This window comes from Nocardia sp. NPDC051052 (assembly GCF_044456045.1).
Classification (GTDB): Bacteria; Actinomycetota; Actinomycetes; order Mycobacteriales; family Mycobacteriaceae; genus Nocardia.
In genome coordinates this window covers 1-55,786 of record NZ_JBITFL010000013.1, presented here as the reverse complement: position 1 = coordinate 55,786, position 55,786 = coordinate 1, and the positions used below count along the sequence as shown (strand labels likewise).

58 protein-coding genes, 1 rRNA gene and 1 pseudogene (1 of these 60 cut by a window edge) are annotated in these 55,786 nt (G+C 67.5%); 14 read left to right on the top strand and 46 right to left on the bottom strand.

Going from position 1 to position 55,786, the window contains the following annotated elements; genetic code table 11:
* Together ACIBCN_RS35140 and ACIBCN_RS35135 are read right to left on the bottom strand one after the other, a co-directional pair.
* Nucleotides 1-6, bottom strand: the 5' end (the start) of a protein-coding gene (locus ACIBCN_RS35140) for a thioesterase family protein (protein WP_396996065.1). 459 nt of this gene lie to the left of the window's left edge; only the first 6 of its 465 coding nucleotides appear in the window; the start codon lies at nt 4-6; its stop codon lies off the left edge, out of view.
* Nucleotides 7-224: 218 nt separating this feature from the next.
* Nucleotides 225-452, bottom strand: a complete 228-nt coding sequence (locus ACIBCN_RS35135; protein ID WP_396996063.1) for a hypothetical protein — start codon at nt 450-452, stop codon at nt 225-227.
* 197 nt (nt 453-649) lie between these two features.
* Here ACIBCN_RS35135 and ACIBCN_RS35130 point away from each other — a divergent pair, with 197 nt between their 5' ends.
* Complete coding sequence (locus ACIBCN_RS35130) at nt 650-1,318, top strand: HAD family hydrolase (RefSeq protein WP_396996062.1); 669 nt, start codon at nt 650-652, stop codon at nt 1,316-1,318.
* 36 nt (nt 1,319-1,354) lie between these two features.
* On the opposite strand, the gene ACIBCN_RS35125 is transcribed toward ACIBCN_RS35130, so the two are convergent.
* The 3 genes from ACIBCN_RS35125 to ACIBCN_RS35115 form a co-directional block, all read right to left on the bottom strand.
* Complete coding sequence (locus ACIBCN_RS35125; protein WP_396996061.1) at nt 1,355-2,698, bottom strand: cytochrome P450; 1,344 nt, start codon at nt 2,696-2,698, stop codon at nt 1,355-1,357.
* An 8-nt stretch (nt 2,699-2,706) separates the two neighbouring features.
* Complete coding sequence (locus ACIBCN_RS35120) at nt 2,707-3,789, bottom strand: hypothetical protein (protein WP_396996059.1); 1,083 nt, start codon at nt 3,787-3,789, stop codon at nt 2,707-2,709.
* Nucleotides 3,790-3,855: 66 nt separating this feature from the next.
* Entirely contained in the window at nt 3,856-4,422 is a 567-nt protein-coding gene (locus tag ACIBCN_RS35115; RefSeq protein ID WP_396996058.1) for a dihydrofolate reductase family protein, read from the bottom strand.
* A 398-nt stretch (nt 4,423-4,820) separates the two neighbouring features.
* On the opposite strand from ACIBCN_RS35115, the gene ACIBCN_RS35110 reads away from it, so the two are divergent.
* Nucleotides 4,821-5,324, top strand: coding sequence for a DinB family protein (locus ACIBCN_RS35110; RefSeq protein WP_396996057.1), 504 nt, complete (start codon nt 4,821-4,823; stop codon nt 5,322-5,324).
* 85 nt (nt 5,325-5,409) lie between these two features.
* Here ACIBCN_RS35110 and ACIBCN_RS35105 read toward each other — a convergent pair whose 3' ends face one another.
* Nucleotides 5,410-6,537 carry a glycoside hydrolase family 3 N-terminal domain-containing protein gene (locus ACIBCN_RS35105; protein ID WP_396996055.1) on the bottom strand — a complete coding sequence of 376 codons (1,128 nt, stop codon included), beginning with the start codon at nt 6,535-6,537 and terminating at the stop codon, nt 5,410-5,412.
* A 323-nt stretch (nt 6,538-6,860) separates the two neighbouring features.
* Here ACIBCN_RS35105 and ACIBCN_RS35100 point away from each other — a divergent pair, with 323 nt between their 5' ends.
* Entirely contained in the window at nt 6,861-7,151 is a 291-nt protein-coding gene (locus ACIBCN_RS35100; protein WP_396996053.1) for a hypothetical protein, read from the top strand.
* Between the two features lie 172 nt (nt 7,152-7,323).
* On the opposite strand, the gene ACIBCN_RS35095 is transcribed toward ACIBCN_RS35100, so the two are convergent.
* The gene (locus ACIBCN_RS35095; protein ID WP_396996051.1) at nt 7,324-9,888 is read right to left on the bottom strand and encodes an MFS transporter; all 2,565 of its coding nucleotides are present in this window, start codon (nt 9,886-9,888) and stop codon (nt 7,324-7,326) included.
* A 475-nt stretch (nt 9,889-10,363) separates the two neighbouring features.
* On the opposite strand from ACIBCN_RS35095, the gene ACIBCN_RS35090 reads away from it, so the two are divergent.
* The 4 genes from ACIBCN_RS35090 to ACIBCN_RS35075 all read left to right on the top strand — a co-directional run bounded on the left by ACIBCN_RS35090 (nt 10,364) and on the right by ACIBCN_RS35075 (nt 14,594).
* Nucleotides 10,364-10,969, top strand: a complete 606-nt coding sequence (locus ACIBCN_RS35090) for a hypothetical protein (protein WP_396996050.1) — start codon at nt 10,364-10,366, stop codon at nt 10,967-10,969.
* Between the two features lie 179 nt (nt 10,970-11,148).
* Nucleotides 11,149-12,441, top strand: a complete 1,293-nt coding sequence (locus tag ACIBCN_RS35085; protein WP_396996048.1) for a PP2C family protein-serine/threonine phosphatase — start codon at nt 11,149-11,151, stop codon at nt 12,439-12,441.
* On the top strand, nt 12,438-14,099 hold the full coding sequence (locus ACIBCN_RS35080) for a CHASE3 domain-containing protein (protein ID WP_396996047.1): 1,662 nt from the start codon (nt 12,438-12,440) through the stop codon (nt 14,097-14,099). The genes ACIBCN_RS35085 and ACIBCN_RS35080 overlap by 4 nt, the downstream gene beginning before the upstream one ends.
* A 51-nt stretch (nt 14,100-14,150) precedes the next feature.
* Entirely contained in the window at nt 14,151-14,594 is a 444-nt protein-coding gene (locus tag ACIBCN_RS35075; protein WP_396996046.1) for a response regulator, read from the top strand.
* A gap of 27 nt (nt 14,595-14,621) precedes the next feature.
* On the opposite strand, the gene ACIBCN_RS35070 is transcribed toward ACIBCN_RS35075, so the two are convergent.
* The 10 genes from ACIBCN_RS35070 to ACIBCN_RS35025 all read right to left on the bottom strand — a co-directional run bounded on the left by ACIBCN_RS35070 (nt 14,622) and on the right by ACIBCN_RS35025 (nt 19,372).
* Nucleotides 14,622-14,990 (bottom strand): STAS domain-containing protein, encoded by a 369-nt coding sequence (locus tag ACIBCN_RS35070; RefSeq protein WP_396996045.1) that lies wholly within the window; start codon nt 14,988-14,990, stop codon nt 14,622-14,624.
* Nucleotides 14,991-15,225: 235 nt separating this feature from the next.
* Complete coding sequence (locus tag ACIBCN_RS35065; protein ID WP_396996043.1) at nt 15,226-15,801, bottom strand: alkaline shock response membrane anchor protein AmaP; 576 nt, start codon at nt 15,799-15,801, stop codon at nt 15,226-15,228.
* On the bottom strand, nt 15,801-16,337 hold the full coding sequence (locus tag ACIBCN_RS35060) for a DUF6286 domain-containing protein (RefSeq protein ID WP_396996041.1): 537 nt from the start codon (nt 16,335-16,337) through the stop codon (nt 15,801-15,803). Before ACIBCN_RS35060 ends, ACIBCN_RS35065 begins: the two co-directional genes overlap by 1 nt.
* Nucleotides 16,334-16,657, bottom strand: a complete 324-nt coding sequence (locus tag ACIBCN_RS35055; RefSeq protein ID WP_396996040.1) for an Asp23/Gls24 family envelope stress response protein — start codon at nt 16,655-16,657, stop codon at nt 16,334-16,336. Before ACIBCN_RS35055 ends, ACIBCN_RS35060 begins: the two co-directional genes overlap by 4 nt.
* A complete protein-coding gene (locus ACIBCN_RS35050; RefSeq protein WP_364739899.1) occupies nt 16,654-16,842 on the bottom strand; it encodes a hypothetical protein in 189 nt (62 codons plus the stop codon). Before ACIBCN_RS35050 ends, ACIBCN_RS35055 begins: the two co-directional genes overlap by 4 nt.
* Nucleotides 16,843-17,349 carry an Asp23/Gls24 family envelope stress response protein gene (locus ACIBCN_RS35045; protein ID WP_396996038.1) on the bottom strand — a complete coding sequence of 169 codons (507 nt, stop codon included), beginning with the start codon at nt 17,347-17,349 and terminating at the stop codon, nt 16,843-16,845. It lies immediately after the preceding gene.
* Nucleotides 17,350-17,444: 95 nt separating this feature from the next.
* Nucleotides 17,445-17,762: a hypothetical protein gene (locus tag ACIBCN_RS35040; protein WP_396996037.1), complete on the bottom strand. Its 318-nt coding sequence runs from the start codon at nt 17,760-17,762 to the stop codon at nt 17,445-17,447.
* A gap of 76 nt (nt 17,763-17,838) precedes the next feature.
* A complete protein-coding gene (locus ACIBCN_RS35035) occupies nt 17,839-18,216 on the bottom strand; it encodes an Asp23/Gls24 family envelope stress response protein (RefSeq protein ID WP_396996036.1) in 378 nt (125 codons plus the stop codon).
* Nucleotides 18,213-18,815: an Asp23/Gls24 family envelope stress response protein gene (locus ACIBCN_RS35030; protein WP_396996035.1), complete on the bottom strand. Its 603-nt coding sequence runs from the start codon at nt 18,813-18,815 to the stop codon at nt 18,213-18,215. Before ACIBCN_RS35030 ends, ACIBCN_RS35035 begins: the two co-directional genes overlap by 4 nt.
* Complete coding sequence (locus ACIBCN_RS35025) at nt 18,806-19,372, bottom strand: RNA polymerase sigma factor (RefSeq protein ID WP_396996033.1); 567 nt, start codon at nt 19,370-19,372, stop codon at nt 18,806-18,808. The genes ACIBCN_RS35030 and ACIBCN_RS35025 overlap by 10 nt, the downstream gene beginning before the upstream one ends.
* A 168-nt stretch (nt 19,373-19,540) precedes the next feature.
* Between ACIBCN_RS35025 and ACIBCN_RS35020 the strand changes: the two genes are divergently transcribed.
* Nucleotides 19,541-19,747, top strand: a complete 207-nt coding sequence (locus tag ACIBCN_RS35020; protein ID WP_396996032.1) for a CsbD family protein — start codon at nt 19,541-19,543, stop codon at nt 19,745-19,747.
* A gap of 67 nt (nt 19,748-19,814) precedes the next feature.
* Entirely contained in the window at nt 19,815-20,006 is a 192-nt protein-coding gene (locus ACIBCN_RS35015; RefSeq protein WP_396996030.1) for a hypothetical protein, read from the top strand.
* A 12-nt stretch (nt 20,007-20,018) separates the two neighbouring features.
* Here the strand turns inward: ACIBCN_RS35015 and ACIBCN_RS35010 are convergent, their stop codons facing one another.
* On the bottom strand, nt 20,019-20,840 hold the full coding sequence (locus ACIBCN_RS35010) for a hypothetical protein (protein WP_396996029.1): 822 nt from the start codon (nt 20,838-20,840) through the stop codon (nt 20,019-20,021).
* 301 nt (nt 20,841-21,141) lie between these two features.
* Here ACIBCN_RS35010 and ACIBCN_RS35005 point away from each other — a divergent pair, with 301 nt between their 5' ends.
* Nucleotides 21,142-21,891: an IclR family transcriptional regulator gene (locus ACIBCN_RS35005; RefSeq protein ID WP_396996027.1), complete on the top strand. Its 750-nt coding sequence runs from the start codon at nt 21,142-21,144 to the stop codon at nt 21,889-21,891.
* Nucleotides 21,892-21,951: 60 nt separating this feature from the next.
* Here ACIBCN_RS35005 and ACIBCN_RS35000 read toward each other — a convergent pair whose 3' ends face one another.
* The 6 genes from ACIBCN_RS35000 to ACIBCN_RS34975 all read right to left on the bottom strand — a co-directional run bounded on the left by ACIBCN_RS35000 (nt 21,952) and on the right by ACIBCN_RS34975 (nt 28,480).
* Nucleotides 21,952-23,031, bottom strand: a complete 1,080-nt coding sequence (locus ACIBCN_RS35000; RefSeq protein ID WP_396996025.1) for an amidohydrolase family protein — start codon at nt 23,029-23,031, stop codon at nt 21,952-21,954.
* Nucleotides 23,032-23,183: 152 nt separating this feature from the next.
* Nucleotides 23,184-24,293, bottom strand: a complete 1,110-nt coding sequence (locus ACIBCN_RS34995; RefSeq protein ID WP_396996023.1) for an ABC transporter ATP-binding protein — start codon at nt 24,291-24,293, stop codon at nt 23,184-23,186.
* A gap of 9 nt (nt 24,294-24,302) precedes the next feature.
* Nucleotides 24,303-25,097 carry a carbohydrate ABC transporter permease gene (locus ACIBCN_RS34990; RefSeq protein ID WP_396996353.1) on the bottom strand — a complete coding sequence of 265 codons (795 nt, stop codon included), beginning with the start codon at nt 25,095-25,097 and terminating at the stop codon, nt 24,303-24,305.
* Nucleotides 25,098-25,159: 62 nt separating this feature from the next.
* Nucleotides 25,160-26,128, bottom strand: a complete 969-nt coding sequence (locus tag ACIBCN_RS34985) for a carbohydrate ABC transporter permease (RefSeq protein WP_396996021.1) — start codon at nt 26,126-26,128, stop codon at nt 25,160-25,162.
* 2 nt (nt 26,129-26,130) lie between these two features.
* Nucleotides 26,131-27,474 (bottom strand): ABC transporter substrate-binding protein, encoded by a 1,344-nt coding sequence (locus tag ACIBCN_RS34980; protein ID WP_396996019.1) that lies wholly within the window; start codon nt 27,472-27,474, stop codon nt 26,131-26,133.
* A 4-nt stretch (nt 27,475-27,478) separates the two neighbouring features.
* A complete protein-coding gene (locus ACIBCN_RS34975) occupies nt 27,479-28,480 on the bottom strand; it encodes a sugar-binding transcriptional regulator (protein ID WP_396996018.1) in 1,002 nt (333 codons plus the stop codon).
* Between the two features lie 101 nt (nt 28,481-28,581).
* On the opposite strand from ACIBCN_RS34975, the gene ACIBCN_RS34970 reads away from it, so the two are divergent.
* A complete protein-coding gene (locus ACIBCN_RS34970) occupies nt 28,582-30,069 on the top strand; it encodes a mannitol dehydrogenase family protein (protein ID WP_396996352.1) in 1,488 nt (495 codons plus the stop codon).
* Nucleotides 30,070-30,071: 2 nt separating this feature from the next.
* Here the strand turns inward: ACIBCN_RS34970 and ACIBCN_RS34965 are convergent, their stop codons facing one another.
* From ACIBCN_RS34965 to steA, 14 genes are all read right to left on the bottom strand, one after another.
* Entirely contained in the window at nt 30,072-30,305 is a 234-nt protein-coding gene (locus ACIBCN_RS34965; protein ID WP_396996017.1) for a hypothetical protein, read from the bottom strand.
* A gap of 141 nt (nt 30,306-30,446) precedes the next feature.
* Nucleotides 30,447-31,202: an acyl-[acyl-carrier-protein] thioesterase gene (locus ACIBCN_RS34960; protein WP_396996016.1), complete on the bottom strand. Its 756-nt coding sequence runs from the start codon at nt 31,200-31,202 to the stop codon at nt 30,447-30,449.
* A gap of 191 nt (nt 31,203-31,393) precedes the next feature.
* Nucleotides 31,394-32,803 carry a ribosome biogenesis GTPase Der gene (gene der, locus ACIBCN_RS34955; protein ID WP_396996350.1) on the bottom strand — a complete coding sequence of 470 codons (1,410 nt, stop codon included), beginning with the start codon at nt 32,801-32,803 and terminating at the stop codon, nt 31,394-31,396.
* 11 nt (nt 32,804-32,814) lie between these two features.
* Nucleotides 32,815-33,558, bottom strand: coding sequence for a (d)CMP kinase (cmk, locus tag ACIBCN_RS34950; RefSeq protein WP_396996015.1), 744 nt, complete (start codon nt 33,556-33,558; stop codon nt 32,815-32,817).
* Entirely contained in the window at nt 33,558-35,519 is a 1,962-nt protein-coding gene (locus ACIBCN_RS34945; RefSeq protein WP_396996014.1) for a pseudouridine synthase, read from the bottom strand. Before ACIBCN_RS34945 ends, cmk begins: the two co-directional genes overlap by 1 nt.
* Nucleotides 35,520-35,528: 9 nt before the next feature.
* Nucleotides 35,529-36,230 (bottom strand): SMC-Scp complex subunit ScpB, encoded by a 702-nt coding sequence (gene scpB, locus ACIBCN_RS34940; RefSeq protein ID WP_396996348.1) that lies wholly within the window; start codon nt 36,228-36,230, stop codon nt 35,529-35,531.
* Nucleotides 36,231-36,505: 275 nt separating this feature from the next.
* A complete protein-coding gene (locus ACIBCN_RS34935) occupies nt 36,506-37,495 on the bottom strand; it encodes a segregation and condensation protein A (protein WP_396996346.1) in 990 nt (329 codons plus the stop codon).
* A 281-nt stretch (nt 37,496-37,776) separates the two neighbouring features.
* Nucleotides 37,777-38,721, bottom strand: a complete 945-nt coding sequence (locus ACIBCN_RS34930) for a ParA family protein (RefSeq protein ID WP_379292109.1) — start codon at nt 38,719-38,721, stop codon at nt 37,777-37,779.
* Between the two features lie 225 nt (nt 38,722-38,946).
* Complete coding sequence (locus ACIBCN_RS34925; protein WP_396996013.1) at nt 38,947-39,069, bottom strand: hypothetical protein; 123 nt, start codon at nt 39,067-39,069, stop codon at nt 38,947-38,949.
* A 96-nt stretch (nt 39,070-39,165) separates the two neighbouring features.
* Entirely contained in the window at nt 39,166-40,119 is a 954-nt protein-coding gene (gene xerD, locus ACIBCN_RS34920) for a site-specific tyrosine recombinase XerD (RefSeq protein WP_396996012.1), read from the bottom strand.
* Nucleotides 40,120-40,130: 11 nt separating this feature from the next.
* Entirely contained in the window at nt 40,131-40,790 is a 660-nt protein-coding gene (locus tag ACIBCN_RS34915) for an NUDIX domain-containing protein (protein WP_396996011.1), read from the bottom strand.
* A 4-nt stretch (nt 40,791-40,794) separates the two neighbouring features.
* Nucleotides 40,795-42,516: a CTP synthase gene (locus tag ACIBCN_RS34910; RefSeq protein ID WP_396996009.1), complete on the bottom strand. Its 1,722-nt coding sequence runs from the start codon at nt 42,514-42,516 to the stop codon at nt 40,795-40,797.
* A gap of 88 nt (nt 42,517-42,604) precedes the next feature.
* Complete coding sequence (locus ACIBCN_RS34905; protein WP_396996007.1) at nt 42,605-43,549, bottom strand: copper transporter; 945 nt, start codon at nt 43,547-43,549, stop codon at nt 42,605-42,607.
* A 13-nt stretch (nt 43,550-43,562) separates the two neighbouring features.
* Nucleotides 43,563-44,777 carry a putative cytokinetic ring protein SteA gene (gene steA / locus ACIBCN_RS34900; protein ID WP_396996005.1) on the bottom strand — a complete coding sequence of 405 codons (1,215 nt, stop codon included), beginning with the start codon at nt 44,775-44,777 and terminating at the stop codon, nt 43,563-43,565.
* Nucleotides 44,778-45,594: 817 nt separating this feature from the next.
* Between steA and ACIBCN_RS34895 the strand changes: the two genes are divergently transcribed.
* Nucleotides 45,595-46,383, top strand: coding sequence for a M23 family metallopeptidase (locus ACIBCN_RS34895; RefSeq protein ID WP_396996004.1), 789 nt, complete (start codon nt 45,595-45,597; stop codon nt 46,381-46,383).
* A 215-nt stretch (nt 46,384-46,598) separates the two neighbouring features.
* Nucleotides 46,599-47,018, top strand: coding sequence for an SRPBCC family protein (locus ACIBCN_RS34890; RefSeq protein WP_396996003.1), 420 nt, complete (start codon nt 46,599-46,601; stop codon nt 47,016-47,018).
* Nucleotides 47,019-47,110: 92 nt separating this feature from the next.
* On the opposite strand, the gene recN is transcribed toward ACIBCN_RS34890, so the two are convergent.
* From recN to ACIBCN_RS34860, 6 genes are all read right to left on the bottom strand, one after another.
* Nucleotides 47,111-48,886: a DNA repair protein RecN gene (gene recN, locus ACIBCN_RS34885; RefSeq protein ID WP_396996001.1), complete on the bottom strand. Its 1,776-nt coding sequence runs from the start codon at nt 48,884-48,886 to the stop codon at nt 47,111-47,113.
* Nucleotides 48,864-49,820, bottom strand: coding sequence for an NAD kinase (locus ACIBCN_RS34880; protein WP_396995999.1), 957 nt, complete (start codon nt 49,818-49,820; stop codon nt 48,864-48,866). The genes recN and ACIBCN_RS34880 overlap by 23 nt, the downstream gene beginning before the upstream one ends.
* Nucleotides 49,817-50,638, bottom strand: a complete 822-nt coding sequence (locus ACIBCN_RS34875) for a TlyA family RNA methyltransferase (RefSeq protein WP_396995998.1) — start codon at nt 50,636-50,638, stop codon at nt 49,817-49,819. The genes ACIBCN_RS34880 and ACIBCN_RS34875 overlap by 4 nt, the downstream gene beginning before the upstream one ends.
* Before the next feature lies 1 nt (nt 50,639).
* On the bottom strand, nt 50,640-50,948 hold the full coding sequence (locus tag ACIBCN_RS34870) for a hypothetical protein (RefSeq protein WP_396995996.1): 309 nt from the start codon (nt 50,946-50,948) through the stop codon (nt 50,640-50,642).
* A 13-nt stretch (nt 50,949-50,961) separates the two neighbouring features.
* Complete coding sequence (locus tag ACIBCN_RS34865; RefSeq protein WP_396995995.1) at nt 50,962-51,870, bottom strand: HAD-IIA family hydrolase; 909 nt, start codon at nt 51,868-51,870, stop codon at nt 50,962-50,964.
* A gap of 440 nt (nt 51,871-52,310) precedes the next feature.
* Nucleotides 52,311-52,622, bottom strand: coding sequence for a hypothetical protein (locus ACIBCN_RS34860; RefSeq protein ID WP_396995993.1), 312 nt, complete (start codon nt 52,620-52,622; stop codon nt 52,311-52,313).
* A gap of 421 nt (nt 52,623-53,043) precedes the next feature.
* Between ACIBCN_RS34860 and ACIBCN_RS34855 the strand changes: the two genes are divergently transcribed.
* A complete protein-coding gene (locus tag ACIBCN_RS34855) occupies nt 53,044-53,592 on the top strand; it encodes a DUF1062 domain-containing protein (RefSeq protein WP_396995991.1) in 549 nt (182 codons plus the stop codon).
* Between the two features lie 18 nt (nt 53,593-53,610).
* On the opposite strand, the pseudogene ACIBCN_RS34850 reads toward ACIBCN_RS34855, so the two are convergent.
* Both ACIBCN_RS34850 and rrf read right to left on the bottom strand, forming a co-directional pair.
* Nucleotides 53,611-54,672: pseudogene (locus ACIBCN_RS34850) on the bottom strand (hypothetical protein); the annotation flags it as partial.
* A 1,023-nt stretch (nt 54,673-55,695) separates the two neighbouring features.
* Nucleotides 55,696-55,786: ribosomal RNA gene (gene rrf, locus ACIBCN_RS34845) — 5S ribosomal RNA — on the bottom strand; the annotation flags it as partial.

The following is a 55,786-nucleotide window of genomic DNA, read 5'->3' as shown; positions in this document are numbered from 1 at the left end:
CCGCAAACCGCCCCTTCCCCACGCTGTCAGCAGTTACTTGCCCAAAAGTACAACCAAGCACTTGCTTGGTGCAACTGCTGTCATCTCCACCATGCCCGAAAGGGGTTCTTGGGTAACCCCTTTGGGCATCCGCGCAGGGCGCCGCGCTATTCGACGCGACTCAAAAGGGGTCGGTAAACGACCGACGTCTCTGAGCAGGTATGCGGCACTCAGAGCGCCACGACCTAGTGGACGGCGGGCTCGGATACCGCGTCTGCGATTCCGGCGGCCGGGATCGACGGCGGATGGCAGTCGGCGGTCGGCGACTGGGCGGACAGCGATTGCAGGAGGCAGCCGACATTGATCAGCGATCCGAGCGACGAACTACCCGTTCCGGCTTGGGCGGACGGGGCGGCGATGAAAAGCGAGGCGGCGCAAAGCAATCCGCCGGCCATAATTTTGCGAGTGATCATGATGGACTAATCGCCGCCCGAGCCGCGGGTGTTGCGTACCCGGGTGCCCCCAATTTCATCGCCAATGAATTTGTACTGTGGCGTGTCGATTCGCGACATGAGCCAACCCATACCGACAGGCGAACGGTTCGACCGGCGCTTACGGGGTAGATCGTGTGCAGGACGGACAACACCGGCCAGAGCGAAGGAGTCCTCTTTTGCCCGATCCCGCAGCGGTTCTTTTCGATATCGACGGCACCCTCGTCGACTCCAATTACCTGCATGCCAGGGCCTGGCACCGGGCGTTTCGCGAGGCAGGCGCCACCGTGCCGACCTGGCGCATTCACCGCGCCATCGGCATGGACGGCGACGCGCTGATCCAGACCCTGGCAGGCGACCTGTCCGATGCCGCCACGGATCGTGCCGACGACCTGCACTCTCGCTTCTACCTGGACGGCGCCGACGAGCTGACCTTGCTGCCCGGCGCCAGGGAGGCGTTGGCGGCGCTGCACGCCCGCGGCCTGCGCGTCGTGCTCGCCACGTCCGCGCCCGAGGACGAGCTGTCCCTGCTGCGCAAACTGCTCGACAGCGAGTCCGTGCTGTACGCGGTGACCGGCGGCGAGGATGTCGAGACCGCCAAACCCGATCCGACCATCGTGCAGATCGCGCTCGATCGGGCCGGTGTCCCCGCGGAACGGGCGGTCTTCGTCGGCGACACGGTCTGGGACATCCGGGCCAGCGCCGCCGTCGGCGTGCCGGCCGTCGGTGTGCTCAGCGGCGGAATCTCGCGGGCCGAACTCGAGGACGAGGGCGCGACATTCGTTTGCGACGACGTCGCGCAGCTGTTGCGCCAACTCGAGGACAGCCCGATCGCGCGTCTGCTCTGAGCAACGGAGTGATCCCGCGCCTGCGGAGCTGAATACTTACCGAAGCCTACCGGCCGAGGTCAGGCGCATATGTAGTTTGCGAGGGTGAATGACGGTACCGAGGCGGGGTCGGATCTCGCGGTCGGTCAGGGTATGTAATTGCCAACGACCGCTGATGGTTGCCAATGCCAGGGTTGTTTCGGTGAGGGCAAAAATGTCGCCTATGCATTTGCGGGCGCCGTCGCCGAAGGGAATGAATGCTGGGCGGGGTGGCGGGGTGGCGATCGCCGGATCCCACCGGTCGGGGTCGAATCGCTCGGGGTGCGGGTACAGGTCTTCGCGGTGGTGAATGAGGTAGGGGCTGTACGCGATCGGGGTCCCCGCGGGCAACGCGTAGCCGCCTAATTCGGTGTCGATATTCACCACCCGGGTGAGAAACCAGGCGGGCGAATACAGCCGCAGGCACTCGGTGATGACGCGACCGGTCAGTCCGAGGCGGGTCAGGTCGTCATAACGGGCGCACCGGCCGCCGAGGACACTGTCGACCTCGGTGCGCACGCGATCAGCGATCTCGGGATGCCGGTCGAGTATGTACAACGCCCATGCCAGCACAGTGGCGGTGGTTTCGGTGCTGGCCAGAAAAAAGGTAAGGATCTGGTCGGTGATCTCGGTATCGCTCAATCCACCGTCGCCATCGATATCACCGCGGGTGGCCAGCAGCGCCGAAAGCAGATCGTTGTGCGAGGTGCCCGCGGCGCGGCGAGCATCGATGATGGTGGCGACGTCGCGGCGCATGTTGGTGGTGGCTCGGATGAACGCCCGATTTCCAGGAATGGGCGCCCGGTCCAGCGGCGGCGGGAGCAGCGTCCGCCGCAGCGCACCCTCGGCAATGACAGTGACGTCATCGGTCATTCGACGCAGGTCGCCCTCGGGCACGGTACTGGCGAACAGCGTGGCAGCGGTGACGGCCGAGGAGAGTTTCAGCATCTCGGCATACATATCGAGGACCTGTCCGTCCTGCCAGGAGTCGGTGAGCGCGGCGATTCGATCGCTCATCAGCGCCGCGTAGTCAGCGAGGCGACTGCGCTGAAAAGCAGGCTGGATCAATCGGCGCTGACGACGATGCATCGAGTGCGGGCAGGTGCCGAGGCCGTTTCCCATTGCCTCCCTGCCGCGCTCGAACAGCGGTCCCCCCTTGTCGAACACGTGATCCTCGCGCAGCAGCTGTTGGGTCAGCTCCGGGCTGCACACCACAACGACGGAGGCCGGACCTAAATTCATCCGGACCAGGTCACCGTGCGCGGGTAGGGACAGCAGGAACTCCAGCGGATTGTTCAGCAGCGACACACTGTGCCCGAGGAGCGGGATCGCGCCGGGCGCGCGGGGTACCTCGATTTTCATATCCATGCTCACCTTCGGAGAAGTCTGGCGTGGCGGGCGAATTCCCAGTCCGCGACATGGGTGGGTGCCGCGTCGGAATACCGCGCCTCGGGGCTGTATCGGTCGGACAGGCGCTGGATCAGATCGGCTCCGGCAAAAAGGGTTTCGACATCGGTGAGGTATTGCAGGACGCCCGCTCGGGTGCGGGTGTCCAGTCCGAGTAGGTCCAGCAGTTCAGGAACGGACCGCTTGGTATCGAGGTAGTCGCCGACGCATTGTTGGACGCGGCGGCCGGTTTCGGCGCGGGCTTGCCGAGCTGACATGCCCGATCGCTCGAGCTGTAGCACCGTGTTGTAGTTGCGGGCGAAGATCGGCCGGTCCCGGTAGGCCGAGTACGCGTCGTTGAGCATGGTCATCGCGTCGTGCAGGGCGTTGTGCAGACGAGTGAAGGTATCGGTGGTGAGCACCGATTCGGGAGGCGCCCAGCCCCGGGAGACGGCGATGAGGTCGTAGTCGTGCTGCATGGCGATGTCGGCTCGGCGGCGCAGGATCAGTGCGTCGTGGTCGAGGACAACGCCTTGCGCGTGGTCGAGGACCTGCTGGAGAAATCCGGCCAGCATGCCGTGCACGGTCCTGCGCAGGTGCTCGAGCCAGGCGGTCGTGACCGCAGTGTCGGCGATACGGCCGATCATGTCGCTGAGGGCATTACAGAACGGCGCGCTCGGGAAGGGGTTCTCGCCTGGCCGTGCGTACAGCACCGCGAGCGTCATGTCGACGATGGCGGCGACCATGGCAGGCTGTGGGCCCGCGGCGGTCTCGAATTGATCGTCATAGATTGCCCAGTACCCGTTCCAGTCGGTCAGCAGGTTCAGCGCCTCGGGTTCGGCGTCGGGGAACAGATAGGCGACGACGGTCCCCAGTTCCCAGCGTTCGAGCCTCGCTCTTTCGTCCGCGGCGGACACCAATCCCATTGCTGTCATCCATTGGAGATGATGTCGCCCGGCCGCGGCGGCGTGCGGGTTGAGCCTGATCGGGAACGGAATCTCCGCCACCGGAGGCCGAGATTCCGGTGGCGCCGACGAGCCCACAGGGGTACCGGTCGATTCGATCATGAATACATCATCCTCGACCGAGGATCGCGAGTGGGCGGACCACGTTGTAGCAGTATAATTTTCGCGTTATTTCTTGATCTCGTAGCGCAGCTGTACCACGCCGTTGTCGAATGCGGTGGCCTCGAGCACCTTCAGGTCTTGCCGATCCTGGAAGACGCGCCTGCCCTTGCCGCGGGTGGCCGGGCAGACCCGCATGTGGACTTCGTCGACGAGGCCGGCGTCGAGCAGGGACTGCATGAGTGTCAGGCTGCCCCACAACCAGATGTCCTTGCCGCGTTGCGCTTTGAGCTCGCGGATGGTGGCGGCCGGGTCGCGCGTCACGGTCGCGGCGGGAAACTCGCCCCAGGGCGCGTCATCGAGGGTCGAGGAGGCGACGAACTTGGTGAGGTTGTTGAGCTTCTCGCCGTATTCGCCTTGTTCCTCGGCGTGCGGCCAGTAGTCCTTGGACTCGGCGTAGGTTTTCGCGCCGAGAATCATGGTGTCGACCGAGTCGATGACCCCCATCACGCTGGCCTTGAACGCGGGGTCGGACTTCTCGGAAAACGGCTCCCCGGACACGAAGCTGAGCCCACCGTCCTCCTCCGCGGCGATGTTGTCGACGGTAACCCACTGCTGGACGATGAGCTTGCGCATGGCGGTGATCCTCCTTGGTCACGCGGCCGTTGTGGCCGCTATACCCCTGGGACGGAGCCAGCGCGACATTCTCGACATCAGATCACCTACAGATTTTTTCGGTATCTACTGAACACCAGCGACGCGGGGTCGTCGGGGTGCCACGTCGCCGGATCTGCTGCTGCGTCGTGCTGTGCGATACTTGTCGCTAGGCGGCATCGAGTCCTTCGGAGCTGACCGCCCTTGGCTGCGGTGTGAATCTGCCCGCATCTCCCGCCTCAGTGCGCATTTCGCGGCGAACGCAGTACACGCCCCGTTCGCCTCCGTCACGGAACGCCCCTCTTCGAAATCCCTCTCGATCGTCCGGACCGATGCCGTCGGCCCGGTCCGCAACCTGCCCTGGAATGGAGTGAAAGTCCTTGATTACCAAACGAATTACCATCGGAACCGAGCGTGCGATCATCGAGAACACGCTCGACCACAATCGCGAAGCACTCATCGCGACCGCACGCGGCCTCTCCGAGGCCGACGCCCGCCGACGACTCGTTGCCTCGCTGACGACACCGATCTCGGTGATCAAACATGCCGCCGCGGCGGAACGGATCTGGTTCCAGCGGTTCTGGGCGGGACTCGACGAATCCGAATGCGACGGATACTCGCGCCGAGACGAGGGCACCTTCGCCGTCACCGCCGACGAGTCGCTGGCCGACGTAATCGCCGAGTTCGAGCGCGCAAGCCAGCGATCACGGGAGATCGCCGCCCGCTTCGCCCTCGACGACACCAAAGACAATCCCCGCGAAGGCACCGTCAGCATGCGCTGGACGCTGCTCGCCATGATCGAAGAGTTCGCCCGGCACGCCGGTCACGTCGACATCCTCCGCGAACAGATCGACCAGCCCGTACCTCGGCAACCGGCCTCGTGAATTCGGCGGCACCAAGCCATGATCAGCTCTGCCCATAGCTGACCAGAGGGTGTCGATCAGGTTCGGCGTGAACGGATTTGGCTGATCAGGGAAGTCCGGCGCGTAGCGCGGTGACTCGATCGACGGCGGCGGTGAAGGCGGTGGGATCGAGTTGGCCGCTGGTGTAGGCGTCGGCCAGGGCGGACGTGGCGCTCTCGCCTTGGCCGATGTCGCGGGCCGAGCACAGGATGAGATCCATGCCCGCAGCCGCGGCGGACGTGGCGCGCTGTCCGGTGGTGCCGAACGAGTCCAGCGCACCCGCCTCGATGGCGTCGGTGATGGTGACGCCGCCGAAGCCGTTGCGGCCGCGTAGTTCCTGATCGACGATCGCGGGCGACAGTCCGGCGGGGCGGTCGGGATCGAGGGCCGGGTAGATCGCCCAGGACAGCATGACCAGCTTCACCCTGGCGAATATCGCTGGCGGGTAAGGGAACTCGTCGGCCGAACGTAGCTTGGACGCGCTCACGGGGAGGGTGACCGGGCCGGTGTCGGTGTTCTGATCCCTGGGTGCCGAGCCGAGGCCGGGGAAATGCTTGGCGGTGGCGGCGACTCCGGTGGCCTGTTGCGCGGTGGTGAACGCCAGCCCGAGCGCGGTCACCGCGGCGGGGTCGTTGCTGAAGGAGCGTTGGAAGCGGTCGATGAAATTGCCGGGGGTGTCGTAAACATCAAGCACCGGAGCGAGATTGACGTTCATCCCCACACCGCGCAAAGTGCGCCCCGCACCGAAACCCGCCTCGACGGCCGCGGCCAACGGATCGGCGGACTGGCCAACCTGTTTCGCCGACAACACCGGATCCCCCGGCAGCCGCCGCACGATCCCGCCCTCCTGGTCGGTCATCAACAACAGCGGCACGTGGATCGGACTTTGCGCCTGCGCCTGCCGCAACTGCCCGATCACCCCGGCGATCTGAGCCGTACTGGAAATGTTCTCCCCGAAGAAGATCACCCCGGCGGCCCGGCCGTCGCGGATGGCGTCGACCAAGGCCGGCGGCGGGACCAGTCCCGAATACGAATAGATCACCCGCTGCCCAGCCAACTGCTGCGGCGTCAGACCCGCAGCCCGTGCCGCCGGGCCAGAAACCCCGGCCACCTGCACCGCAGCCACGAGCACACACACCAGAACGGCAGCCAAACGGGCATGCCAGCGACGGAAACCGATGGCGAGCTTCGACATCCCCAACTCCTTCCACCCCACGCAAGTCAATGGTCGCGCATCGAACGGCACAACGCGAGCCCCCGTCCCTCCCCAGGGAACTGGTCCAGCGCCTGCAACAAATGACACCCGCGCACACGCCCAGCACAACTACCCTGTCGGCCGTGGATACCCTCGCGCCACACACCGCGTCGACATTGAGCAGATCACGAACAGTGCTCTGCGCCCTGGCATTAACAGCGAATGTGGCACTCCGCCTTTCGCCACTACCGATACGGGAATCACTGACACCCCACACCATCGCCGATCTCGTAATCGCCGCGGTAGCAATAGCAGTGGGAGGGATGTCGGTCTTTCTCGCACAGCGCTCGCGAACCGCACACACTCTGTCCGTCTGCGTCACCGCTCTCGCCGCCCTGTCCCTCACGGCGCAAATCGCAAAAGTCTACTTCGCCTACACCGGCCACCGCAGTCTGCGGTTCACCAACCACACCCTGGTGACACCGCACAACGATCTCACCTATTTCAACGTCCCCCTCACCCTGACCTACACCGCAGACATCCTGTTGTGGCTGTTGGCCTTAAGCTTCTCGATCGCCTCCACGACCACCCTGAAACGCCACCTCGCCAGCTGACCCCAACCCAGACCAGTACCGGCGGCGCCTTGACCGCAGGTATCGCTCCCGCTGGCGCCCGATCCGGATGGGCACCCCCGCAGCGGGACCCTGAACTGCCGAATCCGCACTGCCTCTCGGGATCGGATTCCTTGGTCGATGACAGTGCGGGCTCGCTACGGAACCCCCTGTATCAAGGGTGCGGGGAGTCGTCTAGTTGGTAGCCGAGTTTTACGTCGTGGTTGACTTCGCCGCCCGCAACGGTTATTTGGCTGGTGGTTGGGGGGTAGCCGCGGGCTACTACGGTGTATTGGCCTTGGGGGAGGTCGGTGACGAGGTAGCGGCCGTTGTCGTCGGTGCGGGCGGTGGCGGTCAGGTCGCCGGTGGTGTTGAGGACGCTGATCTGGGCGTCGGGGACGGGGCGGCCGTCTTCGGCGAGGGCGGAGCCGACGAGGACGGCCATGGGCGACATGTCGATGTCGTGGCGGAGCAGGCCCGCGTCGGGGACGGTGAGGGTGCTGGCGTTGGGGCGCATGTGTTCGGCCACGGCGACCAAGGTGTATGTGCCGGAGACGATCCCGTGGCAGGTGTAGCGGCCGTCGGCGGTGGTGGTTGCCGCGCCGACGACTTCGCCGCGCAGGTCGGTGAGGGTGATGGTGGCACCGTAGAGGGGGGTGCCGCGGGCGGCCGAGCGGACGATGCCGGACAGCTCGCCGGAACCGAGCAGGGTGAGGTCGAGGTGCTGGGCACGCTGGCCGACCGCGACGGTCACCGCCGCCGGTTGATGGCCGGTCGCGGAGATGATCAGCACATAGCTGCCGCTTTCGGGCACGTCGATGACGTAGCCGCCGTCGGTGTCGCCGGTCGCGCGCGAAACCTGGTGTCCGCGTTGGTCGATCAGGGTGAGCGCGGCGTCGGGCACCGGGTGACCGTTCTCCCGGCGGATCCGCCCGCCGATGGCACCGTCGCCGTATCCTTCGAAGCCCTCCACCGAGTCGAGCACGGTCACCGTGGAACCTGTTGCCGCCATGGCGAACTGGTGCGATCCGTGGTGATCGGCGTGCCTGGCGACGGCACCGGCCAGTACCGGTTCTGGTTCGGACAGCACCTGCGCGGCACTTTCCCAGATCTGATCCTCGTCCCAGCTCGACTCCACGACCGGCGGTTTCACCCGCGCCGCGACGGGAGCTGGATCATCTTGCAGCGGGATCTCTTTCATGAACATCAGGACGAAGCAGGCCAGCAGCGCCACCGCCGCGGCCACATAGAACACACCATGCATGGACTCGGTGAAGCCGATCAGGATCGGCGTCTTCAGTTCCTCGGGCAGTGCCTCGATGCCGGTGGTGTTGCTCTGCATACTGCTGAGCTGTCCGGCATCGAACCCGGGCGGCAACTCCCCGCCGAACGCGTCGATGATCTTGTTCGGCAACAGATTGAACAGAATCGTCAGGAACACCGCGACTCCGAGGGTGCCGCCCATCTGCCGGAAGAAGGTCGCCGCCGCCGTGGACACACCCATATCCGAACGCGGACCGGCGTTCTGCGCCGCGATGACCAGCGTCTGCATACAGAAACCGAGGCCGAGCCCGATCACCGCGCAGTACGCCAGCGGCTGCCACAGCACGCTGTCGTAGTGCACCTGCGCGAACAGCGCCGAGCCGGTCGCGGTGATGAAAGTGCCTGCCACGGGCAGGATCTTGTAGCGACCGGTCCACTTGGTGATCCGGCCGCCGAGCTGCGAACCGGCGGTGATGCCGAGCACCAGCGGCAACATCAGCAGACCGGCGTGAGTCGGGGTGAACCCGCGCACCACTTGGAAATACTGCGGAACCATGGTGATGGCGCCGAACATGGCGATGCCGACGATGAAGCCGCCGAGGATGGTCACGCTGAACGTCGAACTCTTGAACAGCCGCAACGGAATCAGCGCCGCGTCCTTCATCAGGAACTCGACGAGCAAGAACAGCAGCAGCCCGCCCGCGCCCACCCCGTAGCAGAGCAGCGACCGATGCGATTCCCACCCCCAGTGCCTGCCCTGCTCGGCGACGACGAGCAAGGGCACGGTGCAGATCGTCAGCGTCACGGCGCCGAGCCAGTCGATGCGATGATTCTGGCGCTGGTGCGGCACATTCAGCACCCTGGCGACCACGAGCCACGCGAGCACACCGACCGGCACGTTCACCAGGAACACCCAGCGCCAGCCCGCGATGCCGCCGAACGTGTCGAGATCGGAGAAGAAGCCGCCGAGCACCGGGCCGAGCACCGTGGCGAAACCGAAGACCATCATGAAATAGCCCTGGTAACGCACCCGTTCGCGGGCGGGCACGATGTCGCCGACGATGGTGAACGCCAACGACATCAGGCCGCCGGCCCCGAGGCCCTGGAACGCGCGGAACCCGGCGAGTTCATACATGGAGGTGGCGAAGGTACACGCCACCGAGCCGATGATGAACAGCCCGATCGCCGTGAGGTAGAACGGCTTACGCCCGTAGATGTCGGCCAGCTTGCCGTACAGCGGCGTGGTGATAGTCGCAGTGATCAGGTAAGCCGTTGTCGCCCAGGCCTGTTCGTCGAAGCCGTGCAAGCTGTTGGAGATCTTGACGATCGCCACGCTGACGATGTTCTGGTCGAGGGCGGCCAGGAACATGCCGAGCAGCAGACCGGACAGGATGGTCAAGATCTGCCGGTGCGACAGTGCGGTGCTCGCGCCCGCTTCCAGGCCCGGCGGCGTTGCCTGGGTGGTGGAATTCGTCATGTGCGCCCTAATTCTGGTCGGCTGCGTTGTCAGCGTTTTTCCTCGAACACGCGCATCCGTTCGCCGGTCGCCACGAATACCGATGCAGGGCCGTCGATCGGGTCGGCTCAGCGCGCGGCCAAGCCATGTGCCATAAGCGATCTGCTCTAACTACTGCTGGTAAAACTCTCAGCGGTGCGACAGTTCGGCGAGCTTACCGGTGCGCTGCGGGCCGCCAACGGGCGTGGCCCCTCCCCATTTTCGCCAGCACTCTCACCAGACCTGCGCAACTAGTTGCTAACGCGAACAATACAGCGGCACGCAATGGAGTTTCCACCGCGGGGTGGGGGTTCCTAGAAAGCCACGCCGGGATAGCCGCCTGCTATGTAAGGTCTTTCGTGTCTCGCCGAGTGCGGGACAAGCTTCTGCGGCGTGGGCTGCGGTATGCCCTGTCGTGGGTTTCGGCCAACATTCGACGACAGGGGGAAGCAAACAGATGTCCGAAAACGAGCCCGCGTCCCGGAACAACAATCGCGGCGGAACCGCCCCGACACCCTTCTGGAAATCGGCGCTCTTCTGGACCGTCGTGGGCAGCGTCGGGACCGTCGTCACCATTTTCATCGGCGTCGCCCAATGCGCGGGCTCGAACTCATCGACGCCGACGCCGAACAGTCCACCGATTCCGACCCCCTCCGCGCTACCGACGACCACCGCGCCGCCCCCGCTCGCCCAAGGACACCAGCAGATCGCCAATGTCGAGGGAATCGACTTGGACACCGGACAGGTCCACGATCAGAACCAACTCGGTGTGGATATCAGCCCGTCCAAAACCGGCGACTCCCTCAACGCCATGACCAACGGCAACGCCCGCTTCGCCATCCCCCGCGACGACGCGGCCGCGGCCGCGGGCCCGGACCGCTGCACCACGATCCTGCCCGCCGCCTGGACCAAAACCCTCGCCAACACCTACCACCTGCCCACCGGCAGCCACCTGTGCGTGCAAACCGACCAGGGCAACCTGGCCGACCTCACGCTCACCCACATCCCCTCCGCCGCTGAGCAATACCTCGAATTCGACTTCACCACCTGGCGGCCCCGGTAAGCCATCCGCGACGCCTGCCACGGGCGGGTAAGGCTCGTCCGTGCCCGCCGGGACGGTAATGTTGGCACGTCGCGAGGTACAAGGCCCTGAGGGTGTGCCGAACGAATGTGGGTACTCCGCGTTTGTCGCATTTGACGACGACCGAGTAGGTCGACGCGGATGGAAGGAGACCGGAGTCGATGCTTTCCGGGCAGAGTGGGCAGACAGGCCTTCTCGGCGACGGTGACGGCAGGGCCCGCGCAGAAGCACCGATTCCTGAGCGCCAACCAGACCGTGCCGCCGTCTGGAGTTGGCCGGAGTTGTCGGTGTTACTGGTCGAGGACGATCAAGGCGACGCGCTGCTTGTCGAGGAACTGATCGCCGATGGCGCGCCGGGCCTGCCGATGCGGTGGGTGCGGTCCGCGGCCGAGGCGCGCACGCTGCTCGCGCAGCAGCTACCCGACTGTGTGCTGCTCGACCTGCATTTACCCGACGCGCAAGGACTGGAGGCGCTGGCCGCGGTGCGCGAGTACACCGACCAGGTGGCGGTCATCGTGCTCACCGGGCTGGACCAGGAGCAGATCGGGCTGGCCGCGGTGGCGGCGGGCGCCCAAGATTATCTCGTCAAAGGCCGGGTCGAACCCGAATTGTTCAGCCGCGCACTGCGTTACGCCATCCAGCGGAAACAGGCCGAGCGCGCGTCGGCGGCGCTGCGGACCAGCCAGATGCGTGCGCGGGAGAACGCGCGACTCGAACGCGGCCTGTTGCCAACGCCACTGCTGCGCGGCGAACGCTCGGTCGACATCGTGGCGCGCTACCGCCCCGGCCGGGCCAACACCCTGCTGGGCGGCGACTTCTACGACGTGGTGCAGCAGGCCGACGGCACCGTGCACGCGCTGATCGGCGACGTCGCGGGGCACGGCCCGGACGAGGCCGCGACCGGGGTGGCGCTGCGCTTGGCCTGGCGCACCCTGGTGCTCAGCGACATCTTCGGCATCCGGCAGTTGCGGCTGCTGGAGGAGGTTTTGCTGGCCGAGCGCACCGGCAAGCAGACCTTCGCCACCCTGACCAGCCTGGTCCTGCGCCCGTGCGACCATCGCGTCGCGGTCACCAGGGCCGGGCACCCCGGCATGCTGCTGCGCACCGGTTCCCACATCGACTGGGTCGAAGTTCCCGGCGGCCCCGCACTCGGTTTCCTGCCCGGTCGCGCCGAATGGTCCGTGCACGAGATCACCTTGCCCGTCGACTCCGGCCTGATGCTGTTCACCGACGGACTCTTCGAGGGCCACACCGACGCAAGCCAGGATCGCCTCGGCGAGGAAGGTCTGCTGGAGCTGGCCCGCACGGTCACCGCCGCCGAACCCGCGGTGTTCGTCGACGAGTTGATCTGGCGGGCCGAGGAACTCGCCGAGGCACACGGCGGGCTCGAGGACGACGTGGCGGTCATGTACTTGCAGTGGAATCACCGAGACCTGAACCAGGACAATCGATGACAACATCCTCCGGGAAACAGTCCGTGGCCGGTCGACTGACCGTCCAGGGCTGGTTCATGCTCGTGCTGGCCCTGATGGTGATCTTGGTGATCATCGGAACGGCGATCGGCGCGCAGCAGCTCAGCAAGACCAACCGGGTCGCCGATCGGATGGTCGACGGGGTCCAGCCCGCCACCGCCGAGACCTACCGGCTGCAAGGCGCGCTGCTCAATCAGGAGACCGGCATTCGCGGCTATGCCATCGGCGGCGACGATCAGTTCCTCGCGCCCTATTCCGAGGGGGTTCAGGACGAGGCGCGGGCCGCGGCCAGGATCCGCGAGCTGCTCGCCGACCGCCCGCGGCCGCTCGCCGACCTCGACGCGGTGGAACGCGCGGCCGCCGAGTGGCGCACCGGTTACGCCGAGCCACTGATCACCGTCGTGCAGGCACGCGGCCCCGCCGCGGTCGACAAGCTCGCGGCAGCACGCGGCATGGCAACCTTCGACAACCTCCGCGCCCTGTTCGCCACCCAGAACATCGACCTCGCCGCCGAGGTCGACCGAGATCAGGCCGAGCTGACAAGTACTCGCACTGTGCGTGATGCGGTGCTGGCCGGACTCGTCATCGCCTTCCTGTTCGCCTCGGTCGCGCTGACCATCCTGGTGCGCAAGCTGGTCGCGCGCCCGCTGGACTATCTGGAGGCCGCGTCCCGGCGCGTCGCCGACGGCGATTTCGAGCATCACATCACCGCGCGCGGACCCGCCGACCTCGCTACCGTCGCGGAGGCGGTGGAGGGCATGCGCCGCCGGGTCGTCGCCGAGCTGGAGTCGTCCCGGGTCCAGGAGGCGGTGCTGGCGGCACAGACGGCCGAGTTGGACGCGCAGACCGCGGAATTGCGCCGCTCCAACGCCGAACTCGAGCAGTTCGCCTACGTGGCCTCGCACGATCTGCAAGAACCGCTGCGCAAGGTCGCCGCGTTCTGTCAGCTGCTGGAAAAGCGCTACGCCCCCCAACTCGACGAGCGCGCGATCCAATACATCGACTACGCGGTGGACGGCGCGAAGCGAATGCAGGTGCTGATCAACGACCTGCTCACTTTCTCCCGGGTGGGGCGCGTCATCGACGGCAATATGCCGATCGGCCTCGACCAACCCCTGGACAAGGCGATGACCAATCTCTCGGTGGCCGCCGAGGATACCCAGTTGCGGCTGGAACGCCCGGACGAACTACCCAAGATCACCGGCGACCCGACGCTGCTGACCATGCTGTGGCAGAACCTGATCGGCAACGCGATCAAATTCCGGGCACCCGATCGATCGCCGGCCGTCCGCATAGCGTGTGTCGCGGACGGCGACACCGGCGGCTGGCTGTTCTCGGTGGCGGACAACGGGATCGGCATCCCACCGGAGTTCGCGGAGAAGGTCTTCGTGATTTTCCAGCGGTTGCACAGCCGTGAGGAATACACCGGCACCGGCATCGGGCTCGCGCTGTGCAAGAAGATCGTCGAACACCACGGCGGGAAGATCTGGCTCGATACCGAATACACCGAAGGCACGCGCTTCTGGTTCACCCTGCACTCGCCTGTGCTGCCTGCGGATACCAGCGCACTCGGCGAAACGAGCAAGCCCGTCGAAGCCACTACGTCCGGCGAAACGAGCCTGCCGAGCCACGCCGGCTGAGTCGCACCATCCCCGATTAGTCTGTACCCCCGATGAATACAGGAGTTCCTCTTGCCCGTTCCCGGCCAGCCCATCGACATCCTCCTGGTGGAGGACGACCCCGGCGACGAATTGATGACTCGGGAAGCGTTCGAGGACAACAAGATAGGCAACACCCTGCACGTCGCGCACGACGGTCAGGAGGCCCTGGATTTCTTGTATCAGCAGGGTGAGCACGAGGGCGCCCCGCGGCCGGACCTGATCCTGCTCGACCTCAATCTGCCGAGATACGACGGGCGCCAGGTGCTCGAGCGCATCAAGGCGGATCCGGAGCTTGCGCATATCCCGGTGGTCGTGCTCACCACGTCGGCCGCCGAGGAAGACATTCTGCGCAGCTACAAACTGCACGCCAACGCCTACGTGACGAAGCCGGTCGATCTGGACCAATTCGTCGCGGCCATCAAGCACATCGACGACTTCTTCGTCCAGGTCGTCCGGCTTCCTGGGCAGGGCTGAGCTCTAGAGGAGCGCTGCCCCGGTCCCTTAGGCCGGGCGGCGCGGTTCCTCGACGGCGAGCGCCTCGTCCACCGTGTTGTGCACGCTGAGCAGCTTGTCCAACCCGGTTACCTCGATCGGCCTGCGCACCGGCGGCGAGGCCACCACGCGCAGCTCGCCGGACGGCAGCGCTTCCGCGGCCACGAGCAGCACACTCAAACCGGCGGAGCCGAAGAACTCCACTTGGGACAGGTCGACGACCAGGGTGGCCGGCTTGTCCCGCAACGCCTCGTCCACCGCGGCCTGAAACTGTGGCGCGGAAGCCATGTCGATTTCTCCGGTGAGCGACAGGATTCGCGCGGCGTCGACCGATCGCACATCCGTCTCCAAGCTCTTGGCCTTCCCGTCCGTGCTCATCGAGTACCCACCTGGCCGCCGACCCGGACGGCTCCACCGAGCGCCATTCGACCTCGGCCCGACCGACCTGAGCCCGCTACACCAAACCGGTTGCCTGGCATCGCCACTTCGCTACCTCCGACGCGTCGACCCCCCGCCCGCCCGAGCACGGCGCGGAGATGATCCAACTCGCCAAACTACCGTAGGCCGCCTCGACTCGCCGCGCCCGCCTCGGCCTGCCGCGTCCCGGTAATTCTCAACGCACCCGCGCCGGGCGTCGGTCTTCGGCGAAGTCGAGCTCCAGTGTCACTGGAATGACCTCGACCTCCAATGCTTCGCGCAGGCGAGTGACCGCGTGGCCCAGAATCCTGCGCCGCAATTGCGCGATGTCGGCGGTCGGTTCGGCGGTGACCACCAGGTGCAGTTCGGGAGCGGCACGGCCGCCGGACAGCCAGGCCGAGGCGGTGCGCACGCCCTCGTAGCTTTCGATGTCGGTGGCCACCGGAGCCGCGGCGGTCGACGACTCCAGCACGGTGGTACCGGCCCATTCGGTGCCGCCGGTACGCCAGGTGACCGACTTGGGCATCCGGAATACCTGGGCCAACAGCCAGCGCAGGCACAACAGGCCGACCAGCACAGCGACGGTTACCGCCGCCCACAACACCCAGGTCGGCGGGGCCGCGGTGCCCGGCACGAGGGTGTCGTCGGACTCCACCCAGCGCAGCCGTCCGTAATGCGCGGCGACGGCAAGGCCTCCCGCGGCGAGCAACAGCACGCCGGTCAGCCCGAGCACACTCCGGTTCAACGCGGCCGGACGGTTGGAGCTACTCATCACGCCTCTCCTGTCTTCGGGCCGTGCAGCTTGGCCCGGACGCGGCGTACCGGCTCCGGACCGATCTCCTGAACCCGGCGGGTCAGCGTCTCGCAGATCTCCTCGGGCAGGCCTTCCGCGCCGACTCGATCGGTGTGTGCCGACACCTTGACCCCTTTGCGCCGCAACCGGATTCGGGCCGAGCTGACGCCATCCACCGACGCCGCGGTGCTGCGCAGCGCGGTGCGCAACCCGCCGCGGGTCACGCCCGCGGACATCCCGTCGTCGGTGCCGAGCGGCAAAACGGCGGGCCTGCCCGGCCACAGCGCCAGCGCGAGCAGCCCGAAGCCGAACACGATCGCGCCGATACCCACGGCAAGCACCGGCATGTCGTGCCAGGTCATCCCGTGCAGATCGTCCGCGACGCTGTCGTAGGACAGGAATTGGTGCGCGCCGACCAGCCGCTGGATCAGCGACACCGCCACCGCGACGCAGATGGCGAGCAGCAGCACCGCGAGCACGATCGCCGGACCAGCCCGGCGTGGCCTGCGAATCACCGGACCCTCCTTCCCGCAACGGTTTCGGTGGTCAGTTCGGTGACGACGATGTCGATTCCGCTCACCGCGAGACCGGTCAGCTCGCTCGTGCGGCGGGCCAGGTGCGCGCGGCAGGCCTCGGTGACTCGGCCGACCGGCGACGGATACACGATCGGCAACCGGATATCGAGTGCGGTCCGGTTCGCGAAGACCCTGGCGTCGACCCGCACATCGGACCCGACACCGGCCACCTCGCGCGCGGCCTGCGCGACGATCCGCTGGACCGCGCGCGGCGCCACCGTGGTAACGCCCGGATACTCGTCCGCGACGACGGCGGTCATCGCCTGCCCTTGCGCTGTGCGGATTGCAGCAAGCCGGCCAGGTCCAGCTCGCCGTCGAGCCAGCGGCCGACCACCAGGCCGAGCACGGCGAACAGCAGCACGATGGTGAAGGCGCCGAATCCGCCGAACGCGCCGGCGAAGCCGAGCGCGAGACCGACCGCGAGGCAGATCGCTGTGGCACTCATCTACTGCACCCGGCTGCTCTGCACCGGCTCGTCGTCGTCGCCGGGGATGTAGACGTCGTTGACGTTGATGTTGACCTCGACCACGTCGAGGCCGGTCATCTGCTCGATCGCGTTGATCACGTTGCGGCGCACCGCGCGCGCCAATTCCGCGATGGCGACGCCGTATTCGACGACCAGTTCCAGATCGACGGCGGCCTGGGTCTCCCCCACCTCGACCGAAACCCCTTGGCCGATGCTCGCGGATGCGCCGGGGATGCGATCGCGAATGGCACCGAACGCGCGGGCCGCGCCGCCGCCTAGGTCGTGCACGCCACGCACCTCGCGGGCCGCGAGCCCGGCTACCTTCTGCACGACGATATCGGCGATGGAGGTGGTGCCCTGGTCGCTGGCCAGTTTGCTGTTCTTGTCGGATGCCGCGGTGGCGGAAACCCGGCTCGCCGGGGCTTTGTTGTCCGCGGGCGCCTTGGTGTCCGTGGTCTTTTCAGTGGTTGTCGCAGTAGTGCTCATTGCTCCTCCTGATTTCCCTTACGGTGCAGCGGACATCGGCTTCATAGGGATCGACACCCGATCCCGCCCGATCGTCACGGGCTCGACGGTGTGAGCTAGGTAACCCCCTCACTGCCGAAAGCTCCGGCATCGAGCTCGGTCACCACCAAACACAGCCGGGCATCTGACCATTCGGTCTCGGCCAGCGCGGCACGCAGTGCGGCAGTTGCCTTGTCCAGCAGCGGCGCCAACGGCAGCTCGGCCGCGGCGACGCGCACCTCGACCCGGCCCGGCCCGACATCGACCGCGAAACCCCGTGCGTCCCAGGGCCACCAGGCGGGGCTCTCACCGCCGAGCGGTGCCGCGGGGCGAATACCGTCGATCGAGTCCAGCGCGCCGAGGACCACGGCGATGATGTCGCCGGCAGCGGTCACGACCGCGCCTCGCGGGCACTCAGCTCCGTCGGATGCCCCGGCACGCCGCGACCGCGGTTCGTTCGCTGACACTCGCTCACTGCCGCTCCGGCTCGATATCGAGAATGGTCACCGACACTTCATCGACCATCTGCCCGGTCTGTTCGAACACGACTCGCGAAACCTCCTGTTGCACCGCGTGACCGACCACCGACGCCGGGCGGTCGGCCGAAATCACCACGTCCACTTGCACACTCAGCGCGCCCGAGGCGGACCGGCGCACCCGCACGCCCTCCGACGGCGCGGGGTCGGCACTGGTCAGGCGCTGCTTGCCCACCCGCACCAGCGACGAGACCAGCCCGCGCACACCGGGTTCCAGCCGGATCACGCCGGGCGTCGCGCACGCCGCCTGCGCGGCTACCGCCGCGACGACCGGCGCCTCGATGCGTACCTCGGAAAAAGCATCGGTCGTCATCGCCGCGGGCCCCCCGTTTCGTCGTCCTCGAAGATGTCCGCTACCACCAGATCCAGCGTCTCCAGCACCAGACCGACCTGGGCGGCGAGCGCGGCGCTGACCCGTTCGCGCACCAGCGGCAGCGCCTCGCCGACGGTGGTGTGCCCGAATCGGATGGCGACCGACAGCTCGACCGCCACCACGGTTTCCCCGGCTACGCCCATGCCGACCCGGCGCACCCGGCACTGCCTGGCGCGCACGCCCGGCACCGAGTCGGCGGCATAGCGCAGCACGGTGGCGACGGCTTGTTCGCTCACCTCGACCGTGCCCGGCGCGGGGGTCGGCAAGACCAGGGTCCGCCCGCGACGTGCCTCGGCGCGCACCGCGGACATGATGCGTCCGGTCAGATCGGGCGGTGCCGGATCCGGTTCGTCGATCAGTTCCTTGGTCGCCGCGCGCAGGGCGAGCAGGCTGTCCCTGGCCGCCCGGCAGTGCGGGCAGGTGGTCTCGTGTTCGTCGCCGAGACCGGCCTCGACCGCGTCGAGCCGATCCCAGACCTGTTCGATCTCGCGGCCGCAGGGCAGCAGGTAATCCTGTTCTGTCGTTCCGTTCACCGCCATGGTTTCATCACCTCGGACAAGTGGGCTCGCGCGCGGGCAATCCGGCCACGCACCGCCGTCGTATTCACTTCGACGATGTCGCCGATCTCCTCGTAGGTAAGCCCGTGCACCTCGCGCAGCAGCCAGCAGGCGCGCTGTTCGGGCGTGAGCAGCTGCAGCGCCTCGTTCAGCGCGGCCAATTGCGTGCTCACCTGCACCGCGTGCTCGGGCTGGGTGTCCGAGCGTGGCGATTCGGTGGTCTCCGGGTCGACCTCGACCGTTGGCTTGCGGGCCCGGATCACGTTCAGGCATCGATTGGTTGTCATGCGGTAGAGCCAGCCGACGAAGGCCGCGTTCTCGTTGAGCTGCGGTAGTCGGCGCCAGGCACCGAGAAAGACCTCCTGGACGACATCTTCGGCGTCGGCCCGGTCGGCGAGCATCTTGACCGCGAGACGGAACATCTGGCCCTGATAGCGCAGTACTAGCTGCTCATAGGCCCGCATATCGCCGTCGCGCGCCCTGCTCACCAGGGTCGCATCATCGGGCGCGGTCTCGGCAACCGTTTCTGTCGTGGTCACAGCACCTCCTCCACCGCTCATCAGGCAGACACCGGGGATTGGAAACCGTCACGGCCAGTATGACGTGATCGTTGTCTCATTGGTTGCTGCGTGCGCTTTTGTACAACGGCCGTGTCAGTACAGCGTGTGCATCCAACCCGGATGTGCCGCGACACAGCGGAGGTTTCGATGTCTCTGAGCGACAAGATCGGCAACAAGGTCGACGAGTTCGGCGGCAAGGCCAAGGAAGCCGCGGGCAACGCGACCGGCGACGACGACCTGCGCGCCGAAGGCAAGGCCGACCAGGTCGAGTCCGCGGTCAAGGGCGCGGTGGACAACGTCAAGGACGCCATCGGCGACGCGGTGGACAAGGCGAAGAACGCGCTGGGCAAGTAGCCCGCGCGTGCGGTGTGCGGCCGCGAGTACGGCCGCACACCCCCCGGTTCGAACAGAGGATAGGACAGTGATCAATCATCGACCGACCAGAATCGCCGGTGTCGAACCGGGGACCGCGGTGCTGGCCATCGCCACCTGTCTGGCGTTGACCATCGGGGTGGCGGCCATGACCGCATCCGTCGTCGCGACCGTCGCGGCCTGCGTCAGCATCCTCGCCGGGCTGGCGCTCGTGCTGGCCATCCTGCCGCACAAGGCTTGACGACCGCGGCGGCTACTTTCGCGGGCTTTCGAGCGCGTCCTCGACGACCGCGAGTGCGTCGACAGGTGTGCGGTTCTGGCCCTTCTCGTTCTGGCCGAGCTGGGGCCAACCGGACCCGTCGGGGCCGAGCAGCTGGATCCAGATCGCCCGGGTCTTGTCGAGCAGCTCACGCTGCTCGAGCTCGTTCAATGCGGACATGAATTCCTCCTCTATTCCGACGCCGCAGGCCGCGGCGAAATCCTGGGGCGAGGTGTCGTAGGCGGCATTCATGTCGCAGTCGCCGAAAGGCGGGCAGCCCTCGGGCAAGCCGCCGCCGAAACCCTGGCCGTCGGTGTATTGGTGGGCGAGCTGGCCCGGCAGGTTCGGGTTGCGGCCGTAACCGGCGCCGACCATGCGCAACCCGTCGGGGCGATCGGACCACATGCCGTCGAAATCGCCCCGGTTGGCGTAGCCGATCACCCGCCGCCGGTCGCCAAGCCAGTCGGCCAGATTCCAGTACGCGGCGTTGATGCCCTCGGACTGATCGCCGCCGGGATTGCCGCCCGATTCGACGTCGATCATCGTGATCATGCGCGGGTGCGGACCGCCGAGCTCGGCAACCATCTCGCGGTGGGTCTCGACGGTCTCGAGCCAGTTCGGCCGCCAGTAGAAATAGACGATGAAACATGCCAGACGGCCCGAATCGACTGCCCGGCAAGCCCATTCATAGTTCGTCGCGAAGTTCGAATCGCGGAACGTGCCGTCGTTGGAGCGGAAGCTCAGAATGCCGTGCGGATAGGAATCATCGACCGGCGATTGAAAATATGACACGTCCGCGAAAAGACTGTCGACCATGGTGATCTCCCTCGATTTCGTCTGTCCGACACTTCCCCCGAGCGGTTGTCGCGCCGTCGATTTCACCGACTCGACGCGGTGAGACGTCGATGAAACGTGGGTGAAGGGCCAGGGCCGGAGACTCTTCCCTGTAGAAGAACCGCCCGGCGCCCGTTCGGCGCGACGGACCAATGCTGTAGCTGGTCGGCCGCCCGCGGAAGCTGTCGGTCTGATGAGCGAACCGGGCGTTCCATTTGCTGGACCGTGGACGATAAGGACCACGTGCTCGGTTCGTCGCAGTATCTGCACGGGAGGACAGAGAGTGAACGAAACGACGATGGAAAAGGCGGCCATGGGGGGCCGCGGCGTGCTCGAGGGGGCATTTGCCCTGTTGGAGGCCCTCGCGCACGGAGACGAGCTGGGTCTGACCCAGCTGGCGTCGACAGCGGGATTGCCGAAGGCGACGGCCTATCGGCTACTCAATCAACTGGTGGTGGAAGGAGCGGTACAACGCCGCGGCGGGCGGTATCAGATCGGGCCCCGGGTGTTCCGGCTCGGGCAGACCTGGCAGCCCGCGCGGTTGCTGCGGGCCGCCTCGGCCCGGCCGCTCGGGCAGCTGACGGCGGCGACGGATCGGGGTGGCTTCAGCCTCTCGGTGACCGATCGGGGGCACACGATGCTGATCGGTGGCATCGGGCGGGAGATCGACGAGATCTTCCCGCTCCGGGCGGGGGTGCTGCTGCCATCGGGCACCGCCGCGGAGCAGGTGCTGGCCATCGGGCATCCGAATCACACACCACCCGAAGGGTTCTCGCCCCACGAGTGGAGCAGGCAGATCACGCTGGCGCGGGGGCGCGGACTGGCCTACGACACCGACATGAGCCGTTTCGGGCTGGCCTGTGTCGCGGCGGCGGTGCGCGGACCCGCGGGTGAGGTGGTGGCCGCGCTGGCTGGCACCGTGACCGAGCTGAACCGGCTGCCCGCGATCGCCGAGGCGGTGCAGCGGGCGGCGGGCCTGGTGAGTGCGAATCTGACCAGGCTGCTCAAGTCGCAAGGGGTCATGTCGCTCTGAAGGTGGAGAGCCGTCAGGGCGTCGCCCAGGCAGTGGGGCGACTCCCCGACGGCTCGCCGATCAGGCGTATGAAATGCCGCCGCACCAGACGCGGGAGATGGCGCGCGTGGCGTGGATGTCGGCCAGCGGGTCGCCGTCGATGAGGACGAGGTCCGCACGCAGGCCGGGTGCGATGGCGCCGCGGTCGGGCAAACCGAAGTATTGCGCGGGCAACGCGGTCGCGGCGTTGAGGGCCGCCACCGGTGTCAGGCCCGCGGTGACGAGCAGATCCAGTTCGCGGTGCAACGAGTCGCCGTGCGCAGGCTGATACGGCACGCCCTGCTCGGTGTTGGCGTCACTGCCCGCGAGGATGGGCACACCGGCGGCGTGCAGCGTCGCGACGCTGGCGAGGCTGTCGGCGAAACCGAGACGGCCCAAAGCCGTTGCGATGCCCTTCATCATGACGAGGGTGGGCGCGGCGACCCGGCGTTCCTCCGCCATCCGGTGCACGTCCTGCGCCGGTAGCTGACCGTCCGACGGAATGTGGGTGATGATGTCGGCCCCCGCGTCCAGCGCGAGGGTGTAGGCGCCCAGCGATGCCGCGTGCGCGACCACCCGCAGGTTCTTGGCATGCGCCGCCGCGACAACAGCTTTGGCCGACGCCTCGTCGGGGCCGCCCTGCCCGGGAGCTTCCAGCACGAGCTTGATGTAGTCCGACCCGGCCGCGGCGCGCTCGGCGATCATCGCCTCGGCCTGCTCCGGGCCGTGGATGACCGCATGCTCGGCCAGGCCGGGAATCCGGGCGTGCGTGCCGTCCGCGCCGATGATCGGCGTGCCCGCGCTGCGAATGTCGGTGGTACCCAGCTGGTTACGCAGTCCCGCGAGCTTCTCGGGCGGAAAGGTGGTCATGTCCAGTGCCGTGGTCACGCCGTGCGCGGCGAGCTGGTCGAGCGATTCCTTCCCGGCCAGGTGCACGTGGGCATCGATGAGGCCGGGCAGCAGGATCGCGCCATGACCGTCGACGCTGTCGGCGCCGTCGGTGTCGGTGCCGATCACCGCCCCGTCGATCACCACTGTCGTCGGCTCGGTCAGGCCGTGGCCATTGAAGACGCGAACGTTGTACAGGGCGGTTTTACCGATCGCTGGGGAGTCGACGGTCACGCAAGCCTCCGGTGCGGATAGTCCATGCAGCGGCGGGGTGCGACCGCTCCGCTACGGAACGTTAGTAGCCGACCGTGCTTTTGTCCGCACACGAAGTGATAACGCATTGTTCTCGTTAGAGCACCTTCAGGTCTCGCTCACCGGTGTTATCGCTAGTCGGCGATCCGTTCGCCGGTCACCGGATGGAACAGGTGCACCGCGGCGGCGTCGGTCACCGTTAGGCTGACGGATTCGGCCGGCTTGGCCGGGGATCTGCTCGCCGAGCGGGACACGAACATGAACGATTCGCCGTCGAGGCCGGTGACCGTCGTGGCAGGGCGGGCGTAGACATAGGATTCGCTGCCCAGTTCCTCGACGAGTTCGACCGTGACGGCGAAACCGGTTCCGTCCCTGCGCAGTTCGAGCTGTTCGGGGCGGATGCCGACGGTGACGGTGGTCAGGTTCGCCGCCGCAAGTCGAGTCATCCGTTCGCGCGGCAATTCCACTGTGGTGCCCGCGATCTCGACGCCGCCGGCGACCAGCGGGACGGTGCACAGGTTCATCGACGGCGAGCCGATGAAGCCCGCGACGAACGCGGTGGCCGGCCGGTCGTACAGCTCGGCGGGGGTGCTGAACTGTTGCAGCCTGCCGTCGCGCAGCACCGCGACCCGGTCGCCCATGGTCATCGCCTCGACCTGGTCGTGCGTGACGTAGACGGTGGTGGTGCCGAGACGCCGCTGCAGGGCGGCGATCTGAGTGCGCGTCTGCACGCGCAGCTTGGCGTCGAGGTTGCTCAGCGGCTCGTCCATGCAGAACACCCGCGGCTCGCGCACGATCGCGCGGCCCATCGCGACCCGTTGGCGTTGGCCGCCGGACAGTTTCGCCGGCTTACGGTCCAGATACGGGGTGAGGCCGAGCAGTGCGGCAGCGTCGGCGACCCGGCGTTTGCGTTCGTCCACCGGCACTTTGAGCATCTTGAGCGCGAAACCCATGTTTTCGCCGACGGTCTTGTTCGGATAGAGCGCATAGTTCTGGAAGACCATGGCGATGTCGCGGTCCTTGGACGGGACACCGACCATGTCGGTGCCGTCGATGCGGATCGACCCGGCATCGATCTCCTCCAGGCCGGCGAGCATGCGCAGGGCGGTAGACTTGCCCGAGCCGGAAGGACCGACCAGGACGATGAATTCGCCGTCTGCGATGTCCAGGTCGAGCGAATCGACCGCGAGCGTGTCGGCGCCGGGATAGACGCAGGAAGCCGACTCGTAACGAATGGTAGCCATGGGTTTTCCTTACTTGATGGCGCCGAACGAGAGACCGCGCACCAGCTTGTTCTGCGCGATCCAACCGGCAAGGACAACGGGCAGCGCGGTGAGCACCGCCGCGGCGGAGAGCCGGGCCCAGTACAGGCCCTCCCCCGTGATGAAGCCGACCAGGAACACCGGAATCGTCTGTGCCTGAACGGCGGTCAGGTTCACCGCGAAGAAGAATTCGTTCCAGGAGAAGATGATGCAGATCAGCGCGGTCGCGGCGATACCGGGCGAGACCAGCGGCAGGATCACCTCGCGCACGCCGGTCCAGGTGCTCGCGCCGTCCATGCTGGCGGCCTCGAGCAGCTCGCTGGGTACCTCGAGGAAGAACGAGCGCATCATCCAGACCGCGATCGGCAGGTTCATCGAGGTGTAGAGGATGACCAGCGCCCAGATGTTGTCGAGCAGGCCGATGTCGCCGACGATCACGTACAGCGGCACGATCGCCGCGACCACCGGCAGCATTTTGGTGCCGATGAAGAAGAACAGCGCGTCCTGGGTTCGGCGCACCGGCCGCAGCGACAGCGCGAACGCGGCGGGCAGGCCGAGGACGAGCACCAGGATGGTCGACATCGCGGTGGCGAAGGTGGAGTTGAGCAGGGTGGTGCCGATACCGCTGTCCAGCACCGCCGAGAACTGGTCGAGGGTCGGGGTGAAGAACAGTTTCGGCGGGTCGGTGTAGGCGTCGCCCTCCTGCTTGAAGGCGGTCAGCACCATCCACAGCACCGGGAAGAAGAAGCCGACGCCGACCACCCAGGCCAACGCGCTCCAAAACATCCCGGCCACGCTGCGGCGCTTGCGCGCCTTGACGACGGGTTTCTCGTCGAGGGCATGGGTAGTCATGCCGCTTCCTCTTTTCCGGTGAAGGACTTGAACAGCAGCCGCAACGCCAAGGTGGCGACCACGGTGGTGGCGATGACGGTGACCACACCCATCGCGGCCGCCTGGCCGATGTCGAAGCCGAGGAACGCGCGCTGGTAGATGTAGAACGGCAGGTTCGAGCTGGCGATGCCGGGCCCACCCGAGGTCATCATGTACACCGCGTCGAAGGTGTTGACCAGGTAGATGGCGCCGAGTACCGCGCCGAGTTCGATGAACCGGCGCAGGTGCGGCAGTGTGAGCTCGCGGAAGACGGCGAAGGAATTCGCGCCGTCGACTCGGGCGGCCTCGACGATGTCGCGGGGCATGGACTGCAGTCCGGCCAAGATGAGCAGCATCATGAACGGGGTCCACTGCCACACCAGGTCGGCCATCACGGCGGGCAGCGGATATTTGCTCACCCAGTCGACCTGGCCGACGCCGAACGGCTTCAGCACGAAGTTGATCAGGCCGAAGACCGGGTCGAGCATGGTGGTCTTCCAAATGAGCGCGGCCGCAACGGGAGTCACCAGGAATGGGGTGATCAGCAGGGTGCGCACCACACCGCGGCCGAAGAACGCCCGGTCGAGCAGGAGCGCGAACAGCAGGCCGAGGATCACCGAGATGAGGACGGTGCCGACGATCATGATCACGGTGTTGCCCGCGACCTCACGGAACTGGCTGTCCCGGAACACATCCGCGTAGTTCTGCAAGCCGTTGAAGTGCCGCGAGCCGGGACGCACGAGGTTCCACGACTGGGTCGAGTAGTACAGCGTGAAGACGAACGGCACCTGGGTGACGACGAGCATGAAGATCAGCGCTGGCAGCAGCGGGCCACGCCGACGCCAGCCTTCGGCGCGGGAGATACGGTCGCGCCGCGAGACGAGCGGAGGCGGCGGGACGGCGGGTGCCGCGCTGGGAGCCGCTGGGGCGGTGGTGGTTTCGGACATAGTTACTTGCTCTCTCGATACGACCGGCCGACCACCTCGGCGTACTGCTGAGCTTGGTCGAGGGCGTCGCGGACGCTGATCCGGCCGGCGATCGCGGCGCTGATCTGCTGGCTCACCCGGGTGCCGAGGTCCTGGAATTCCGGGATGGTGAGGAATTGGATGCCGGTGTACGGAACCGGTCGCACACCAGGGTGTTCCGGATCGACGCCTGCCATCGCCGACAGGGTGAGCGGCCCGTACGCCTTCGACGCTTCCTTGTACTCCGGAATCTGGTAGGTCGACAGTCGGCTGCCCGGCGGGACGTGTGACCAGCCGAGCTTTTCGCCGACCATCTTGATGTAGGGCTTACTGGTCATCCAGGAGACGAATTTCCAGGCGGCGTCGGGCTTTTCGCTGGTCTTCGGGATACCGAGAGACCAGGTGTAGAGCCAGCCGGAGTTGGGTTTCCGCTGGATCGGGGCGAGCGCGTAACCGATCTTGCCGACCACCTTGCTGGACGCGGGGTCTTCCAGCACGCCGACGGCGGAAGTGGCGTCGTACCACATCGCGGTATTGCCTTGCGAGAGTTGGGTGGCGCATTCGCCGAAGCCGCTGGTCGCCGCGCCGGGCTCACCGTGCTCGCGCACCAGGTCGATGTAGAACTGCACCGCGCGAACGACTTCGGGGCTGTTCAGCTGAGCGTGCCAGTTCTCGTCGAACCAGCGGCCGCCGAAGGTGTTGATCACGGTGTTGAGCGGGGCGAGCGTCTCGCCCCAGCCGGGTTTGCCGCGCAGGCAGATGCCGGAGCGACCGTGGCCGGGGTCGTCGAGTTTCGCCGCGGCGTCGGCGACCTGGTCCCAGGTCGGTTCACCGGGCATGGTGATCCCGGCCTGGTCGAGCAGGTCCTTGCGGTACATCAGGAACGACGACTCGCCGTAGAAGGGCACCGAGTACATGTCGCCCTGATGCGACAACGACTTCCGCAGTGACGGGATGAAGTCCTGCTCGTCGTAGCCGGGGGTGTTGCGGGCGTAGGTCGACAGGTCGGTCAGCCAGCCGTTGGCGGCCCACTGCGGGGTCTCGTAGTTGCTGATCATCACGACGTCGAATTCGCCGCCGTGGGTGGCGACCGAGGCGGTGATCTTGGCACGCGCCTCGTTCTCCGACAGCGACACGAATTTCAGCTTGGTGCCGGGGTTTTCGCGCTCGAACTCGCCGGACAGCGCGATCGCGTCCTGCATCTGCGAGTTCGACACCATGGCGATGGTGACGGTATCGCCGCCGCCGGCGGTGAACGATCCGGCGCCGGCGCAGCCCGCCGTGCCGAGCACCGCCGAAATGACCAGTGCCAGTGTGCGTCTTCTCATTGGGCTATGCCTTGGCATCGGCCAGGCCCTCCTTCTGTTCCAGCAGCCACCGCGCGCATTCGATGTCGGTGACGAGGATCTTGGCCAGCCCGCCGCGCAGGACGCCGAGGGTGGCCTCGTGTTTGACCTGGCCCCCGGCGATCAGCAGCGACGACCTACACGCGCGCACAGCATCGAGGGTGACCGAAACCGTGCGTGCGGCAAGCGATCCCGCGACGTCGCGGCCGTCGGCACGAAAGAATCGGCCGCCGATCTCGCCGACCGCGCCGAGCCCGCGCAGCTCGTCGAGGAGGGCGGTGTCGAGGTAGCTGCCCTCGAACAGGGTGGTCGCGGTGGAGACGGTGCCGACGCCGAACATCATCACGTCGGCGTTGCGGCCGAGCGCTAGGGGGTGGCCGAGCAGCGAATCCTGTTCCAGCGCGGTCACTGTCGCGGCGTCGGCGTAGAGCGGGGCATTCAGCCGGACCGGGGTGGCCTGCAGCACGGTGGCGCAGCGGCCGAGGGTGTAGTCGACGCCGGTTTGGTAGTCGACCGAGGTCATCGATCCGTCGAGCTGAACGACGGTGGCGCAGCGGGCGGACTTCGTGCGCAGTTCGCGGGCGACGGCGATTGTCTCTGGGCCCCAAGTGAACCCGAGCGTCGCCTGCGGTTGTAATCGACGGGCCAGCACGCCGACCGCGGCGCGGGCCAGCGGCAGCAGGCCGGAGGGGGAACCATCGGGGACGTCGCGGAGTACGACGGCCTCGGTGAGCCCGAACGCGCGCTCGAGGTCGCTCTCGATGTCGGTGTGCACCGAGTCGCGCAGTTCGTCGGGGACGCTGATCTCGATGCGGACCAAGCCCTGCGCGCGTGCCCTGGCGATGAGCCTGCCCGCCGTCGGCCGCGAAACACCGAGCTTGGCGGCGATTTCGGCCTGCGTGGCGCCCTCGAGGTGATACAGCTGCGCGGCTCGTAATGCGAGCCGGACGTCGTCGGGCGTGCCCGGGCGGGAAGGGACGGTGGCCACACGGCCTCCTCAATGAGCCTGAGCATATGCTCAGCGTGTGAACTACTGCTCACAGAAGGTACCATCCGAAGTGTGACGTACACAACACTGGTGGGGTGACTATGACTTGGGACACCAGCGTGCCGTTGCGTTCCGCGACGCTGCGGGACCTCGACTCCGGCATCGCCGTACCGACCTATGACCGGGCTGGAATCACCACCGGCATAGTGCATTTCGGGGTCGGCGGGTTCCATCGCGCACATCAGGCGATGTATATCGACCGGCTACTCGAGGGCGGCGGCGCGCGCGAGTGGGGCATCTGCGGGGTGGGCGTGCTGCCCGCCGACCGCCGGATGCGTGACGTGCTCGCCGCGCAGGACGGGCTGTACACGCTGTCGGTGCTGGCACCGGACGGCAGCTGGAATACGCGCGTGATCGGCTCGATCGTCGAATACCTTTACGCGCCGGACGATCCCGAGGCGGTACTGGCGAAACTCGCCGATCCGGCCACCCGCATCGTCTCGCTCACCGTCACCGAGGGCGGTTACCACTTCTCCGCGAATACCGGCGCGTTCGATGCCGACGACCCGGAGATCCGGGCCGACCTCGCCCCGAATGCGGTGCCGAGCACCATCTTCGGGCTGATCACCGAGGGGCTGGCGCGGCGAAGGGCGCTCGGTGTCGCGCCGTTCACGGTGATGTCGTGCGACAACATCGAGGGCAACGGGCATGTCGCGCGCGCGACGTTCAGCGCGTTCGCGGGGCTGCGCGACCCCGAGCTCGGCGACTGGGTGGCACGGGAGGTGCGGTTCCCGAATTCGATGGTGGACCGGATCACGCCGGTGACGCCGCCCGAGGCTACGGCCCAGGTCGAGCGGCGGTACGGGGTGACGGACCGGTGGCCGGTGGTGACGGAGCCGTTCGCGCAGTGGGTGCTGGAGGATTCGTTCACCCTCGGGCGACCGGATTACGGCGCGGTAGGCGTGCAGCTGGTCGAGGATGTCGCGCCCTATGAGCTGATGAAGTTGCGGCTGCTCAACGCCAGCCATCAGGCGCTCGCCTACTTCGGGTATCTCAGCGGCTATCGGCAGGTGCACGACGCGGCACAGGATCCAGCGTTCCGCCGGTTTCTGTTGCGCTACATGGACATCGAGGCGACGCCAACATTGCGGCCGGTGCCCGGGGTCGATCTCGGGCAATACAAGCACACGCTCATCGAGCGGTTCTGCAATCCGGCGATCGGCGACACGGTGGCGCGGCTGTGCGCGGAGTCCTCCGATCGGATTCCCAAATGGGTGTTGCCGGTGATTCGGCAGCGGCTGGCCGAGGACGGCGAGATCGCCTGCGCGGCCGCGATTGTCGCCAGCTGGGCGCGGTACGCGGAAGGCGTCGATGAACAGGGTGAGCCGATCGACATCGTGGATCGGTTGCGCGAGCGATTGGTCCCGCTGGCCCGTCGGCAGCGCGACGATCGCACCGCATTCCTCAGTGAGCGTTCGGTTTTCGGTGATCTGAGCGACGAGCCACGGTTCGTTGGCGCCTATGTCGCGGCATTGGATTCGTTGTACGCCAAGGGAGCTCGCGCCACGGTCGCGGAGTTGGCGGGATAGGGCTATCCGCAGCCCGGCGTTCCGACGTTGCTGCCGGTCGCGATCGGAACGCAGATGCCGGAGGAGCCGGTGTTGAGTACTCGGATGAACTGTCCGACCAGGGCGTGAGGATCGGCGACAGCACCCGTCGTCGACGGCGCGTCGGGTGTCTGGGCGGCGGCGATTCCGCTGCCTAGGAGCAGGCCGGTGCCGACGGCCGCGCAGGCGACGAAGGTGCGAAGAGACGCTGTGCTCATTGGTTTCCGCATGGCCCGACGCTAACCGGGAAGCACGAAAGACGAACGACCCCAATTGCTCGCCCCCGATTTCACCCGCCCCCGATCTCGGGGATGGGCGCTCCCCCGCCGATTCGTCGCGGGAGGGCCGATCCACCGGAGTCAGATGGGCAGTACCCGGGTTACCGCGTGCGTTTCACCGGCGACGGTGAACCAAATGTCGAGGGCCGAGCCTGCGCGCTGGGCAGCCAGGTCGACGTGATCGCCGGACTTCAGCGGTTTCACGTATTCGATGATCGCGCGATGCGGGCCCGACTTCAGGTCGTCGTGATCGGCCAGGACTTCCTCGACGCCGCTGAGGTAGACCGCGTTGTTGACGTGATCCAGCATGTCGATATCGGTGATGCGCAGGGGGAACGGACGCCGCTGTACATCCGGCGCCTCGATGGGCGCCGGGTCGGTGAGGGCGGCCTTCCAGCGCAGCCGGTGTTCGGTGGTGCTGGCCAGCATCGGCTCCATGAAGCGGTCGCTCATCCGAGCGGGCACGCCGGATTCGGTACCGAAATGAATCAGGAAGGCTTCGGTCTCCACCAGGCCGCCGCTGCTCCCGGTGATCTGCACCCGCATGTTGCACCAGCGGGTGGACAGGCCCGAGCACCAGCGGCGCAGGACGACCCGCTCACCGAACTGGATCGGCTTCAGCACGTCCATCACCGTCCGGCGCACCACCCAGCCGCGATGAGTGTCACCGTCCTCGACGGCATCGAGATGTTCGAACCCGATGTCCTGCAAATACCGGGCTATGGCATCGAGCCGAAGGCGTTGATCGCCATCGGTATCGGCGAGACGAACCGGCCACCCCGTCTCGAACGGGGTTCCGGCGGTCGGACGTTCCGGCAGCACGCTGGGAATGACCATGAACGGATAATGCCAGGCCACGCTCCCCCCTCGCGCGTCGGCACGGTCAGCGCGTCGCACATCTCACACCGAAACCCGTCAAGGGGAACTGGTGTTGGGGCGATCTCGGGCGTTGCTGACACCGATTTCCCTTGATCATGAAAGAGCCCCGAGGCGCGGGGCGGCTCGGGGCTCTTTCAGCTAGAGAACTGTCAGCGCTTCTTGGAGGTGCGTTCGCGCTTTTCGCGGACGCGGACCGAGATGCGGACCGGGGAGCCGTCGAAGTTGAACTCTTCGCGCAGGCGGCGTTCCAGGAAGCGGCGGTAGCCTGCCTCGAGGAAGCCGGTGGTGAACAGGACGAACGTCGGGGGGCGGGTGGACGCCTGGGTGGCGAACATGATGCGGGGCAGGCGGCCGCCACGCATCGGGGGTGGGGTGGCCGCGACAACTTCCTTGAGCCAGGTGTTCAGGCGGCCGGTGGAGATGCGCTTGTCCCATGATTCGAGCGCGGTTTCCATGGCGGGCACCAGCTTCTGCACCGAGCGACCGGTGTGCGCGGAGATGTTGACGCGCTGGGCCCACGGGACGCGGACCAGGTCGCGGTCGACCTCGCGGTCGAGTTGCAGACGACGGTCCTCGTCGACCAGGTCCCACTTGTTGAAGGCGAGCACGAGCGCGCGACCGGAGTCGGCGACCATGCTGATCACCCGCAGGTCCTGTTCGGTGATCGGGTCCGACGCATCGATCAGCATGATCGCGACCTCGGAGGCATCCAGGGCCGCCTTGGTGCGCAGCGAGGCGTAGAACTCGGTGCCGTTGGCGTGCGAGACCTTGCGGCGCAGGCCGGCGGTGTCGACGAACTTCCAGATCTTGCCGCCGAGGTCGACCAGCGAGTCGACCGGGTCGACGGTGGTGCCCGCGACATCGTGCACGACCGAGCGCTCGTCGTCGGCCAGCTTGTTCAACAGGCTGGACTTGCCGACATTGGGCTTGCCGACCAGCGCGACGCGACGCGGGCCGGCGCCGCCGGTGCCCTCGCGCGGGGTTTCCGGCAGCGCGGCGAGCACGTCGTCGAGCAGATCGCCGGTGCCACGACCGTGCGCGGCGCTGACCATCCTCGGCTCGCCGAGACCCAGCGACCACAGTGCGGCGGCCTCGGATTCGACCTTCTGATCGTCGACCTTGTTGGCGACCAGGATGACCGGAATCTCGGAGCGGCGCAGCTTCTTCACCGCGGCCTCGTCGGTGGCGGTGGCGCCGACCACCGCGTCGACCACGAGCAGGATCGCGTCGGCGGTCTGCATGGCCACCTCGGCCTGGCGGGCCACCGACTGCTGCAGGCCCTTGGCGTCGGGCTCCCAGCCGCCGGTGTCCTGCACCAGGAAGCGACGCCCGGACCAGTTGGCCTCGTAGGAGATTCGGTCACGGGTGACGCCGGGGATGTCCTCGACCACGGCCTCGCGGCGGCCGATGATGCGGTTCACCAGGGTCGACTTGCCGACATTCGGGCGACCGACAACGGCAACCGTCGGCATCGCCAGAACTTCTTCGCCGTCGAACTCGCCGTCGAGACCGGTGAGCTCCCAGTCGGTTTCGTCACTCCAGATGCCGTCGCCGGCCATTACGTCTTCAGTCACTGCGGACCTCCCGTCCTGGTCGCCGAAATCTGCTGCGCGACAACGCGATACAGCTCGTCGATGACCTCATCCATGTTCAGGTCGCTGGTGTCGACCAGCACGGCGTCGTCGGCCGGACGCAGTGGGGACACCTTGCGGGTGGAATCGAGATTGTCGCGTCGCTGCACATCGGCGAGCACGGCCTCGAAGTCGTCGCCGCGGCCCTCGGCGATGTTCTGCTGGTTGCGCCGGTGGGCGCGGGCCTCGGCCGAGGCGGTCAGGTAGATCTTGGCATCGGCGTCGGTCAGCACCACGGTGCCGATGTCACGGCCCTCGACCACGATTCGCTGTGCGGCCGTGGCGATTTCGCGTTGCAGCGCGACGAGCAGATCACGGACCTCGGACACCGCCGAGACCGCCGAGACGGCCTTGGTGACCGCGTCGCCGCGGATCTCCGACGACACGTCCTCACCGTCGAGCTGGATCACCTCACGACTCGGATCGGTACCGATGGACAGCGGCAGCTCCTTGACGGCCGCACCGATGGCGGCGGCGTCGGTGAGCTCGACGCCTGCCCGCAGCACGCGCAGCGTCGCGACCCGGTACATCGCGCCGGTGTCCAGGTAGCGGGCGCCGAGCCGGGAGGCGAGGCGGCGCGAAACGCTGGATTTGCCGGTGCCGGACGGGCCGTCCATCGCGACGACGAGCGGACTGGTCCCCGACAGCTGCCGGGGCGCCTCGACCGGAATCTCCACACCCATCACAACGACACCGCCTCGTAGAGTTTGCCGATTTCACCGCGACCGAGCACCCGCAGCGTGCCGGGCCGTTGGTCGCCGAGCGCGACCGGACCGATATTGGTGCGCACCAGCCGGGTCACCGGATGGCCTGCCGCGTCGAGCAGCCTGCGCACGATGTGCTTGCGCCCTTCGTGCAACACCAATTTCACGAGGGAACGTCCCTCATTGATTTCGAGCACCTGGAAGCTGTCGACCTTCGCCGGGCCGTCGTCGAGCTCGATGCCGTCCTTGAGCTTCTTGCCGATCCCCTTGTGCACCTCGCCGTTCACCGTCGCCAGGTAGGTCTTGGAGACCTCGTAGGACGGGTGCATGAGCCGGTGCGCGAGGTCGCCGTCGTTGGTGAGCAGCAGCAGACCCTCGGTGTCGGCGTCCAGGCGGCCGACGTGGAACAGCCGCTGACCGGCCGCGATGCGCTCGGCGACGATGTCACCGACGCAGGGGCGGCCCAGATCGTCGGACATGGTGGACTGCCAGCCCTTCGGCTTGTTCAGCACGATGTGCACCAGCTCGGAACGCACCATCACCCGGGTGCCGTCGACCCGGACCACGGCGACTTCAGGATCGATGCGCAGGCCCTGTTCGACCACGATGGCACCGTCGACCTCGACGCGGCCCTGGGCGATCATCTCCTCGGCGGCGCGGCGCGAGGCCACACCCGCCTTGGCGAGGACCTTCTGCAAGCGTTCGCCTTCGCCCCACGGCATTTTGGCGTGGCCCTCGGAGGCGGCCGGTTCGACGTGCTGGCGCTTCGCGGGCTTGGCGTTGTTGAGCAGGGGTGCGGACTGGGTCTGCTTCTGCGGCTTGGGGTTCTTCTTCTTGCCGGTCGGTGCGGACTGGGTGGCACGGCGCTGCGGGATGGCGCCGGTGCCGTGTCCGGTGGAGCCTTGTGCGGCACCACGGTAGGAGTTGCCGGTCTGGGCGTTGCCGTTCTGACCCGAGTTGCCGTCGACGCGGCCGCGGTAGGCGTTGCCACCGGAGCCTGCCTCGCTGCGGTCGCGGTAGGTGTTGCCGCCCTGCGCGGCGCCGCTGTCGGTGCGGCCGCGGTAAGCGTTGCCACCCGAGCCTGCCTCGCTGCGGTCGCGAGAGGTGTTGCCGCCCTGCGCACCGCGATAGGAGCTGCCTTGCGCGTTGCCGTCACGGTTGCCGCGATAGGAGCCGCCCTGCGCGTTGCCGTCACGGTTGCCGCGATAGGAGCTGCCTTGCGCGTTGTCATCACGGTTGCCGCGATAGCCGCCGCCCTGCGCGCCCTCGGAACGGCCGCGATATGCGTTGCCGCCCTGCGAAGAGCCACCCTCGGAACGACCCCGGTACCCACTGCCGCCCTCGGAACGATCGCGGTAGGAGCCGCCACCCTGCGAGGAGCCTTCGGAACGGCCCCGGTATCCGCTGCCGCCTTCGGAACGATCGCGGTAAGAGCCGCCGCCCTGCGAGGAGTTGCCGCGATAGCCGCCCTGGGCGTTGCCATCTCGCGTGCCGCGGTAGGAGCTGCCGCCCTCGGAACGATCGCGGTAAGAGCCGCCTTGCGAGGAGTTGCCGCGATAGCCGCCTTGCGCGTTGCCATCTCGCGTGCCGCGATAGCCGCCGCCCTGCGGGGCGCCCTCGCTACGGCCGCGGTACGTGCTGCCGCCCTCGGAACGGTCGCGATAGGAGCCTTGTGCGGAGCCGCGGTCGTTACGGCCGCGGGAGGTGTTGCCGCCTTCGGAGCGGTCGCGATAGTTGCTGCCCTGCGTGGAGCCGCCGCGATATGCGTTGCCGCCCTGGGCGTTTCCGCGGGAGGGGCTCGACGGCGCCGCGTCGCGGTAGCCGCCTTCGCCGCGGTCGGCCCCCCTTCGAGCAGCGCCTGCGCCTCTTACGGGCCGCTGCTGCTCATCATTGCGTTTCCTGCGATCCGGTGTGCCATCTCGGCGAGCGGAAGTATTCATTTTGTCCTGTCAATCCTCGCTGCCAAGGTCCAAGTCGGCCTCGGCGGGTTTTTTCAGCCTGGTGTAACGGGGGTCCGTATCCAAGCTCTCGTTGATCTCATCGATCAGGTCGACGCCCGGGAGCAGGGGCGCCAGCGGCGGCAAATCGGTCAGCGACGCGAGTCCGATCCGTTCCAGGAACAGCTCGGTCGTGCAATACATCGTCCCGTTGGTTTCCGGGTCGACACCTGCCTCGGCGAGCAGGCCCCTGGCCAGCAGCGTGCGCATCACCCCATCGACGTTCACGCCGCGCACCGCACTGACCCTGGTCCGAGTCACCGGCTGACGGTATGCCACCACCGCCAGAGTTTCCAACGCCGCCCGCGTCAGTTTGGTGCGGGCGCCATCGAGCAGCACCCTTTCAACATATGGCGCGTACTCGCTGCGAGTATAGAAGCGCCAGCCGTCCCCGACGAAACGCAGATCGATCCCACTGCCCCGCGCGGACAGCTCCGCACGCATCGCACGCAACACCTCGTCCACCCGCTCGGTGGTGTCGTCCAAGGCCGCCGCCAACTGCTCTACCGGCGCCGGAGCATCGACAACAAGCAACATCGCCTCCAACGCCGACCGGAATTCGGCGTCCTCGAGATGCTCGGGGGTGAACTCCGCCACTGTGTCTTTGGCGACTGGTGTCGCGTCGTGGGTGGTGAGGTTTGCGTCGTCGCCCACCGTAGTCGTGGTGTCGGCAGTCGGGGCCGCGTTATCAGCAGCCGGAGTGGTGTCGCCGACAGCCGAAGCCGCACCATCGGCCGCCGAAGTCACGTCATCAGCGGCCGAGGTCGCGTCGTCAGCAGCATCGGTAGCACTCGAGGCGGCGCGCGTGGGTTCGCTCGCGGCTGTCGGGTCGGCTGAGTGGCCGACCGCGTCGGTGTTTTCGCGGACGGTTTCGGTCGCGTCGGCGTCGAGGTTCGTGGTGTCCGCGACCTCGGCGTCCACGGAGTCGTTCACCCGTAGTCCTCCTCGATAGTCAGGTCCTGCTCGGCGTCCGGGACGTCGTCGCCGATCCAGCTGACCGACAGTTGGCCGAGCGGGTCGGGCTGGTCGAACTCGATCGTTTTGCCGCGGTAGAGCTCGAGCAGGGCCAGGAAGCGGGCGACGATCTCGATCGGCTCCTCGCAGTCGTCGACCAGTTGGCTGAAGGTGGTCCAGCCACCCTTGCCTGCCAGTTTCAACCGTTCGAGCACGAGCGCGGCCTGTTCGGCGACCGAGATGCTGTGCGCGTGCAGGTGGTCGAGGCCGACCCTCGGCACCGGGCGCGGGCGGAAAGCTGCTGCGGCGATCGCGGCCAACTCGTGAGCGTCTACTCCCAGCGTAACCTCGGGCAGCAGGTCGGCGAAGCAGTCCTCCAGACCGACCGCGCGCGGGTATCGCCGCAGCGCGACGGCCTCCAGTTCGCCGAACAGCTCAGCCACCTGTTTGAACGCGCGGTATTGCAGCAGCCGCGCGAAGAGCAGGTCGCGCGCCTCGAGCAGTTCGAGGTCGTCGGCGTCGGTCATCTCTCCCGACGGCAGCAGACGCGCCGCCTTGAGGTCGAGCAACGTGGCTGCGACGACCAAGAATTCGGTGGTCTGATCCAGAATCTTGTCGGCACGCAGTTTCATCGTCGCGTCATCGGACAGCGCCGCGGTCAACGCCTTGGTGTAGGCGATGAATTCGTCGGTGACCTGGTGCAACGCCACCTCGGTGACGTCGAGCTTGCGCGAACTGATCAACGTCAGCAGCAGATCGAACGGCCCTTGAAAGTTGCTCAGCCGCAGATGAAATCCCGACTTCTTCTCGTCCTCGGGCGCGGAGCCGTCCGCAGAGGCACCGCCACCGTCCGAGCGCGCAGCGTCACCGGGTATAGCGCTGTCGACTAACGCAGTGTCGTCCGCGCCGCTGGAATCGGCCGCGCTCCCGACAGCTCCCGCCGACGCGAACGCATCGTCTCGCATGACGGGATCATCGGACGCCGCCGCATCTTCGACGACATCGTCGGCAGCAGTCGGCTCCGCATCGGAGTCTGCGTCGGATGGCTCGTCGGGCATCTCGACATCATCGAGCACGGGGGTGTGGTGGGATGTGTCCAGGTCCGAGGGGGCGGTCGGTTCGTCCGGATCGTGGGCGCGCGCCGAGGCTCGCTCCAAGAGGTCGCCCGACGGATGGTCGTCGCCGGGTGCGACCCCTTGGCCGGTCGAGTGGTTGGTAGCGGGTGGCGCGGCGTCGGTGCCGCCGATCACCGGCCCGACCGGTGGATGACTTCGCGCGCCATCGCCCGATATGCCTCGGCTCCACCGGATTTCGGTGCCCACGTGGTGATCGGTTCGCCCGCGACGCTGGCGTCCGGGAAGCGGACGGTGCGCGAGATCGCGGCGTCGTAGACCAGGTCGCCGAACACCTCGACGACTCGTGCCATCACCTGACGCGAATGTAATAGTCGGGCGTCGAACATGGTGACCACTATCCCGTACAGGCTCAGCCTGGGGTTCAGCCGGTCGCGCACCTTTTCCACGGTGTCGTTGAGCAGGGCGAGCCCGCGCAGCGAGAAGTACTCGCATTCCATCGGAATGATCACACCGTCCGAACAGGCCAACGCATTGACGGTGAGTAAACCGAGCGAGGGCTGGCAGTCGATGATGATGTAGTCGTACTTGTCCCGAATGGGATGCAGCGCGCGACCGAGGGAGTGTTCGCGGCCGACCTCGTTGACGAGCTGGATTTCCGCCGCCGACAGATCGATATTGCTGGGCAGCAGATCCATGTTCTCGACCCGGGTCGGCATCAGCACGTCGTCGATCGAACCCTTGGAACCGACGAGCAGGTCGTGCACGGTCAGATCGAGATCATGGTGGGCCACACCCAATCCCGCGGACAGCGCGCCCTGCGGGTCCAGGTCGACCAGCAGCACCTTGCGCCCGTATTCGGCCAGCGAGGCGCCGAGGTTGATGGTGGAGGTCGTCTTGCCGACGCCGCCCTTCTGGTTGCACATGGCGACGATGAGGGCGTCGCCGTGCCGCTCGAGCGGTGGCGGGTCCGGCACGAGGCGCAGCGGGCGCCCGGTGGGCCCGAGTGCCGCGTCCTCCGGAACCGGTTCGGCCCCGGTGCCCCACAGGGTTTCGGCCGCGGCCTCCGAGTACGGACCGGTGCGCTGACCCGTGCGCGGCTCCGCCCCAGCACCCATCGGCGGCCCTGCCGCTTCGGCTGATGTCACGATCCGCTGCTCCTTATACGTTCCTGCCCGTTGCCTCGCCGAGCGTAGCGAGGCCGATCAGGCCCGACCCTCGCTTTCGTACGGTCCGACTCCCGATAGACGCTACCGCGTACGAGGGTGCAAGTACCGCGACGCGCGCGGCGTGTTCGCAGCACCACGCCGTGCCGCGAACAGCACGACGCTACCGCGTATCGCTCAGCGCCACTCCGGGTCACCGTCGAAATGCACGTCGAAGCGGTCGTGCAACTCGTCCATGCTGTCCCATTCCGCCTCCCCACGGGCGATCCGGCCGAGCTGCCGGAAATATTCGAATCGCACGATACCTGGTGTGAGCACAGCGAAAAACTCCGCCGGACCATCTGAGGACCCACCGCCAGGCAGCGCCACCGCTTCGACCTCGGCTTCCGATGCGGGTCAGCGAGCGCGGGGGTGGGCGGTGGCCCAGACTTCGCGCAAGGTGTTGACGGTGACCAGGGTGTAGATCTGGGTGGTGGTGACCGAGGCGTGGCCCAGGAGTTCTTGGACCACGCGCACATCGGCGCCGCCGTCGAGCAGATGTGTGGCGAAGGAGTGGCGCAGGGTGTGCGGCGAAACGGCGGCGCCGATGCCTGCGCGTTCGGCGGCGGTTTGCAGTACCTGCCAGGCACTTTGCCGCGACAGCCGACCGCCACGCGCGTTGAGAAACAGCGCGCCCGCGTTGCCTTTTCCGCTCGCGGCGAGCTTGGGCCGTCCCCGCACCAGGTACGCGTCGACCGAGGCCAGTGCGGGCCTGCCGATCGGCACCATGCGCTGTTTGCCGCCCTTGCCGTGCAGCACGACGGCACGTTCGTCGGTGTCGATGTCGTCGACGTCGAGGCCGACCATCTCGGAAATCCGTGCGCCCGTGGAGTAGAGCAGTTCCAGCAGCGCACGATCGCGCAGACCGCGCGGGCCGCCGTCGGTGCCCGGCGCGGCATCGGGATCGTGCACCGGACCGCCGCCCGCGGCCTCCAGCAACTTCAGCACCTGGTCGTAGGGCAGCGCCTTGGGCAGCCTGCGACCCGGCGCGGGCGGTTTCACCGCGTGCGCGACATCGGTGGTGGTCATCCCCTCGGCCGCGGCGAAACGGTGCAGCCCGCGCACCGCGATGAGCGCGCGGGCGACCGAACTCGCGGCCAGCGGCGGGAATTCGGTACCGCCCGCCCGCAGCGCCATGGTGAACTCGGCGACGTCGGCCTCGGCGACCTGATCGAGCGCGGCGATACCGCGCCCGGTCAGGAAGCCGAGATATCGGCCGAGGTCACGCCGGTAGGCGCCGAGGGTGTTGCGCGCGGCGCCGCGCTCGACCGCGAGATGGTCGAGGTAGGCGTCCAATTCCCGCGCGAGCACCCGCGGCCCCGTCAGTCCGCGGACTTCGCGGCGGCCTTGCGGCGCAGGAACGCGGTCGGCTGCCCGGGCCATGGCGCGTCGGCGGGCCGTAGCTCGGTGTGGCCCGCACGAGCCGCGGCCAGCGCGAGCACACCGGCAACGGCGGTCGCGTTGACGATCTCCCCGGCCAGTGCCGCGCGCACCGCCTCGTCGACCGGCATCCGCACGACCTTCAGGTCGGCCTCCTCGAATTCCGGCTCCGGCCGGTCGGTTTCGTAGAGCCCGCGGGCGTAGTACACCCGCAGCGCCTCGTCGGTGAATCCCGGCGAGAGCGCCACGTCCACCAGCACGTGCCATTCGCGGGCGGCCAGCCCGGTCTCCTCGGCGAGCTCGCGCTGCGCGGCGACGAGCGGTTCCTCGCCGGGCAGGTCGAGCAGGCCGGCGGGCAGCTCGAGCAGCCGCCTGCCGATCGGATGCCGGTACTGGTTGATCAGCACCACGTTGTCGTCGTCATCGATCGCCGCGACGGCGACCGCGCCGTGATGCTCGATCACCTCGCGCTCGGCGACCTTGCCGCCGGGCATCCGCACCTGATCGAGCCGCAACGCCAGGATGGCGCCGCTGTAGACGGTCTTGCTGGACACGGTCTCGAAATCGTGGCTGCCCGCTTCGGTGCCACCGTCCTGCGTCATCGTCTTACGCCTGGTCCGCCGCGCTCGCGAATTCCTCGTCCGGGATGTCGACCGGAAGGCGCTCGGCGAGCTTGTATTTCAGTGCCGCCGCGACGAGCGCCGCGAACAACGGATGCGGACGGGTCGGGCGGCTCTTGAGCTCCGGGTGCGCCTGGGTGGCGACGAAGAACGGGTGCACGTCGGCGGGCAATTCGACGAACTCCACCAGATGCCCGTCCGGCGAGGTGCCGCTGAACCGCAGCCCACTCTTGGCGATCCGGTCACGGTAGGCGTTGTTCACCTCGAAGCGGTGCCGGTGCCGCTCGGACACCTGCTCGCTGCCGTACGCCTGCGCGACCACCGAACCCTTCGCCAAGGTGGCGGGGTAGGCACCGAGACGCATGGTGCCACCGAGGTCGGCCTCCCCCGCGACGGCCTGTTCCTGATCGGCCATCGTGGAGATGACGGGATGCGGTGTGTCCGGCTCGAATTCGGCCGAGTTGGCCTCGGCCAGACCGACCGAACGCGCCGCCTCGATGACCACACACTGCAGTCCGAGGCACAGACCGAGCAGCGGGATGCCGCGGGCGCGGGCGTAGCTGATGGCGCCGACCTTGCCCTCGATGCCACGAATGCCGAAGCCACCGGGGATCAGCACCGCGTCCACGTCACGCAGCGCGGCTTGCGCGCCGGCCGGGTTCTCGCATTCGTCCGACGGCACCCAGCGGATGAGCACCTTGGCCCGCGAGGCGAACCCGCCCGCGCGCAACGCCTCGGTGACCGACAGGTAGGCGTCGGGCAGGTCGACGTACTTGCCGACCAGCGCGACCTCGACCGTCTCGCGCGGCGAGTGCACCCGGTCGAGCAGGTCGCCCCACACGGTCCAGTCCACGTCGCGGAACGGCAGCCCGAGCTTGCGCACCACGTAGGCGTCGAGGCCCTCGCGGTGCAGCACGCGCGGGATGTCGTAGATCGACGGCGCGTCCGGGGTGGAGATGCAGGCGTCGACGTCGACGTCACACATCAGTGCGATCTTGCTCTTCAGCGCCTGCGGCACCTCACGGTCGCAGCGCAGGATCAGCGCGTCGGGCTGGATACCGATACTGCGCAGCGTCGCCACCGAGTGCTGCGTCGGCTTGGTTTTGAGCTCGCCGGAGGGGGCGAGGTAGGGCACCAGCGAGACGTGCAGGAAGAAGACGTTGTCGCGGCCGACGTCGTGGCGGATCTGGCGAGCCGCCTCGAGGAACGGCTGCGACTCGATATCGCCGACGGTGCCGCCGATCTCGGTGATCACCACGTCGGGGGTCTGGTCGTGCGCGTCCGGCGCGCTCATGGCGAGCACCCGGCTCTTGATCTCGTCGGTGATGTGCGGGATCACCTGCACCGTGTCGCCGAGGTATTCGCCGCGGCGTTCCTTGGCGATGACTGTCGAATAGATTTGCCCGGTCGTGACATTCGCGTCCCGGGTCAGGTCCCTGTCGAGGAACCGCTCGTAGTGACCGACATCCAGATCGGTCTCGGCCCCGTCCTCCGTCACGAAAACCTCTCCATGCTGGAAGGGGTTCATGGTGCCGGGATCGACGTTCAAGTAAGGGTCGAGTTTCTGCATCGTGACGCGCAGTCCACGCGCCGTCAACAGCTGACCGAGGCTGGAGGCGGTAAGACCTTTACCCAATGAGGAGGCGACTCCACCGCTGACGAAGATGTGCTTCGTGGCCGTTCGCGCCTGATTCCGTGTATGACCCACGGGTCTTCACGGTAACACGGATCAGGCGTCCAGTTCTAACGCCACGCTGAGTATTTGCCCGCGCGGGCGCGGGGTGGTTCGCGGCAGGTCAGCGTGGTGCGGAGGCGAGTGTGAGCGAGGTCGCCTTTTCGCCGGTGCCGTATCGGCCGGTGCCGCCGTTGAGTTGCTCGCTCAGCGCGAGCACGGTGGTGACGCGGCCGATTTCCCGGTCGAGGTTGTCGACGGTGCTGACGGACGTGGCCAGCGGGCCGTCGGAGCGGACGATGGCCAGCGGTCCCGGGTTCTCGGCCGCGCCGGGACGTCCGGCCAGCACGACGCCCGCGCCGCGGCCGCGCAGGGCACCGGCGAAGCGCGCGATGTTCGCACCCTGGCTGTTCTCGCCGGACTTGGCGCCGTTGCCGGTGATCACCACCGCCGACTGGGCCGGGCGCACCGGGGTGTCGCCGTAGGCGAGGAAGCCGCCGCCGCGCAGTGTTTCCAGGACCAGGCCCAATTCCTGTGGGGTGCCACGGGTTTGCCCGTTGGCCGGATCGAGCAGCACGACCATGCCGAGCAGGTCGCCGGCCATGCTGCCCTGATCGACTGCGCCGGTGCGCAATTGGGCACCCGCGGGGATGACGTTGGTGACCGTGGTGCGCATCCGATCGCCCTCGGTGGCGTCGACGAAGGCGTCGGTGAGCGAGATCCGGCCGGTGATGGTGGCACCCGAGGTTTCGAGGGACTTGGTCACGCCCTCGATGTCGGCGGGATCGGCGTCGGGGGTGGTAAACACCGCGACGGTGCGATCGGCCAGCGTGCCGCCGAGGATGCGGCCCGCGGCGCCCGCGATGAACCGGTCGGCCGAGTTCAGCTGATCGGTGAGGCGACGGTTCTGGTCGGAGACGGTGTCGACCTGCTGACGCAGATCCGACTTGTCCGCGCGCAGCCCCGACAGCAGATCCGCCGCCAGCGTCTGCGAGCCGAGCACCACGCCGATGGCGAGGGCCAGGAAGATCGCCACGATCGAGACGGCGTGCTGGCGTAACGAGATCATCGTTCTCCCTTGGTCATTTGTCGCCCGCGCCGACCAAGCCCTGCGCCCACAGCGCGAACCGGTCCCAGGTGTCGGCGGCCCAGGCGACGGCGTCGGTGCCGGTGTTGGAGGCGAGCAGCACCACGATCACCGCGATCAGGGCGGCAAGTACCACCAGCGCGATGCCGATGCCGGACACCCGGTTTCGGTACAGCGTGGCGACGGCCTTGGCGTCCATCAGCTTGGTGCCGAGCTTGAGCCTGGTGAGGAAGGTCGCCGGGTTGCTCTCGCGGCGGCTGCGGTCGAAGAAGTCGTCGAGCGTGGCGGCCGCGCCCGCGGTGACGATCAGCGACGCGCCGTGATGGTGTGCCAGCAGCAGCGCCAGATCGGCGGGTGCGCCGGAGGACGGGAAGGTGGTCGCGCCGATGCCGAGATCCTGGATGCGGTCCAGGCCCTTGGCGTGGCCGTCGGTGTCGGCGGGCAGGATCACCTCGGCACCGCATTTCAGGGTGGCGGAGGTGATCTCGTCCGGATCGCCGACGATGAGGTCGGGGCGGTAGCCCTGCTTCATCAGGGTGTCCGCGCCGCGGCCGACGCCGACCATGATCGGCACGTACTCCTTGATGAACGGCTTGAGCCGCTTCAGGTCCTCGGCGTGGTCGGGGCCGTCGGCGACCACCACCACGTGCCGATGCTTCATCGATAGCTCCAGCTCCGGTACGCCGATGCCGTCGATCAGCAGCGCGCTCTCGGTGCGGATGAACTCGATGGTGTTGCCCGCGAACGCCTCCAGATGATCGGCCAGCCCGTTGCGCGCCTCGATCATCCGTTCGGCGATATCGGAATCGGTGAGCTCGATGCCCTTGACCAGGACCTCGGGCTCCTTCTTGATCACCTTGTCGGCGTAGATGACGCCCTCGTCGATGCGGACCTTGACGCCGTCCTTGATCTTGCTGAACGCGTCCGAACTCACCGTGTCCAGCAGCAGGATGTTGTTCGCCACCAGCACTTCCGGGCCCAGATTGGGATAGCGGCCGGAGATCGATGGCGAGGTGTTGATCACCGCGACCACCCCCGCCTCGACCAGCCGATCGGCGGTGAGCCGGTCCAGGTCCATCTCGTCGAGCACGACGACATCGCCTGGTCCGACGCGTTTCAACAGGCGCCGGGTGTTGCGATCCACTCGGGCTATCCCGGAGAGGCCGGGCAGCGTTTCGGTGTTCCTCGACAACAACGCCAGCATCTTCATGGCCTCGATGCTGCCCGCAAACCCTCAACCGTTGGTGGAGGCGCGCCGTCGGCCTACCACATACATCACTGTGACAACAGTGACACGATGTACGACACGCGGAAGAACTCGTTGCAGCGTGTCAAACGTGGCGGGCGTCACAAAAGGCCCGCTAATTCGCGCGCCTAACGAGCGATACCGCTACCGTTTCGTTACCGTCGACCAGCCCGACGACATCTCGACGTGACGTGACAAAGGACGACTGCGTGATGTGCCTCGAAATAGCCAGGGAAACGGGGCTTTTGCGCCGAAGACCAGACATTTCTCCGATAACGCCAGCTTATGGACATTGCCGACAAATGCGGTCGAGCCGATGAGCAGGCATCGGACTCTTGCTGCCGATCGGCGATTTGCGGCCGATCTGCGCAATTCAGACAGCGGTCAGCAAAGTTATAGCTACTCACCGGGCGCGGTCGATTCGTGGCCGTCACCGGGGGAACCGTGGTCGCCGGAGGAGCAGTGGTCGGTCGAGCACCAGTGGGCACCGGACGATCAGTGGGCGCGGCCCGCGGATCAGTGGCCATCGGCGGTGGATCAACGAGGACATTCGGGCGATCGGTGGCCGTCGGCGGATCCGCGGCCGCAATCAGGCAATTCGTGGCCGTCCACCGGTCAGCGGACCCGGCCGGGCAATGCGTGGCCATCCACGGATCAGCGGACACGGCCCCGTGATTCGTGGCCGCCCGCCGAGCAGCAGCCGCTGTCGGACGATTCGTGGGCGTCCGAGGATCAGTGGGCACAGTCGAGTGACGAGTGGGTGCGGTCGAATGATGCGTGGGTGCGGTCCGCCGACGCCCAGCCGTCGGCAGATCCACAGCCATCGTCGGTCGCGAATCTTCCGGTTCCCCGTAAGCGCCGCGGCGGCAGGCATCGCATGCCCGCGCCGCCTGCCGCGCTGAAGGGCCGCGCCGCCATCATCGCGGTTGCCGCCGGTGCGCTCGTCGCCGCCGGCCAGAACATTTCGACCGGCGGCGACAAACCTCCGGTGGAAACCGTGGCCCCGATGGCGCTCGGCCAACCGCAGGCACAGCTCACCGAACCCGCCGCCACCGAGCCCGGGCTGCTCGACGAGGGCCCCCTCGACCTCGGCCAATTCAGCGACATCCTGAGCAACGGCAGCAAGGTCGCCGACGAGATGTCGGCCGAGGCCGCCGCGAAACTGCGCCCGCTGTTCATGAAGTTCACCTCCGGCACCTTCACCTCCGGCTACGGAATGCGCTGGGGCGCGCTGCATCCGGGCGTGGACATCGCCGCACCCATCGGCACCCCGATCGTCGCCGTGGAGGACGGCACCGTCATCAGCTCTGGCCCGGCCGCCGGATTCGGCATGTGGGTACGTCTGCTCGGCGACGACGGCACGATCACCGTGTACGGCCACATCAACACCTCACTGGTCAACGTCGGCCAGCGCGTGACGGCGGGCGACCAGATCGCCACCGTCGGCAACCGCGGCGAAGCCACCGGCCCACACTGCCACTTCGAGGTCTGGCTCAACGGCACCGACCGCATCGACCCCCTCCCCTGGCTCGCCACCCGCGGCATCGGCCTCGGACCCGAGCGCGACTGACGCGCGCTAACTCGCGAGGACGACGATAGGCGCGCTGGCGGCAGGACTGCGAGCAGTACCGATACCGGACTCTGCCTGCTCGAAGCCAGCGCGGGCGCGAGGTAGCCGACGATGCGTCGAGGCAACTGTCTGTGACACCGGTTACAGGGACACACAGCTCTCCAAGGTGATACCTATATGCTGCCCGTCACAGGTAACTCGAAGAGGAGACCCCCATGGCCAGCACGACCGTCGACGCCGTCATCGCCGCCCCGCGTGATGTGGTGTATCGGCTCTTCGCCGACCGCGAGAGCATCAGCCCGTACCTTCCGATCCAGGTCAAGCTGACCAAGCCGGGCCTGACCGAGCGCGAAGGGGTCGGCGCGCAGCACCTGCTCGGCGTCGGCCCGGTCGGTATCACCGAGGAGATCACCAAGCTGGTGCCCGGTGAGCGGATGGAATACAAGATCGTCAAGGGCGCCCCGGTGAAGCGGCACGTCGGCGTGGTGACCTTCACCGACGCCGACAACGGCACCCTCGTCTCCTACACGATGGAGTCCGAGCCGAGCCTCCCCGTGCCCGCCAAGGTCCTGGAGTTCGGCCTGAAGAACCTGATCACCCAGTTCATCAAGGCCGCGCAGAAGGCCGTGCGCTAGTTCGTCGTACCAGCCGCACACCTTCTGACTCCCCGCGCACCGACTTGCCGCGCTAACACGCGTGCGGATACCAGAAGCTGTGCGGCAGTGGACTAGACCGTCGCGCCGGACTTCTCCGCCCGGGCCAGGTCCAGGAGTTCCTCCGCGTGGGCTCGGCCGGTCTCGGTGTCGTCGAGACCGGCCAGCATGCGGGCCAATTCGATGACGCGCTCGTCCTTGGTGAGCGCGTGGACGCCGCTGTTGACCTTGCCCTTGCCGTCGTCGGACTTGTCGACCACCAGGTGGGTGTCGGCGAAGGCCGCGACCTGGGGCAGGTGGGTTACCACGATGACCTGATGGGTGCGGGCCAGGCGAGCCAGGCGACGGCCGATCTCGACCGCGGCACGGCCGCCGACACCGGCGTCGACCTCGTCGAACACCATGGTCGCGCCGTGATCGGAGCTGGCGAGCACGACCTCGAGGGCCAGCATCACCCGGGAGAGCTCACCGCCGGATGCGCTCTTACTCAACGGAAGTGACTGCGCACCGGAGTGCGCGGACAACCGGAATTCCACCTCATCGATGCCGGCCGACCCGGCGTGCACGTCTTGTCCGTCGATGTTCAGCGGCGCGGAGTCCTGCGGCCCCGCGGGCATCGGCCGAACCTCGACCTCGAGCCTGGCCTTACCCATGGCCAGACCACCCAATTCGGCGCTCACCGCCGACCCGAGCTTGCCCGCGGCCTTCTTACGCGCCGCACTCAATTTGCGCGCCGCCTCCCGGACCCGCTCGGCCGCGATATCGACCTCGGCCGCCAACGCCGCCAGGGTTTCCTCGGACACGTCGAGCGAGCCGAGCTTGGCCCGTGCGTCGTCGGCCCAGGCGATCACGCCGTCGATGTCGGGCGCGTACTTGCGGGTCAACGACTTCAGCTCGGCCTGCCTGGTGAGCAGCGAGTCGAGAGCGCCCGGGTCCGAGGGCAGATCGGACAGGTAACCGCTGAGTTCGGTGGTCAGATCCACCACCACGGCGATGGCCTCGCCGAGCCGGGGACCGAGCGCGGTCAGCGCCGGATCGTCGGCCGAGTCGATGCGGGCCAGCGCCGCACCGAGCAATTCCAGTGCGCCGGAACCCTCTTCGGGCGAGTCGACGGGACCGGCGAGCGCGTCGTGCGCGGTCGTCGCGCCCTCGCGCAGCGAATCGAGATCGCTGAGCCTGCGCACCTCGTCGACGATGCGCACGTCCTCGCCGGGTTCCGGTGCGATGGCGTCGATTTCGGTCAGCGAGTGCTGCAGCCGATCCGCCTCCTGCGCCAATTCCCTACTGCGCGCGGTCCGTTCGAGCAGCTCGGTACGGGCATCCAGCCAAGAACGGCGCTGCGCACCGTATTTGCGCAGCAGCGGGCCGACGGTGTCGGCGGCGAACTGGTCCAGCGCGGACAGCTGCTGGTCGGGGCGCTGCAACCGTAGCTGATCGTTCTGACCGTGCACCGTCAGCAGCGGCGCGGTGAAATCGGCGAGCACCGCGGCAGGCACGCCGCGCCCACCCAGATGCGCGCGGGAACGGCCGTCACTGCCGACCGTGCGGATCGCGATGATGCTGCCGTCGTCATCCTGTTCGGCCGCAGCCGATTCCAGCACCTGCGTCACTTCCGCGCGGGCGGCGTCGTTCACGTCCTCGACGGTGAATCGGCCCTCCACCACCGCGCGGGCGGCCCCGAGCCGAACCCGGCCCGCATCGGCTCGCGCACCACTCAGCAGGTGCAGACTGGTGACCACCATGGTCTTACCGGCACCGGTCTCGCCGGTGAGAACAGTGAGACCCTCGTGGAATTGCGCAGTGGCCGTGGATATAACGCCAAGGCCATCAATCCTGATCTCTGTCAGCACTGGTTCTCTCCGTTCGCCGCCGGCCACGCCAGCCTGTCACGGGCAATTGGAACTTGCGCACCATCCGATCCGCGAACGGCGCGGAGTCGAGCCGCACCCACTGCACCGGTCGTGCGCCACGGACCGCCTCCAGGCGACCGCCACGCGGCAGCTCGATGCTGCGCCTGCCATCCAGGAAAACTACCGCATCGTGGCCGGTCGCCACGCATTCCACGGCGATCCGCGAGGCCGGGCTGGTCACCAGCGGACGCGCGAACAACGCGTGCGCATTGCTCGGAACCACCAGCAGCGCTTCGAGTTCCGGCCACACCACCGGACCACCCGCGGAAAACGCGTACGCGGTGGAACCGGTGGGGGTGGAGATCAGGATACCGTCGCAGCCGAACGCCGACACCGGCCGGCCGTCCACCTCGAGCACCAACTCCAGTACGCCTGTCCGCGAGGCGTTTTCGATGCTGCCCTCGTTGAGCGCCCAGCCGGTCCGCACCACCTCGTCGTCCACTCGGACGGTGAAGTCGATGGTCATCCGCTGCTCGATGCGATAGTCGCCGCGAACCACGTGTGCCAGTGCGTCATCCAGGTTCTCCGCCTCGGCCTCGGTCAGAAAACCGACGCGGCCCAGGTTGATACCCAACACGGGCACCCCGGCCGGGCGGGCGAGTTCGGCGGCGCGCAGGAAGGTGCCGTCGCCACCGAGCACCAGCACCATCTCGCAGCCGACCGCGGCATCGGGGCCGTGCTCGACCACCCGCACCGGATAGCCGCCCGGCTCGGCCTCGAACCGGGTGTCCACGGCCTCGTCGGCCAGCACCCGCAGGCAGATGCCCGCGTCGGCGAAGATCTTCGCCACCCGATGGGCGGTCTCGATGATCTCCGCCCGGCCCGGATGCGACACCAGCAGGATCTCCCGGCCATCGCACCTGGTCGCGTTCACTGTGGACCCTCCTCAACCGCACGCTCGACGAGAGCAGCGACTCGCTCACCGTCGTCTTCCGGCTGCCCGTCCTTGCGCAGCCATACGAAGTATTCGACATTGCCCGAGGGGCCCGGCAACGGGCTCGCCACTACGGCCTCGGTGCGCAGACCCAACGCCGCGCCCGCGGCCGCGACATCGCGGACCGCCTCGGCGCGCAGCGCCGGGTCACGCACCACGCCACCTGTGCCGACCCGGTCCTTGCCGACCTCGAACTGGGGTTTCACCATCGGCAGCAGATCACCACCCGGCGCGGTGCACGCCGCCAGCGCGGGCAACACCAGGGCGAGTGAGATGAACGACAGATCGCCGACGACCAACTCGACTGTGCCGCCGATGGTTTCGGTAGTGAGGTTGCGCACGTTGGTGCGATCCACCACCCGCACCCGGTCGTCGTTCTGCAGGCGCCAGATCAGCTGGCCGTAGCCGACGTCCACCGCGATCACCTCGCTGGCCTCGCGGGAGAGCAGCACGTCGGTGAAGCCGCCGGTGGACGCGCCCGCGTCGAGGCAGCGTTTGCCCGCGATGGTGAGTCCGGCGGGCTCGAACGCCGCCAGCGCGCCGAGCAGCTTGTGTGCGCCGCGCGAGGCCCAGGACACCTCATCGGGTTGTTCACGGACCAGCAGCGGTGTGCCGGCCTCAATGGCGGTCGCCGGTTTCACGGCGACCGTTCCAGCTATCAGGACGCGACCGGCGCCGATCAGCTCGACCGCGTGTTCCCGCGATCTCGCCAACCCGCGGCGAACCAGTTCGGCGTCCACGCGCGCGCGTCTGGCCACCTCAGATCTTGTCCACCGTGGCCAGTGCCTGCACGAGCACGTCGTGCGCCTGCTCCAGGATGCGGGCGCGGCGGGTGATATCCGTGCCGGATTCGGCGCCCTCGGCCGCGGTGGGCGAACCAGGCCAGCTGGTGCGCGTCGCGAGTTCGGTGAGCAGGCCGTCGATCTCGCTGCGGATGCGCTCCGGGTCGGCCGGCTCCGGGCGCCCCGGGCCGCCGGGCAGATGCTGGCCTGGCAGCGGGCCCCCGGGGCGGGGGCCGTTCGCGCCGGGCATACCGGGGCCGGAGGGGCGGGGCATGGGAGTAGTCATCGTGACGTCAACGCTATCGGATTTCCGAACCAGACGCGCGTACCGTCACGGCTCGTCCCGGGTTGCGCCGCAACCGGTCGGCCAGGTCCGCGGCGAGGTCGCTCGGGTCGGTGTCCGTTTGGGCGGGAATCGGCGGGTAGTTCAGCGCGTCCAGCGAGTCGGCGACGTAGGTGGGAATGGACTCGGCGGACGCGTCTTTCAGCTCGTCGAGGGTGCTGACGCCGGTCAGGACCAGCAGTGATTCGAGGCCGACGGTATTCGCGCCTTCGATGTCGGTGTCGAGGCGGTCGCCGACGACCAAGGCGCTGCGGGTTCCGGCGCGCACGAGGGCGTCTTCCAGCAGCGGCGCGTAGGGCTTTCCGGCGACGATCGGTTCGCGATCGGACGCGGTGCGCAAGGCCGCGACCATCGAGCCGTTGCCGGGGGCGAGGCCACGTTCGTTCGGCAAGGTCTTGTCGGTGTTGGCGGCAACCCACAGTGCGTCGGCGCGCAGGGCGTAGGCCGCTTCGGCTAGGTCGGCCCAGCAGGTTTGTGGTGAATGTCCTTGTACGACAGCGGCGGGTGGGGTGTCGCCGAAGCGGCGGATCGGGTGCAGGCCCACCGCGGTCACCTCGGCGGCGAGGTCGTCGGTGCCGATGATCAGCACGGTCGCGCCCGGCGCGAGTCGTTCGGCCAGCAGCCGTGCGGCCGCCTGCGCGCTCGTCACCACCTCATCGGTGGTCGCGCGAAAGCCGAGCTCCGCCAGATGTGCGGCGACCGTCTCCGGTGCCCTGCTCGCGTTGTTCGTGACGTACATGAGCCGCTGCGCGGCCCCGTCCTCGGCCAACGCCTCCGGCGCACCCTCGATCACCGCGTCGCCGCGATACAGGGTGCCGTCCAGATCCAGCAGCAAGGCTTCATAGCGATCTCGTAGCCGTTCCACACCACTCTCCGTCTCACCGATCGGCCCCAAGCCGAATCTCGCATCCGCCGCACCGAGGGCAGCTGCTCTCGGCCGGTCCGAGACATCCGAACACTACGCCAGCGCGCCGACAGGAAACCCACGGCACTGGCGCGACCGCACCCCCACCGCGGCGCGGAGCACCTGGATTCGCCAGAACCCAGGTTGGCCCACGACGGCGAACGGGACATGACGGCGGCTCCTCTCGCGATTCGCCGCCGTCATGTCCCGTTCGCCACGCTCTGGGTGCGGTTGAGTGCACCATTCGAGCCCTATGTATGCCAACCGCCACAACTGATTTCGCTGGTACATGGGTAACTTGCCGGGTACCGGATAACTCAACCCACCACGAAACCGGCGGCCGCCAACGTTAGGCTCCCCGCACCTCAGCCTGGCCTGAATACGCGGAGAGGCGGAGGAGACTAGCTGACGCAGTTGCCTTGGCCGTCGGCCCTTCCGGCCTTCGGCGACATGATGCCGGGGACGGAGCAATCGGCGTCCTTCGGCATCGGGACGAACTGGACTACGTCTTCGCCGGGCTTGTGGCAGGTGGCCTTGGCGGAGACGCCGCCGGGCAGGTTGATGCTTTCGGTGTATTCGAAGCCCGCGTCCGCGCAAGCCTGCTTGGCCAGCTCCCCGTAGCTGGCCGGCTCCGCGTTGGCCGAAACGGCACCCATCGCGGTCAACGCCGCGGCGGCCAAGCCGACGAATACAGTCACCCGAACACTACTCATCGTGAAATCTCCTTGAATCAGACGGTCTCGTGACGTATCGCTGACCCCACCGCGTCAGCGGGCCTACCGACGGTAGTCGGCACACCCGTGGCAATTTCGCGCCACGAGAACACTACGTTGTCGACACCAGGCTAGTTGCGCATTCCGCCGAAGAGTTCAACGGGGACAACGAATCCCGCTGAGTGGCCGAGTAAGCGAAGAAACTGGACAGCACGCTTCGGCCATGATCCCGCTTGCTGTGTGGCCCTCGAAAACTAGTGGAACAGCGCCGCCGCACGCGATTACCGTGCTGTCCAACCGAGTCGTCTAGTCGAGGACATTCCGCTGTACATCGTGTGAGACCTCCCCAGCACCGCAGCGCCGCGCGTATGCGCCGCGCTCCCTTGTGCTGTCCACCTCTCACTGAAACCGGTGTACTTCTATGCTCGAAAACTGGGTGGTCGTGCCCACCTGCCTGCCCCTCGTTCGCCGCCGTTGTCACGCGTGCTCGTCCGAGCGTTTCCGGGCCAGCGGCAACTTTCGCGTCAACGCCAACCACAAGCTCATCGACGCTTGGCTCCTCGCGCTCTGTATCGCGTGCGGGGACACTACGAAGCTGACGGTGCTGGATCGGCGGAATGTCCGCTCCATTCGACCCGAACTGCTGGACCGGCTGCATGACAACGACTCTGGCCTGACAGCAGAGCTGCTCCAGGATCCGGGCGTGCAGCGCCGTAATCGCATCACCCTCGATTGGACCAACGCTTGGCGCCTCGATACCGGCGGATCGGTTCGCCTGGACCGCGAGGCGATCGACGTCTCGGTCCGCTTCGCGGAGCGGATCCCGGCCCGGCCGGTGCGACTGATCGCCGAGGGTTTCGGTCTGTCGCGGGCTGAGGTCGAGAGACTGATCGACGAGGGGAAACTCGTTTCGGGAGTCCGCCTGTGCGGCAAGCTCTCCGGCGATTTCACCTTCACGTTCAAGCGCTGAGCGATACTCAGAGCCTGGCTAAAGCTCCAGGTCGTCGCCCGGTTGGGCGCCGCCGGTGAGTTCCTCGGCGCGTTCTTCCGCGTCGGTTTCGCCGTCGAGGTCCGCCGAGGCCGCGTTGAGGAACCAGGTCAGGCCCTCGTCGGTGCGGCCCGCGGCGACCAGCGCGTCGGCGTAGGCGTAAAACAGGCGGGCTGCGGCGGAGCCGGTCCGGGAGGGATCCAGCTCGGAGGTTTGCAGGGTCACAACGGCCTGGTCGTATTCGCCGAGGTCCATGCGAGCGCCGGCCACCACGATGCGCAGTTCGGTGGCCTCGTCGCCGGTGAGGGCGCGCGCCTCGTCACTGCGGCCGAGCTCGATCGCGCGTTCGGGGCGACCGAGGCCGCGTTCACAGTCGGCCATGACGGCGAGCAGGCCCGAGCCACCGGACATTCGGCGAGCGGTGCGCAGTTCGGACAGCGCTTCGGCCCATTCGCCCGCGTGGTAGGCGGTGACGCCCGCCGTTTCGCGGACCACGGCGATACGGCCCGCGCGTTGCCGTGCGGCACGAGCGTGCGCGAGGGCCAGGCGTGGGTCGTCCTCGATCAGCTTGGCTGCCATCACCAGATGACGAGCCACCGCTTCCGCATTGGACTTGTCCAGGCTCAACAGGTCGCGGCGAACAGCCGGTTCCAAGTCTGCCGGCTGCACGTCATCCGGGAGATCGGGCTCTTCAGGACGCGGCGGACGCCGGTCCTGCGACCGATCGCCACCCGCCCCACTGCGGGCACCTTCGCCACCGCGACGCCGATCGTCGGGTCCGTTACCCCGCGAATCGTTGCCACGATCGAAGCCGCCACGACCGCCGGAATCACCACCACGCTTGAACCCGCCACGATCGCTGGAGTCGCGCTGACCGCCAGAATCGCCGCCACGATTGAAACCACCGCGGTCGCCTGAGCCACCGCTGCGATTGAAACCGCCACGATCACCCGAGTCACTACCGCGGTTGTATACGCCGCGATCACCAGCGCCGCGCTGGCCATCTGAGTCGCCGCCACGATTGAAACCACCGCGGTCGCCTGAGCCACCGCTGCGATTGAAACCGCCACGATCACCCGAATCGCTACCGCGGTTGTATACGCCGCGATCACCAGCGCCGCGCTGGCCATCTGAGTCGCCGCCACGATTGAAACCACCGCGGTCGCCTGAGCCACCGCTGCGATTGAAACCGCCACGACTGCCCGAGTCACTGCCGCGGTTGTATACGCCGCGGTCGCCCGAACCCCCGCTTCGATCACCGGAACCGCCGGTGCGGTTGAAACCACCGCGATCACCCGAGTCACTGTCACGGTTGGAGCCGCCGCGATTGAATCCACCGCGATCACCCGCGCCGCTGTCACGACTGGAGCCGCCGCGCTCATTGGAGCCGCCACTGCGGTTGTACCCACCGCGCTCGCCAGAGCCGCTGCGGTTATCCGAGCCGCGACTGCGATCGGAGCCAGCGTCGTCACGGCGGTTGTACCCGCCGGAATCACCACGATTGTTGAAGCCGCCGCGTGAGCTCGAGTCGCCGCCACGGTTGAAGCCGCCGCGCTCGCCGGAGCCGGAACGGTCGCTGGAATTGCCGCGCTGGGCTGAGTCGCCGCGCTGGCCGAATCCACTGCGTTCGCCGGAATCGGCGCGGCGGTCTGATCCGCCGGAGCTGCTGGAGTTGCTGCTTCGTTTGAATCCGCCGCGCTGGCCGCTTTCGCGGTCGGGGCGGTTCCTGGCGGCGTCGCCGTCGGCCCCACCGCTGCCCTGAGCTGGGCGGTCGGATCCCTCGCCGCGCGGGGAGGACTTCCGGTCGTCGTTCTGTTCCGACACGGTGATCCCTTTCTGAGGTCCGCAAGAGTGGTCGGGGCCCCACAAATTCAATCACGTGTCTTGGTGGGGGCCTGACACGGCGCGTCTTGCGAGCGACCTGCAAGCAGTCGCAAGCTGATCTTTGCGAGCGACCTGCAAGCAGTCGCAAGCTGATCTTTGCGAGCGACCTGCAAGCAGTCGCAAGCGATGCCGTTTCAACACATCAAGGTGCTGAAACGACGATAGGGGACCCAGAATCTGGGTCCCCTATCGTGAAGGATGTTCCGGCGGTGTCCTACTCTCCCACACCCTGTCGAGTGCAGTACCATCGGCGCTGGCAGGCTTAGCTTCCGGGTTCGGAATGGGACCGGGC

Coding starts and splice junctions, on each gene's coding strand:
- ACIBCN_RS35135 (WP_396996063.1), bottom strand. CDS start 452: ATGATCACTCGCAAAATTATGGCCGGCGGATTGCTTTGCGCCGCCTCG.
- ACIBCN_RS35125 (WP_396996061.1), bottom strand. CDS start 2,698: ATGAAAATCGAGGTACCCCGCGCGCCCGGCGCGATCCCGCTCCTCGGG.
- ACIBCN_RS35120 (WP_396996059.1), bottom strand. CDS start 3,789: ATGATCGAATCGACCGGTACCCCTGTGGGCTCGTCGGCGCCACCGGAA.
- ACIBCN_RS35115 (WP_396996058.1), bottom strand. CDS start 4,422: ATGCGCAAGCTCATCGTCCAGCAGTGGGTTACCGTCGACAACATCGCC.
- ACIBCN_RS35105 (WP_396996055.1), bottom strand. CDS start 6,537: ATGTCGAAGCTCGCCATCGGTTTCCGTCGCTGGCATGCCCGTTTGGCT.
- ACIBCN_RS35100 (WP_396996053.1), top strand. CDS start 6,861: ATGTCGGTCTTTCTCGCACAGCGCTCGCGAACCGCACACACTCTGTCC.
- ACIBCN_RS35095 (WP_396996051.1), bottom strand. CDS start 9,888: ATGACGAATTCCACCACCCAGGCAACGCCGCCGGGCCTGGAAGCGGGC.
- ACIBCN_RS35090 (WP_396996050.1), top strand. CDS start 10,364: ATGTCCGAAAACGAGCCCGCGTCCCGGAACAACAATCGCGGCGGAACC.
- ACIBCN_RS35085 (WP_396996048.1), top strand. CDS start 11,149: ATGCTTTCCGGGCAGAGTGGGCAGACAGGCCTTCTCGGCGACGGTGAC.
- ACIBCN_RS35080 (WP_396996047.1), top strand. CDS start 12,438: ATGACAACATCCTCCGGGAAACAGTCCGTGGCCGGTCGACTGACCGTC.
- ACIBCN_RS35070 (WP_396996045.1), bottom strand. CDS start 14,990: ATGAGCACGGACGGGAAGGCCAAGAGCTTGGAGACGGATGTGCGATCG.
- ACIBCN_RS35065 (WP_396996043.1), bottom strand. CDS start 15,801: ATGAGTAGCTCCAACCGTCCGGCCGCGTTGAACCGGAGTGTGCTCGGG.
- ACIBCN_RS35055 (WP_396996040.1), bottom strand. CDS start 16,657: ATGACCGCCGTCGTCGCGGACGAGTATCCGGGCGTTACCACGGTGGCG.
- ACIBCN_RS35050 (WP_364739899.1), bottom strand. CDS start 16,842: ATGAGTGCCACAGCGATCTGCCTCGCGGTCGGTCTCGCGCTCGGCTTC.
- ACIBCN_RS35045 (WP_396996038.1), bottom strand. CDS start 17,349: ATGAGCACTACTGCGACAACCACTGAAAAGACCACGGACACCAAGGCG.
- ACIBCN_RS35035 (WP_396996036.1), bottom strand. CDS start 18,216: ATGACGACCGATGCTTTTTCCGAGGTACGCATCGAGGCGCCGGTCGTC.
- ACIBCN_RS35030 (WP_396996035.1), bottom strand. CDS start 18,815: ATGGCGGTGAACGGAACGACAGAACAGGATTACCTGCTGCCCTGCGGC.
- ACIBCN_RS35020 (WP_396996032.1), top strand. CDS start 19,541: ATGTCTCTGAGCGACAAGATCGGCAACAAGGTCGACGAGTTCGGCGGC.
- ACIBCN_RS35010 (WP_396996029.1), bottom strand. CDS start 20,840: ATGGTCGACAGTCTTTTCGCGGACGTGTCATATTTTCAATCGCCGGTC.
- ACIBCN_RS34995 (WP_396996023.1), bottom strand. CDS start 24,293: ATGGCTACCATTCGTTACGAGTCGGCTTCCTGCGTCTATCCCGGCGCC.
- ACIBCN_RS34990 (WP_396996353.1), bottom strand. CDS start 25,097: ATGTTTTGGAGCGCGTTGGCCTGGGTGGTCGGCGTCGGCTTCTTCTTC.
- ACIBCN_RS34985 (WP_396996021.1), bottom strand. CDS start 26,128: ATGTCCGAAACCACCACCGCCCCAGCGGCTCCCAGCGCGGCACCCGCC.
- ACIBCN_RS34980 (WP_396996019.1), bottom strand. CDS start 27,474: ATGAGAAGACGCACACTGGCACTGGTCATTTCGGCGGTGCTCGGCACG.
- ACIBCN_RS34970 (WP_396996352.1), top strand. CDS start 28,582: ATGACTTGGGACACCAGCGTGCCGTTGCGTTCCGCGACGCTGCGGGAC.
- ACIBCN_RS34965 (WP_396996017.1), bottom strand. CDS start 30,305: ATGAGCACAGCGTCTCTTCGCACCTTCGTCGCCTGCGCGGCCGTCGGC.
- ACIBCN_RS34960 (WP_396996016.1), bottom strand. CDS start 31,202: ATGGTCATTCCCAGCGTGCTGCCGGAACGTCCGACCGCCGGAACCCCG.
- der (WP_396996350.1), bottom strand. CDS start 32,803: ATGGCCGGCGACGGCATCTGGAGTGACGAAACCGACTGGGAGCTCACC.
- cmk (WP_396996015.1), bottom strand. CDS start 33,558: ATGGGTGTGGAGATTCCGGTCGAGGCGCCCCGGCAGCTGTCGGGGACC.
- ACIBCN_RS34945 (WP_396996014.1), bottom strand. CDS start 35,519: ATGAATACTTCCGCTCGCCGAGATGGCACACCGGATCGCAGGAAACGC.
- ACIBCN_RS34935 (WP_396996346.1), bottom strand. CDS start 37,495: ATGCGAGACGATGCGTTCGCGTCGGCGGGAGCTGTCGGGAGCGCGGCC.
- ACIBCN_RS34930 (WP_379292109.1), bottom strand. CDS start 38,721: ATGGGTGCTGGGGCGGAGCCGCGCACGGGTCAGCGCACCGGTCCGTAC.
- ACIBCN_RS34915 (WP_396996011.1), bottom strand. CDS start 40,790: ATGACGCAGGACGGTGGCACCGAAGCGGGCAGCCACGATTTCGAGACC.
- ACIBCN_RS34905 (WP_396996007.1), bottom strand. CDS start 43,549: ATGATCTCGTTACGCCAGCACGCCGTCTCGATCGTGGCGATCTTCCTG.
- steA (WP_396996005.1), bottom strand. CDS start 44,777: ATGAAGATGCTGGCGTTGTTGTCGAGGAACACCGAAACGCTGCCCGGC.
- ACIBCN_RS34890 (WP_396996003.1), top strand. CDS start 46,599: ATGGCCAGCACGACCGTCGACGCCGTCATCGCCGCCCCGCGTGATGTG.
- ACIBCN_RS34870 (WP_396995996.1), bottom strand. CDS start 50,948: ATGACTACTCCCATGCCCCGCCCCTCCGGCCCCGGTATGCCCGGCGCG.
- ACIBCN_RS34860 (WP_396995993.1), bottom strand. CDS start 52,622: ATGAGTAGTGTTCGGGTGACTGTATTCGTCGGCTTGGCCGCCGCGGCG.
- ACIBCN_RS34855 (WP_396995991.1), top strand. CDS start 53,044: ATGCTCGAAAACTGGGTGGTCGTGCCCACCTGCCTGCCCCTCGTTCGC.